The organism is Mycobacterium colombiense (assembly GCF_001953985.1).
Lineage (GTDB): Bacteria > Actinomycetota > Actinomycetes > Mycobacteriales > Mycobacteriaceae > Mycobacterium > Mycobacterium colombiense_B.
Map to the genome: position 1 here is coordinate 225952 of NZ_MBEI01000056.1, position 53362 is coordinate 279313.

Annotated in this window: 61 protein-coding genes, 1 pseudogene and 1 riboswitch (2 of these 63 running past the window's edge); of the genes and pseudogenes, 36 read left to right on the top strand and 26 right to left on the bottom strand. The window is 66.8% G+C overall.

All coding sequences use genetic code 11. From position 1 onward, the window contains the following. The 3 genes from A5732_RS16760 to A5732_RS16770 all read right to left on the bottom strand — a co-directional run. Nucleotides 1–285: the 5' portion of a hypothetical protein gene (locus A5732_RS16760; protein WP_076055398.1), read on the bottom strand. Its footprint begins 237 nt before the window's first position; 285 of the gene's 522 nt are visible here — the first part of the coding sequence; its start codon is at nucleotides 283–285; its stop codon lies beyond the left edge, outside the window. Nucleotides 286–416: 131 nt separating this feature from the next. Further along, entirely contained in the window at nucleotides 417–1058 is a 642-nt protein-coding gene (locus A5732_RS16765) for a hypothetical protein (RefSeq protein WP_076102806.1), read from the bottom strand. Continuing rightward, nucleotides 1055–1831, bottom strand: a complete 777-nt coding sequence (locus tag A5732_RS16770) for a hypothetical protein (RefSeq protein ID WP_076055395.1) — start codon at nucleotides 1829–1831, stop codon at nucleotides 1055–1057. Before A5732_RS16770 ends, A5732_RS16765 begins: the two co-directional genes overlap by 4 nt. A 212-nt stretch (nucleotides 1832–2043) precedes the next feature. On the opposite strand from A5732_RS16770, the gene A5732_RS16775 reads away from it, so the two are divergent. Further along, nucleotides 2044–2433 carry a hypothetical protein gene (locus tag A5732_RS16775; RefSeq protein WP_076055393.1) on the top strand — a complete coding sequence of 130 codons (390 nt, stop codon included), beginning with the start codon at nucleotides 2044–2046 and terminating at the stop codon, nucleotides 2431–2433. Nucleotides 2434–2436: 3 nt separating this feature from the next. Here A5732_RS16775 and A5732_RS16780 read toward each other — a convergent pair whose 3' ends face one another. Next, nucleotides 2437–3039 (bottom strand): TetR/AcrR family transcriptional regulator, encoded by a 603-nt coding sequence (locus tag A5732_RS16780; RefSeq protein ID WP_076055391.1) that lies wholly within the window; start codon nucleotides 3037–3039, stop codon nucleotides 2437–2439. Nucleotides 3040–3140: 101 nt separating this feature from the next. On the opposite strand from A5732_RS16780, the gene A5732_RS16785 reads away from it, so the two are divergent. The 4 genes from A5732_RS16785 to A5732_RS16800 are packed head-to-tail and all read left to right on the top strand — an operon-like array spanning nucleotide 3141 to nucleotide 5600. Next, a complete protein-coding gene (locus A5732_RS16785) occupies nucleotides 3141–3926 on the top strand; it encodes a hypothetical protein (RefSeq protein ID WP_076055389.1) in 786 nt (261 codons plus the stop codon). Next, the gene (locus tag A5732_RS16790; RefSeq protein ID WP_076055387.1) at nucleotides 3923–4738 is read left to right on the top strand and encodes a hypothetical protein; all 816 of its coding nucleotides are present in this window, start codon (nucleotides 3923–3925) and stop codon (nucleotides 4736–4738) included. Before A5732_RS16785 ends, A5732_RS16790 begins: the two co-directional genes overlap by 4 nt. Further along, nucleotides 4735–5313 carry a cytochrome c oxidase subunit 3 family protein gene (locus A5732_RS16795; protein WP_076055386.1) on the top strand — a complete coding sequence of 193 codons (579 nt, stop codon included), beginning with the start codon at nucleotides 4735–4737 and terminating at the stop codon, nucleotides 5311–5313. The genes A5732_RS16790 and A5732_RS16795 overlap by 4 nt, the downstream gene beginning before the upstream one ends. Beyond that, nucleotides 5313–5600: a cytochrome C oxidase subunit IV family protein gene (locus A5732_RS16800; RefSeq protein ID WP_170880121.1), complete on the top strand. Its 288-nt coding sequence runs from the start codon at nucleotides 5313–5315 to the stop codon at nucleotides 5598–5600. Before A5732_RS16795 ends, A5732_RS16800 begins: the two co-directional genes overlap by 1 nt. Before the next feature lie 19 nt (nucleotides 5601–5619). On the opposite strand, the gene A5732_RS16805 is transcribed toward A5732_RS16800, so the two are convergent. Further along, on the bottom strand, nucleotides 5620–6915 hold the full coding sequence (locus tag A5732_RS16805) for a cytochrome P450 (RefSeq protein ID WP_064951162.1): 1296 nt from the start codon (nucleotides 6913–6915) through the stop codon (nucleotides 5620–5622). 195 nt (nucleotides 6916–7110) lie between these two features. Here A5732_RS16805 and A5732_RS16810 point away from each other — a divergent pair, with 195 nt between their 5' ends. Continuing rightward, entirely contained in the window at nucleotides 7111–7830 is a 720-nt protein-coding gene (locus A5732_RS16810; RefSeq protein ID WP_064951161.1) for a TetR/AcrR family transcriptional regulator, read from the top strand. Here the strand turns inward: A5732_RS16810 and A5732_RS16815 are convergent. Both A5732_RS16815 and A5732_RS16820 read right to left on the bottom strand, forming a co-directional pair. Further along, nucleotides 7746–8111, bottom strand: a complete 366-nt coding sequence (locus tag A5732_RS16815) for a hypothetical protein (RefSeq protein ID WP_076055403.1) — start codon at nucleotides 8109–8111, stop codon at nucleotides 7746–7748. The genes A5732_RS16810 and A5732_RS16815 overlap by 85 nt on opposite strands. Nucleotides 8112–8179: 68 nt before the next feature. Beyond that, nucleotides 8180–8935, bottom strand: a complete 756-nt coding sequence (locus A5732_RS16820) for an enoyl-CoA hydratase/isomerase family protein (protein ID WP_008253781.1) — start codon at nucleotides 8933–8935, stop codon at nucleotides 8180–8182. 109 nt (nucleotides 8936–9044) lie between these two features. Here A5732_RS16820 and A5732_RS16825 point away from each other — a divergent pair, with 109 nt between their 5' ends. The 5 genes from A5732_RS16825 to A5732_RS16845 all read left to right on the top strand — a co-directional run bounded on the left by A5732_RS16825 (nucleotide 9045) and on the right by A5732_RS16845 (nucleotide 12997). Beyond that, nucleotides 9045–9464 (top strand): lipoprotein LpqH, encoded by a 420-nt coding sequence (locus A5732_RS16825; RefSeq protein ID WP_008253783.1) that lies wholly within the window; start codon nucleotides 9045–9047, stop codon nucleotides 9462–9464. A gap of 87 nt (nucleotides 9465–9551) precedes the next feature. After that, a complete protein-coding gene (locus A5732_RS16830) occupies nucleotides 9552–10742 on the top strand; it encodes an amidohydrolase family protein (protein WP_008253785.1) in 1191 nt (396 codons plus the stop codon). Nucleotides 10743–10774: 32 nt separating this feature from the next. Then, on the top strand, nucleotides 10775–12178 hold the full coding sequence (locus tag A5732_RS16835; protein ID WP_249266826.1) for a FadD3 family acyl-CoA ligase: 1404 nt from the start codon (nucleotides 10775–10777) through the stop codon (nucleotides 12176–12178). Beyond that, nucleotides 12175–12801: a hypothetical protein gene (locus tag A5732_RS16840; RefSeq protein ID WP_064951157.1), complete on the top strand. Its 627-nt coding sequence runs from the start codon at nucleotides 12175–12177 to the stop codon at nucleotides 12799–12801. Before A5732_RS16835 ends, A5732_RS16840 begins: the two co-directional genes overlap by 4 nt. A gap of 10 nt (nucleotides 12802–12811) precedes the next feature. Next, nucleotides 12812–12997, top strand: coding sequence for a (2Fe-2S)-binding protein (locus A5732_RS16845; protein ID WP_075234848.1), 186 nt, complete (start codon nucleotides 12812–12814; stop codon nucleotides 12995–12997). A gap of 4 nt (nucleotides 12998–13001) precedes the next feature. Here the strand turns inward: A5732_RS16845 and A5732_RS16850 are convergent, their stop codons facing one another. Further along, nucleotides 13002–14687 carry an alpha-keto acid decarboxylase family protein gene (locus A5732_RS16850; RefSeq protein WP_076102807.1) on the bottom strand — a complete coding sequence of 562 codons (1686 nt, stop codon included), beginning with the start codon at nucleotides 14685–14687 and terminating at the stop codon, nucleotides 13002–13004. Nucleotides 14688–14752: 65 nt separating this feature from the next. Here A5732_RS16850 and A5732_RS16855 point away from each other — a divergent pair, with 65 nt between their 5' ends. The 4 genes from A5732_RS16855 to A5732_RS16870 are packed head-to-tail and all read left to right on the top strand — an operon-like array spanning nucleotide 14753 to nucleotide 17285. Next, complete coding sequence (locus A5732_RS16855) at nucleotides 14753–15196, top strand: SRPBCC family protein (protein WP_076055377.1); 444 nt, start codon at nucleotides 14753–14755, stop codon at nucleotides 15194–15196. A 5-nt stretch (nucleotides 15197–15201) separates the two neighbouring features. Next, nucleotides 15202–16281 (top strand): CaiB/BaiF CoA transferase family protein, encoded by a 1080-nt coding sequence (locus A5732_RS16860; protein WP_076055375.1) that lies wholly within the window; start codon nucleotides 15202–15204, stop codon nucleotides 16279–16281. Between the two features lie 58 nt (nucleotides 16282–16339). After that, nucleotides 16340–16795 carry an SRPBCC family protein gene (locus tag A5732_RS16865; RefSeq protein WP_076055373.1) on the top strand — a complete coding sequence of 152 codons (456 nt, stop codon included), beginning with the start codon at nucleotides 16340–16342 and terminating at the stop codon, nucleotides 16793–16795. A 49-nt stretch (nucleotides 16796–16844) separates the two neighbouring features. Further along, the gene (locus A5732_RS16870; protein ID WP_076055372.1) at nucleotides 16845–17285 is read left to right on the top strand and encodes an SRPBCC family protein; all 441 of its coding nucleotides are present in this window, start codon (nucleotides 16845–16847) and stop codon (nucleotides 17283–17285) included. Here A5732_RS16870 and A5732_RS16875 read toward each other — a convergent pair. Further along, entirely contained in the window at nucleotides 17282–18469 is a 1188-nt protein-coding gene (locus A5732_RS16875) for a pyridoxal phosphate-dependent aminotransferase (protein WP_076102808.1), read from the bottom strand. The genes A5732_RS16870 and A5732_RS16875 overlap by 4 nt on opposite strands. Before the next feature lie 280 nt (nucleotides 18470–18749). On the opposite strand from A5732_RS16875, the gene A5732_RS16880 reads away from it, so the two are divergent. Beyond that, nucleotides 18750–19961, top strand: a complete 1212-nt coding sequence (locus A5732_RS16880; RefSeq protein ID WP_064951582.1) for an acetyl-CoA C-acetyltransferase — start codon at nucleotides 18750–18752, stop codon at nucleotides 19959–19961. Nucleotides 19962–19965: 4 nt separating this feature from the next. Next, the gene (locus A5732_RS16885; protein ID WP_076102809.1) at nucleotides 19966–22110 is read left to right on the top strand and encodes a 3-hydroxyacyl-CoA dehydrogenase NAD-binding domain-containing protein; all 2145 of its coding nucleotides are present in this window, start codon (nucleotides 19966–19968) and stop codon (nucleotides 22108–22110) included. A gap of 70 nt (nucleotides 22111–22180) precedes the next feature. Here the strand turns inward: A5732_RS16885 and A5732_RS16890 are convergent, their stop codons facing one another. The 3 genes from A5732_RS16890 to A5732_RS16900 are packed head-to-tail and all read right to left on the bottom strand — an operon-like array spanning nucleotide 22181 to nucleotide 24941. Then, nucleotides 22181–22786, bottom strand: coding sequence for a class I SAM-dependent methyltransferase (locus A5732_RS16890; protein ID WP_076102810.1), 606 nt, complete (start codon nucleotides 22784–22786; stop codon nucleotides 22181–22183). A 25-nt stretch (nucleotides 22787–22811) separates the two neighbouring features. Next, a complete protein-coding gene (locus tag A5732_RS16895) occupies nucleotides 22812–23672 on the bottom strand; it encodes an LLM class F420-dependent oxidoreductase (protein WP_076102811.1) in 861 nt (286 codons plus the stop codon). Nucleotides 23673–23732: 60 nt separating this feature from the next. Further along, nucleotides 23733–24941: an FAD-dependent monooxygenase gene (locus tag A5732_RS16900; protein WP_076102849.1), complete on the bottom strand. Its 1209-nt coding sequence runs from the start codon at nucleotides 24939–24941 to the stop codon at nucleotides 23733–23735. A 78-nt stretch (nucleotides 24942–25019) separates the two neighbouring features. Between A5732_RS16900 and A5732_RS16905 the strand changes: the two genes are divergently transcribed. Continuing rightward, nucleotides 25020–25556, top strand: coding sequence for a TetR/AcrR family transcriptional regulator (locus A5732_RS16905; protein WP_076055362.1), 537 nt, complete (start codon nucleotides 25020–25022; stop codon nucleotides 25554–25556). Between the two features lie 22 nt (nucleotides 25557–25578). After that, nucleotides 25579–26562, top strand: coding sequence for an LLM class F420-dependent oxidoreductase (locus A5732_RS16910; protein WP_076055360.1), 984 nt, complete (start codon nucleotides 25579–25581; stop codon nucleotides 26560–26562). Here A5732_RS16910 and A5732_RS16915 read toward each other — a convergent pair. Continuing rightward, on the bottom strand, nucleotides 26559–26852 hold the full coding sequence (locus tag A5732_RS16915) for a putative quinol monooxygenase (RefSeq protein WP_007777203.1): 294 nt from the start codon (nucleotides 26850–26852) through the stop codon (nucleotides 26559–26561). The two genes, A5732_RS16910 and A5732_RS16915, sit on opposite strands and share 4 nt — an antisense overlap. A gap of 151 nt (nucleotides 26853–27003) precedes the next feature. Here A5732_RS16915 and A5732_RS16920 point away from each other — a divergent pair, with 151 nt between their 5' ends. After that, nucleotides 27004–27417 carry a Zn-ribbon domain-containing OB-fold protein gene (locus A5732_RS16920; RefSeq protein ID WP_064953121.1) on the top strand — a complete coding sequence of 138 codons (414 nt, stop codon included), beginning with the start codon at nucleotides 27004–27006 and terminating at the stop codon, nucleotides 27415–27417. A 21-nt stretch (nucleotides 27418–27438) separates the two neighbouring features. Continuing rightward, on the top strand, nucleotides 27439–28584 hold the full coding sequence (locus A5732_RS16925; protein ID WP_076055359.1) for a thiolase family protein: 1146 nt from the start codon (nucleotides 27439–27441) through the stop codon (nucleotides 28582–28584). A gap of 41 nt (nucleotides 28585–28625) precedes the next feature. Here A5732_RS16925 and A5732_RS16930 read toward each other — a convergent pair whose 3' ends face one another. Next, complete coding sequence (locus A5732_RS16930) at nucleotides 28626–29810, bottom strand: FAD-binding domain (RefSeq protein WP_076102812.1); 1185 nt, start codon at nucleotides 29808–29810, stop codon at nucleotides 28626–28628. A 151-nt stretch (nucleotides 29811–29961) separates the two neighbouring features. On the opposite strand from A5732_RS16930, the gene A5732_RS16935 reads away from it, so the two are divergent. Further along, complete coding sequence (locus A5732_RS16935) at nucleotides 29962–30423, top strand: STAS/SEC14 domain-containing protein (protein WP_253189079.1); 462 nt, start codon at nucleotides 29962–29964, stop codon at nucleotides 30421–30423. A 65-nt stretch (nucleotides 30424–30488) separates the two neighbouring features. Here A5732_RS16935 and A5732_RS16940 read toward each other — a convergent pair whose 3' ends face one another. Continuing rightward, nucleotides 30489–32138 carry a DNA repair helicase XPB gene (locus A5732_RS16940; protein ID WP_076102850.1) on the bottom strand — a complete coding sequence of 550 codons (1650 nt, stop codon included), beginning with the start codon at nucleotides 32136–32138 and terminating at the stop codon, nucleotides 30489–30491. Between the two features lie 44 nt (nucleotides 32139–32182). Further along, a complete protein-coding gene (locus tag A5732_RS16945; protein ID WP_076102814.1) occupies nucleotides 32183–34441 on the bottom strand; it encodes a helicase-associated domain-containing protein in 2259 nt (752 codons plus the stop codon). On the opposite strand from A5732_RS16945, the gene A5732_RS27475 reads away from it, so the two are divergent. Genes A5732_RS27475 through A5732_RS16965 form a run of 5 tightly spaced genes read left to right on the top strand, consistent with a single transcriptional unit; the run spans nucleotide 34441 to nucleotide 36203 of the window. After that, nucleotides 34441–34584: a hypothetical protein gene (locus tag A5732_RS27475; protein WP_216351585.1), complete on the top strand. Its 144-nt coding sequence runs from the start codon at nucleotides 34441–34443 to the stop codon at nucleotides 34582–34584. The genes A5732_RS16945 and A5732_RS27475 overlap by 1 nt on opposite strands. A gap of 11 nt (nucleotides 34585–34595) precedes the next feature. Then, the gene (locus A5732_RS16950; RefSeq protein ID WP_139334759.1) at nucleotides 34596–34796 is read left to right on the top strand and encodes a hypothetical protein; all 201 of its coding nucleotides are present in this window, start codon (nucleotides 34596–34598) and stop codon (nucleotides 34794–34796) included. Between the two features lie 8 nt (nucleotides 34797–34804). Next, nucleotides 34805–35302, top strand: a complete 498-nt coding sequence (gene moaC / locus A5732_RS16955) for a cyclic pyranopterin monophosphate synthase MoaC (protein ID WP_076102815.1) — start codon at nucleotides 34805–34807, stop codon at nucleotides 35300–35302. Further along, complete coding sequence (locus A5732_RS16960) at nucleotides 35299–35781, top strand: MogA/MoaB family molybdenum cofactor biosynthesis protein (protein ID WP_064953123.1); 483 nt, start codon at nucleotides 35299–35301, stop codon at nucleotides 35779–35781. The genes moaC and A5732_RS16960 overlap by 4 nt, the downstream gene beginning before the upstream one ends. Beyond that, the gene (locus A5732_RS16965; RefSeq protein WP_076055350.1) at nucleotides 35778–36203 is read left to right on the top strand and encodes a molybdenum cofactor biosynthesis protein MoaE; all 426 of its coding nucleotides are present in this window, start codon (nucleotides 35778–35780) and stop codon (nucleotides 36201–36203) included. The genes A5732_RS16960 and A5732_RS16965 overlap by 4 nt, the downstream gene beginning before the upstream one ends. Nucleotides 36204–36470: 267 nt before the next feature. Here the strand turns inward: A5732_RS16965 and A5732_RS16970 are convergent. From A5732_RS16970 to A5732_RS16985, 4 genes and pseudogenes are all read right to left on the bottom strand, one after another. Continuing rightward, nucleotides 36471–36878 (bottom strand): annotated as a pseudogene (locus tag A5732_RS16970) (transglycosylase family protein); the annotation flags it as partial. A 13-nt stretch (nucleotides 36879–36891) separates the two neighbouring features. Further along, nucleotides 36892–37077: riboswitch (cyclic di-AMP (ydaO/yuaA leader) on the bottom strand. Nucleotides 37078–37312: 235 nt separating this feature from the next. Further along, the gene (locus A5732_RS16975) at nucleotides 37313–37591 is read right to left on the bottom strand and encodes a MoaD/ThiS family protein (protein ID WP_076102817.1); all 279 of its coding nucleotides are present in this window, start codon (nucleotides 37589–37591) and stop codon (nucleotides 37313–37315) included. Nucleotides 37592–37595: 4 nt separating this feature from the next. Then, the gene (moaA, locus tag A5732_RS16980) at nucleotides 37596–38678 is read right to left on the bottom strand and encodes a GTP 3',8-cyclase MoaA (RefSeq protein WP_076051325.1); all 1083 of its coding nucleotides are present in this window, start codon (nucleotides 38676–38678) and stop codon (nucleotides 37596–37598) included. Next, nucleotides 38675–39082: a YccF domain-containing protein gene (locus tag A5732_RS16985; protein WP_065126143.1), complete on the bottom strand. Its 408-nt coding sequence runs from the start codon at nucleotides 39080–39082 to the stop codon at nucleotides 38675–38677. The genes moaA and A5732_RS16985 overlap by 4 nt, the downstream gene beginning before the upstream one ends. Nucleotides 39083–39247: 165 nt before the next feature. Here A5732_RS16985 and A5732_RS16990 point away from each other — a divergent pair, with 165 nt between their 5' ends. The 3 genes from A5732_RS16990 (at nucleotide 39248) to A5732_RS17000 (ending at nucleotide 42798) form a co-directional block, all read left to right on the top strand. Then, a complete protein-coding gene (locus A5732_RS16990; protein WP_076051324.1) occupies nucleotides 39248–39655 on the top strand; it encodes a cold-shock protein in 408 nt (135 codons plus the stop codon). Nucleotides 39656–39782: 127 nt separating this feature from the next. Beyond that, nucleotides 39783–41735, top strand: a complete 1953-nt coding sequence (locus A5732_RS16995; RefSeq protein ID WP_076102818.1) for an acyl-CoA dehydrogenase family protein — start codon at nucleotides 39783–39785, stop codon at nucleotides 41733–41735. 58 nt (nucleotides 41736–41793) lie between these two features. Further along, the gene (locus tag A5732_RS17000; RefSeq protein ID WP_065056363.1) at nucleotides 41794–42798 is read left to right on the top strand and encodes a glutathione S-transferase family protein; all 1005 of its coding nucleotides are present in this window, start codon (nucleotides 41794–41796) and stop codon (nucleotides 42796–42798) included. Between the two features lie 16 nt (nucleotides 42799–42814). Here the strand turns inward: A5732_RS17000 and A5732_RS17005 are convergent, their stop codons facing one another. Together A5732_RS17005 and A5732_RS17010 are read right to left on the bottom strand one after the other, a co-directional pair. Then, on the bottom strand, nucleotides 42815–43315 hold the full coding sequence (locus A5732_RS17005; protein WP_076051322.1) for a DUF2771 domain-containing protein: 501 nt from the start codon (nucleotides 43313–43315) through the stop codon (nucleotides 42815–42817). Next, nucleotides 43312–44961, bottom strand: coding sequence for an MFS transporter (locus A5732_RS17010; protein ID WP_076051321.1), 1650 nt, complete (start codon nucleotides 44959–44961; stop codon nucleotides 43312–43314). Before A5732_RS17010 ends, A5732_RS17005 begins: the two co-directional genes overlap by 4 nt. 112 nt (nucleotides 44962–45073) lie before the next feature. On the opposite strand from A5732_RS17010, the gene A5732_RS17015 reads away from it, so the two are divergent. Then, nucleotides 45074–46087 (top strand): DUF3027 domain-containing protein, encoded by a 1014-nt coding sequence (locus A5732_RS17015; protein WP_076102819.1) that lies wholly within the window; start codon nucleotides 45074–45076, stop codon nucleotides 46085–46087. On the opposite strand, the gene A5732_RS17020 is transcribed toward A5732_RS17015, so the two are convergent. Both A5732_RS17020 and A5732_RS17025 read right to left on the bottom strand, forming a co-directional pair. Further along, nucleotides 46084–46539: an SRPBCC family protein gene (locus tag A5732_RS17020; RefSeq protein WP_064954375.1), complete on the bottom strand. Its 456-nt coding sequence runs from the start codon at nucleotides 46537–46539 to the stop codon at nucleotides 46084–46086. The two genes, A5732_RS17015 and A5732_RS17020, sit on opposite strands and share 4 nt — an antisense overlap. A gap of 20 nt (nucleotides 46540–46559) precedes the next feature. Continuing rightward, nucleotides 46560–46835 (bottom strand): DUF2530 domain-containing protein, encoded by a 276-nt coding sequence (locus A5732_RS17025; protein ID WP_076051342.1) that lies wholly within the window; start codon nucleotides 46833–46835, stop codon nucleotides 46560–46562. A gap of 203 nt (nucleotides 46836–47038) precedes the next feature. Between A5732_RS17025 and A5732_RS17030 the strand changes: the two genes are divergently transcribed. From A5732_RS17030 to A5732_RS17040, 3 genes are read left to right on the top strand one after another with little or no spacing between them, the layout of a single operon-like run. Next, nucleotides 47039–47470, top strand: coding sequence for a MarR family transcriptional regulator (locus A5732_RS17030; protein ID WP_064954373.1), 432 nt, complete (start codon nucleotides 47039–47041; stop codon nucleotides 47468–47470). Beyond that, complete coding sequence (locus A5732_RS17035) at nucleotides 47467–48321, top strand: TrmH family RNA methyltransferase (RefSeq protein WP_076051319.1); 855 nt, start codon at nucleotides 47467–47469, stop codon at nucleotides 48319–48321. The genes A5732_RS17030 and A5732_RS17035 overlap by 4 nt, the downstream gene beginning before the upstream one ends. A gap of 10 nt (nucleotides 48322–48331) precedes the next feature. After that, complete coding sequence (locus A5732_RS17040; protein ID WP_076051318.1) at nucleotides 48332–48610, top strand: DUF2537 domain-containing protein; 279 nt, start codon at nucleotides 48332–48334, stop codon at nucleotides 48608–48610. A gap of 98 nt (nucleotides 48611–48708) precedes the next feature. On the opposite strand, the gene sepH is transcribed toward A5732_RS17040, so the two are convergent. Then, nucleotides 48709–49482, bottom strand: a complete 774-nt coding sequence (sepH, locus tag A5732_RS17045; protein WP_076051317.1) for a septation protein SepH — start codon at nucleotides 49480–49482, stop codon at nucleotides 48709–48711. A gap of 122 nt (nucleotides 49483–49604) precedes the next feature. Beyond that, entirely contained in the window at nucleotides 49605–50723 is a 1119-nt protein-coding gene (gene serC, locus A5732_RS17050; RefSeq protein ID WP_142256629.1) for a phosphoserine transaminase, read from the bottom strand. Between the two features lie 246 nt (nucleotides 50724–50969). On the opposite strand from serC, the gene A5732_RS17055 reads away from it, so the two are divergent. Both A5732_RS17055 and A5732_RS17060 read left to right on the top strand, forming a co-directional pair. Then, nucleotides 50970–51995 (top strand): AurF N-oxygenase family protein, encoded by a 1026-nt coding sequence (locus A5732_RS17055; RefSeq protein ID WP_076051316.1) that lies wholly within the window; start codon nucleotides 50970–50972, stop codon nucleotides 51993–51995. A gap of 18 nt (nucleotides 51996–52013) precedes the next feature. Further along, nucleotides 52014–53362, top strand: the 5' portion of a protein-coding gene (locus tag A5732_RS17060) for an FAD-dependent oxidoreductase (RefSeq protein WP_076102821.1). The gene runs 340 nt beyond the window's last position; 1349 of the gene's 1689 nt are visible here — the first part of the coding sequence; its start codon is at nucleotides 52014–52016; its stop codon lies off the right edge, out of view.

The window sequence follows — 53362 nt, forward strand, 5'->3', positions numbered from 1 at the left end:
ATTCATGAACAGGGGTGCGCTCCATCCTTGGTCGCTCGTCACCGTTCCATGGCAGTCCAAGGTCGTGTCGCACGAGGAGCTGATGGTCCATACTTGGTAGACCGTCGGTTCGCCGAAGTACTGATCATTTCTCTGGGCGTAATCGCCAATGGACGTGGCGCGGTAAGTCCCGTTGAGCGCCACGTCTTCCTTGGTTATCGCCTGGGCTGTCGATGCAGTGCACAAACCGCCGAATGCAGTGGCAGCCACCAGCGTTGCGGTGGTGAGTGTTTTGACTGAACGCATCAGGTGCTCCTCGAAGCGCGTAATCCGAGGGTGCCGATGGCACCTTTTCGCCGTCGGTTGCGGCGTTCTCGAGCGATGACGTTACACCGCTTCGGCCTGCCAGGTAACGGTTGGGACAAGATCTGCCGCGCTCATCCGGACGGGTCGAATTTCGCGATCAGCCAGGAACCGTTGACTTTTCTCAGCGTGACCACGACGCTGCTTTGCGTCTTCTCGGGATCTTTCTTATGCACGCTTGCCGTGGTCTGATCGACGAAAACCAGCACGACGGCCGAATCGGGATGCATTTCCGAGACTGCGGCCCGAATCACCTTGGCGGACGCCGTCAGTTGTCCCTTCTGCGCCACCGGCGCGACGACCCCGTCGGCGAATTTGCTGTAATAGGTCAAAAAGTCGCCGGTGAGATGTGATTTCGCATTGTCGAAATCGCGGTTTAAATGGTCGTAGGAATACGACAGCGCCGCCACGGCACCGTCTGACGCGGCCTGAATTGCCCGGCGCGCCGCTGCGTCGCCGACCTGCTGATCCGGTCGGTACAGGATGAAGTACACGCCGGCAGCGACTCCCACGGCGGCAATAACCAACGTTGTCGCGACAATCGAACGCCACCTTGCCAAATGCTGGCGGCCCCAACGCCGAATCGCTGCCAGCCGGCGCAAGCGTGCCGGTCGCTCGGTAGCAGCTGGCATCCCGTCCTCGTCGGCGGGTGAAGGGTCCACGTCGTCAATCGCGTTTTCCGTGCCGTCCGGTGACGAGCCACGCTCGACTGTCATCGCAGGAAATCAACTTTCGACATCTTGAGCTGGCCGCCGTCGCGATCCATATTGACGCTGAGCCGAAACAAGGCCGGTGGCGGTTTGGCGTTATCCGGCCCAAAGGGATCGGTTTTGGCCGCCACGAGCACGACTCCCGAATTGTCGCTCAATGACTGGACGGCGACGGCCTCGATGGTGACCTTGTTGCCGACCTTCGTCTCCTCGGCCTTATTGACTATCAGGGTCGACAGCACGGATAGCTGGTTCTTCTGGTCGCCCGTGGAGGCATCGATCGAGCGCTGGACATCCTCCTTGGCATGAGCGGGATCGATCGACATCAGCGCCGTGATCCCTTGCCCGGCGGCCGCGCTGAACTCCGCGGCGAGTTGGCGATTGTGCACCGCGATGTGGTGCTGCCACAGCATGTAGCCGCTCGCGGCAAGGGAGGTGGAGGCGAGCACGATGCCGGCGCTGACAACTATTGTTTTCCGTGCCGGGCGCCGGAGCCACCGTGGTCGCCCGCGGCCCCGCAACCGCAGCCGTTTCCGCTTCGTGGGGCCCTGCTCGACATCCTGTGCGTCGTCGGTTTCGGCTGTCCCGCGCAGTCTCAAGAGTCGTTGCCGAGCCGCCTCGGCGCGCGCTTCAGCCTTGGCAACTTCGTCTTCTGGGTCTTCCGACGCGGCCGCTACGTCGCCGCCGTCGGTGCCTGCGCTTGGCTGTGGTTCGCCGGGATCGGTCACATCCCTCGGGTCACCACAATCGTCGGCGTCGGGGCCCTCCGGATCGTGCACGGAGAAGCAGCTTATCACTCCGACCTGGGCTCAACGCCGGCGTCGGACGGCCGCATTCGTGGTCCTCACATGCGGAAATACTCGCTCGCCGGGAAAGGGGCGCAGTGGCGTTCGGGGTGGCCCGGCGCCGACCACCGGTCGGTTCGGGTGATCTTCTCCAACCAGGAGAATTTTCTTTTCAGGTGTGGCAGAGTAATCGGGTGCGATCAATCGTGGCTCTGGTTGCCGCGTTGCTCGGCGCCGGGATGGTGGCGGCGCCGCCAGCCTCGGCCGGGCCGTCCGTCTGCGACTACCCCGCCTGCACCCCGGGCATCATGCCCCATCAGGTTCTGGGTGCGCCGTGTGACAACACCACTTACTACGCCTTCGGTGTGGCCGACGGATACGTTTCGTTCGCTTCGGAGCCCGGACGGCTGATGTTCTGCGGCTCGCCGAGGCGATACCAGCCTCGATGGTTCCGCTCACCGCCGATGGCGGGGGTCAAGGACGAAAACGCCGACTGCCAGAACTATTTGAACTACGTCGCGCAGGCGCCCGACGGCCTGTTCCTGATCTGCATTGCTCACGACGGCATATCGAGCTGGGTCCGCGCCGACACGTAGTAGTCACTCGGGAGCTCGCCGAGGCAGGCCGAGCAGGCGCCGGCTCAAATCGGTGACCCGTTCGAGCAACGTCTCGTCGTCGATGTCGGCAACCAGCGGATGCATGACCGCGGTGCTGAGGGCGCCGGAGAACATGGCCGCCTCGATCCGCCCATCCAGCCCCGCATCGCTGAGCAGCACCCGATACAGACGGTCCATGAAAAGTTGAAATGGCTTGTGCTCGGCCAGCAGCCGGACGACGACGGGATCGAACTGCAGCGTGCGCACCAACCGGCGATCGCGAACGGCCATCTCAACCACGCGCACCAGCAACGCATCCCGTGCCTGAGGGCCGTCGTCGTATGCCTCGGCCTCCTCGAGGGCCGGCTCGAGCCGGCCGAGTTCGCGCTCGGTGACGGCGATGACGATCTGCTCTTTGGTCCGGAATTGGTGATAGACAGCGGCTTTCGTGATCCCGACGGCGTCGGCGATCATCTGCAGCGAGGTACCGCTGACACCGTGGGTGGCGATGAGATCCAGCGCGGCGTCGAGTACCCGCGTCCGGGCCGGGCTGTGCGCGATCAGCCAGAATTGCTCACCGGCGACCGGCTGGCGTGCTGTTCCCACGCACCGAGACTAGACGACACTATTGACCCTGGCTAGCCGATCGGCTAGCTTCGCTCACTAGCCGAGTTTCGGTGGCGAGTTCGTGTGGAGAAGGAGTACCGATGTCCGACGTCGGCGGGAACGATGCAGGCGGTAGCCAATCTGCGCGGACCGTCTGGCGGCGGACCGATGGCGAGCTGATCCTGCTCTGGACATTGCCGGCGGCGCTGATCCTGTGGATCGCCTCCTTCTTCCTGTTCCCGGGTTTCAACCCGCCGATGTCACCCACGATGCCGGCGGAGCAGGTGGCCGCCTTTTACCGCGATCCGGGGCATATTCCCCAGATCCGGTCCAGCATGATCGTGTTCAACTGGTTCGGCGTGTGCCTGGTCCCGATCCTGGCGCTGATCGTGCTGCAGATCCGCCGGATGGCACACCGGACGCCGATCTTCTCCTACGCGATGCTGGGCTGCGCCGCGGGCGGTCCGACGCTGTTCCTGGTCGCCAACGTCTGCTGGCTGCTGGCCGCCTTTCGTCCGGAGCGCAGCCCGGGGCTGACTCAGCTGCTCAACGATTTCGGCTGGATCACCTTCACCATCGTGGTCCCGTTCCTGATCGGTCAAAGCGTAATCCTGGCGCTGGCAATCTTTTTCGACGATCAGGCCCGACCGGTATTTCCCCGTTGGGTGGCCTACTTCAACCTTCTCGTCGCCGCCGCCCTGGTGCCCGCGGCATTCGTCGGCGTCTCGTTGACCGGACCGCTGGCCTGGGACGGCTTCCTGTCGTTCTGGGTGAAGAATGTTGCCATCGCGGTCTGGATCGTCGTGATGGGCGTCGTATTGGGCCAGGCGATCTACCGCGAGCGTGCCGAGACCCGCGGGCGCCCAGATGAATTGGTCACCACATGAGCGCGGTGATCACACCGTCGACGTCGCCGGCAACTCCGCCCGCGGGCCCCTTGCACCAGCGAATCGCCTGGCACCTGACGCGCGACCCCAGGCGAGAACTGTGGTTGGCGTGGGGGACGCTGATGGTTTTCTACAGTCTGTTCTTCCCGATGTTCTTCATCGTGGCGCAGGTCCAGCCCCCGCCGGAGCCGACCTGGGATCTCGCCACGCAGGTGCATTGGTTCTCCGAACGTCACCTGGGCATACCCGTCGGCTTCGGTGTCATCTTCGCCATCAGCGGCATGATCGCGGTCAACAACGCGCTCATCGCGTATTCGATGCGGCGTATGTCGGTCAGCCGCGCGTTCGGGTATTCGTATCTGATCATCTACTCGCTCAGCGCGGTTCCCGGCATGATCCTGCTCAACGTCGCGCTGATGGTCGGCACGCTGCGACCGGACCGCGACCCCCAAATCGTCGGATGGCTGTATGACTTCGCCTTCCTGTCCTTCGACGGGACGATGGGAGTGTTCCTGATCGGTTCGCTGATCTGGATGGTGGCGATCCTGCTCGACAAGAATCGCGTGTTCCCCAAGTGGTTCGGCTATCTCAACCTGTGCAACGCGCTGACCGAGGTGGTCGTGGCGCCCTGCTGGATCTTCCGTCGCGGCGTGTTCGCGTGGGACGGCGAGATCGCCTGGTGGCTGGACATGGTCGTATTCGGCATCTACCAAGTCACTTTCATTGTGATGCTGTTTCAGATGATCCGCCGCGAAGACCTCGGCACCGGCCCGCTGCCTGACCTGCCGCGGAAGAAGGCGGTTGCGCCATGACCGACCTGGCCGAAAAGGCCCGACGCGCCAAAGCCGTACCGGGCCAGCCCGACATGTGGGCCTTCGTATTGTTCGAGACCCTGGTCTTCACAGGGTATTTCGGCTTCTACCTGTTCTCACGGGGACGCAACCCCGAGCTTTTCCTGCAGTCGCAGGCTCACCTCGACCTGCGCGTCGGGGTTCTCAACACCTTGGTTCTGCTACTCAGCTCGTGGTCGGTGGCGCGCTGTGTTCAGTCGGCCCGCGCGGGCGCCTATGGGGCGGCTCTCAGGGATGTCTTCATCACGGCGGCATTCGCCGTCGTGTTCCTGTTTTTCAAGGTCTTCGAGTGGGCCCGGTTGGTTCACGCCGGAAACGGCATAGAGCGCAACGACTTCTTCATGTTCTATTTCTTCCTCACCGGGATCCACTTCGTCCACCTGCTGATCGGCTTCGTCGTCCTCGGCATCATCGTCTACCAACTCCGGAGTCCGGCGCGCCGCTCCCAGGAACTCGTCGAAACCTGCGCAACCTATTGGCACACCGTCGATTTCCTCTGGGTGCTGATCTTTGCGCTGCTCTACGTGGTGAGGTGATCGGAATCAGATTCAACAAGAGATTGCTGGTTGTCTGGACGATCTTGGCCGCGCTGACGCTGGCCTATCTGGGGATAGACCACTCCGTCGACGGCGCGCTGAAATCCAGCGCTGTCGTCACGTCGAGCGTCATCTTCATCGCACTGGTCAAGGTGCGCATCATCTTTCGCGAGTTCATGGAGGTGCGAGACGCTCCGGTCCTGCTGTGCCGACTCACCGACGCGTGGGTGGTGTTGATCGCCGTCGTCTTGCTCGCCTGTTACTTCGTCGGGATGCAGGTCCGGTAGCGCCCGCGGGCGAAAAGCCCTAAGCCACCGGCGCGATCGCGTCCGCTGTGGTGAACGTCAGGTGCAGTTCGCTCAGGCCCCGCAGGATGTACGTCGGCTCGTAGGTGTAACGACGATCGGCGGCCGGCCCGTGATGGGCTTCGTTGATTTCGATGTGCGGCATCCGGTCCAGGATCCGCTCGATCGAGACTCGGCCTTCGACGCGGGCGAGCGGGCCGCCGGGGCACGAGTGCACGCCGCGGGCGAACGCCATGTGTTCGCGAACGTTCTTGCGGCGCAGGTCGAACTCGTGTGGGTTCTCGAACCGGCGCGGGTCGCGGTTGGCGGCGCCCGGCAGGATCATCACCACTGTGCCCGCGGGGATGTCGACACCGCCGATGGTCGTCGCCTTGCGGGCCAGCCGCGAGTCGCTCTTGACGGGGCTGTCCATCCGTAGCGATTCCTCGATGAACCCGGGAATCAGGCTGCGGTCGTCACGCAACTCTTGCTGGATGTCAGGCCGGTCGCCCAGAACCTGTAGAGCGGCGCTGAGCAGCTTCGCCGTCGTCTCCTGTCCGGCGGCGAAAAGGAAGGTCGCCGAGCGGACGACCTCGATCACCGGGGGCGTCGAGCCGTCCGGGTACTTCGCTTCCGCCAGGAACGTCAGCACGTCGCCGCGGGGCTCGCGGCGCCGATCCTCGATGTAGTTACAGAACTTGTCGTCGAGCCACTCGAGCGGGTTGATGCCCACCGACTCGTGGTCCAGGGCGCCCACGCGCGCCTCGGGGCGATCGGCGCCCAAGACCTTACGGAACTCCTTGTGGTCCTCTTCCGGCACGCCGAGCAGGTCGGCGATCACCAAGGTGGCGAACGGCTTCGAATATTCGGCGATGAACTCGCACTCACCGAGGCCGAGGAACTCGTCGAGCTGACGGTCGGCGAGGCGCCACATGAACTCCTCGTTCTGCTTCAGCCGGCTCGGGGTCAGCAGCTTGGCGAGCACCGACCGGGCCTTGGTGTGATCCGGCGGATCCATGGTGACCATGTGTTCGTTCATCGGAAAGGAGCTGCGGTGCGCATCGATCTGGGGGCTGATGTCGTCGCCTTCGGGCGTGAACGGTAACGGCGGGAAGGGCCCACCAAGGGCGACGATGTTGGAGAAGGTATCCGGGTCTTTGTAGATCTCGCAGGCTTCGTCGTAGCCGGTGACGGCGACGACGCCGTAGTGCGGCAGCCGCAGCACCGGGTTTTGACTGCGCAGGTAGTCGAAGTACGGGTGCGGATCTGGGACCAGTGACGGATCGGTGAAGAAGTCGATCGAGTCGAAGGTGCTCATCGGATTTGCGTCTCCCTGGGCTGGGTTTACCGGTGGTGTTCGGCGGCACATCGCTACCGCCGCCCGATTTCGAGATCGAAAATGTGCTGAGCACCTGCTTAGCATGGCGGTAATGTCAGGGTCAAGGTCGCAACGCCGCGCCACGATACGATCCGTGTGGTCGGCACGGGATGGCACACAGTACGGAGCAGGGACATGACATCGGCCCGCAGAATTGGGGCGCCGGACGCGAAAAACCGCGTCTTGTTGCTCGATGCCGCCGAACAGCTGATGCTCGAAGAGGGCTATGCCGCGGTGACGTCGCGGCGGCTGGCGAACAAGGCCGGGCTGAAGCCTCAACTGGTGCACTACTACTTCCGCACCATGGAAGAGCTGTTCCTGGAAGTCTTTCGGCGCCGGGCCGAAGAGGCGCTCGAGGCGCACGCGCGAATGCTGCAGTTGCCGCAGCCGCTGTGGGCGCTGTGGCGCTTCGGCACCGATCCCGCGTTCACGCGGATTTCCATGGAATTCATGGCACTGGCCAATCACCGTAAGGACATGCGGGCCGAAATCGCTTACTACGCAGAGCGTTTTCGTGAAGAGCAGCGCCAAGCGGTGGCGACGGCGCTGGAGCGCTACGGTTCCAGGATTCAAGACGAGGGCCAGGACATCGAGATCGCTCCGGTGGTGTGGACGGTGCTGATGAGCAGCTTGTCGCGCTTTCTGGTGCTCGAGCAGGCGATCGGCATGTCCGCCGGCCATGCCGAAACGGTGGAGTTGGTGGAGAACTACTTGCGCCGCCTTGAAGGCGAACCGCAGCCGATCGAGGGCGTCCCGGAGACCTGGCTGGTTCACCAGTTCCGCAGCGAGCAGAGCACGCCCTTGGGGCCGTCCTTGGACACGACGACGGCGCCGTCTACCGCCAGATCACAGTGAAGTCCCGGCGTGCCGGGCTCCGTGCCCGTGCTCGCCACGACCATCGCGTAATGGTCGGGGTCCGACATGTCCAGATCGAAACTCCACGGCTTGCCCGGGGCTAGGTCGATGTCGACGTGTGGTGTGAACGAGTAGGGATTGTGGCTGTAGTCGGAAAACTTTGCCGGCTGATGGTCCAGGTAATAGATGCTGGTATAGATCGGATTCTGCGCGCTGACGGTGTATCTGACGTGATGCATGACCGGATTATCGGCATGTGCCCGTCCGCTTCCCACCAGCAGACCGGCCGCCGCCAATAGAGAAGCCAACGACACGATGGAGCCGACACCCATCACTGTCTTCATCGTGGTCATGACGCTCCTCCGGCTGCCGGGCGCGGTTTGGCGTTGCGGCTCATCACCCGTTCTGCGGCCTGCCAGTGCGGGTCGGCAACCCATAACCGTGCGAAGGATGCTATCGCCTCCTCGGGGGAAACTCCGCGGATTACCCGCTTTATCTCGGTCGCCGGCAGGCGCGCCAGCGAGCGTGCGACGGCTCGCCACCCTTGGTCGGGCGAGTCGAACACGTCGCGGGGCACGACCTGATCCACCAAGCCGATGCGTTCGGCGTCGAGTGCGGTGAGGGCGGTTCCCGAGCCGGCCAACAGCAGCGCCTTGCTCTTGCCGACCAGCGCGGCCAGCCGCTCGGCTCCGCCCCAGGCGGGCATGATCTCGAGCTGCACCTGGTTGAAGGCGATCTTGATGTCGTCGGCGGCCACCCGGATGTCGGCGGCGACGGCGACTTCGGCGCCGCCGCCGAACGCGTGGCCGTTGAGGGCGGCGATGACGGGACCGGGGAAATCCGCCAGCTCATCACAGATGGACCGCATCCGCCGGGCCATGGCCGCGGCATCCTCCTCGGTCCGCAACGCGCTCAATTCCTTGAGATCGCCGCCGGAGACGAAGGCTTTGTCTCCGGCGCCCTTGATCACCAGCGCCTGCGCGCCGGCCGCCGCATCGAGCGCCTTCTCCAACTGGTCCATGGTGTCCAGACCGATGGCGTTGCGCGCGTGTGGGCGGTCGATGGTGACCACCGCCAACCCGTCGTCGATCTCCAGGTCCACCATGTGTGTAATCGCTCCTCGACAGGAACCCGATATTGGCATTCTCTTTTCGCGAGAATAACATCATCGCTGCAGGCTAAGAACTTTCGTCAGTGAGGATGGAGGTGACTCGATGCGGAATCGAATCGTGGCCGCCGCGGCGGTCCTGATCGTTGCTTTGGTTGGCGCGTGCACGTCGCGGCCATCAAACCAAATCGCCAGCACGGCGTCAGTCACCGTGAACGGTAACAACCGGAACTTCCACATCGTGAAGTGCAGCCAGCGGGAGTGGAGTCGGACGATCGAAATCGGCGGCAATTTCGCCGGAGCCAAACTCATCATCGACGAGAGCGCGCAACCTGCGACAGTCGAGTCTGTACACATCCAAAACCTGGGTGGCTTCAGCGGCATGTACTCGCGGGGCGATGGCGGCAGCGCGGACATGAGCATGACGGGCGACAAGTTCACCGTCTCCGGCACCGCCAACGGTTACAGAACCGACAAGCCCGGTGAACCGGCCGACGCCACCTACAAGATCTTCGTGTCGTGCTGACCACGTCGAACAGGGGCTCGGCGGGGCCACGTTGCGATTAGGCGCCTGTAGAGAATAGTATTCTCACAAATCAAGAAGGAGGATTTCATGGGCCAGTTGTCGCACCGGGAAGACGTCCCGTTTCCAATCTTTGACGCGGATAACCATCTGTACGAGCCGCCGGAGGCGCTGACCAAGTACCTGCCCAAGGCGTACAAGGACTACGTCCAGTACGTGCAGGTCAACGGGCGGACGAAGATCGCGATCCGCGGCCACATCAGCAACTACATTCCCAACCCGACCTTCGAGGTCGTCGCCCGGCCGGGCGCCTGGGAGGAGTACTTCAAGTACGGCAACCCGGACGGCAAGAGCAAGCGCGAGCTGTTCGGCGAGCCGATGCGCGCGATCCCGGCGTTCTTCGAGCCCGGCCCGCGCCTGGAGAAGATGAACGAGCTGGGCCTGGACCGCACCCTGATGTTCCCGACGCTGGCCAGCCTGCTCGAGGAGCGGCTGCGTGACGACCCGGTCGCCATCCACGTCCTGGTCCACGCGCTGAACGAGTGGCTCGACGACGTCTGGGGCTTCAACTACCAGAACCGCATTTTCACGACCCCGGTCATCACGCTGCCGATCGTCGAGAAGGCGATCGAGGAGCTGGAGTGGGCGGTCAAGCGCGGCGCCCGCTGCATCCTGATCCGCCCGGCTCCGGTCCCCGGATTCCGCGGCCCCCGCTCGTTCGCGACGCCCGAATTCGATCCGTTCTGGGAGCGGGTCGTCGAGCACGACGTGCTGGTCGGCATGCACTCCAGCGACAGTGGCTACTCCCGCTATACCTCCGAGTGGGACGGCGCCGAACAGGAAATGCTGCCGTTCCAAACCAATGCGATGGGCATCCTCAACGAATGGCGGCCGATCCAGGACGCGGTGGGCTCGTGGGTGATCCACGGCGCGCTCTACCGCCACCCGAAGCTGAAGGTCGCGATCGTCGAGGCCGGCTCGAAGTGGATGACCCCGTTGCTGGACGGGCTGACCGAGGTCTTCCGCAAGGCCCCGGAGGCGTTCCCGAGCGACCCGGTCGAGATGGTCAAGAACCGCATTCACGTGAGCCCGTTCTTCGAGGACGGCATCGACGATCTGATCAACCTCGTCGGCGTGGACCAGGTGCTGTACGGCTCGGACTGGCCGCACCCGGAGGGGCTGGCGGAGCCGACCTTCTACGTCAACGCGCTGTCGCACCTGTCCGTTGACGACCAGGCCAAGATCATGGGCGGCAACCTCGGTCGACTCGTCACGGTGTGACAGACCGGCCAAGCTGGCGGACCATCCCCGAGATGGTCTTGAGCGCGGCGGACCGTTTCGGCGATGCGGAAGCAGTCGTCGACGGTCCGCTGCGCTTGACTTTCACGCAGGTGGTCGAGCGGATCCGTTGCGCCGCAGGCGCCTTCGCCGACCTCGGCGTCGACAAGGGTGACCGGGTCGCTATCTGGGCGCCCAATTCGGCCGAGTGGATCATCGCGGCGTTCGGGTTGCTCACCGCGGGTGGCGTGCTCGTCCCGGTCAACACCCGGTTCAAGACCGACGAAGCCGGCGACATCATCGTCCGCAGCAAGGTGAAGGCCGTCCTGGTCCAGAAGGGCTTCCTAGACCAGGATTACACCGCGCCCGCCGGCGTGCCGGTCATCGACCTGAAGTCCGACTTCCTGTCCAGCGGTTCACCATTCGAGCGACCGGTGAGCGGCACCGATACCTCGGACATCATCTTCACGTCGGGCACGACGGGGCGCCCCAAGGGCGCGATGCTGAGTCACGGTCAAACGCTGCGCATGTATGAGGAGTGGGCGACGCTTGCGGACCTGCGCGAGGGCGACCGCTACTTGCAGATCAACCCGTACTTCCACACCTTCGGGCTGAAGGCGGGCCTCGTCACGTCTTTCCTGCGCGGTGCCACGATGCTGCCCGTCGCGGTTTTCGACGTCGACACGGTCGTGAATCTCATTGAGCGCGAACGTATCACGATGCTCCCCGGGCCGCCGACGCTGTATCACTCGTTGCTGACGGTGCAGGACAAGTCCGGGCTCTCGTCATTGCGTGCGGGGGTGACCGGCGCGGCCGACATCCCCGTCGAGCTGGTTCGTCGCATCCACGACGAACTGCCGTTCCAGACGCTGATGACGGGTTACGGGCTCACCGAGGCCGGCAACGTCACCCTCTCGCTGCCCGGCGATTCCTTCGAGGACGTCGCCACCACCGCGGGCGTGCCGTGCGACGGGGTCGAGGTGCGCATCGCGGACGACGGCGAGGTGCTGGTCCGCGGCTACGGGGTGATGAAGGGATATCTCGACGAACCGGAGGCCACCGCCCAGGCGATCGACAACGATGGCTGGCTGCACACCGGAGACCTGGGGGACTTCACCGAGACCGGGCGGCTTCGCATCGTCGGCCGGAAAAAGGACATGTTCATCGTCGGCGGCTTCAACGCCTACCCGGCGGAGATCGAGGGCTTCCTGCTCAACCACCCGGCCGTCGCGCAGGCGGCCGTCATCGGCGTGCCCGACGAACGGATGGGCCAGGTCGGCAAAGCGTTCGTGGTGCGCAAAGACGACGTCAGCGCCGACGAATTGATCGGCTGGTGTCGTGACCGGATGGCCGGTTTCAAGGTGCCGCGCACGGTAGAGTTCCTCAATTCACTCCCACTCAACGCGACGGGGAAAGTGATGAAGGACCAACTCCGATGAACAACGGCGATATCCACTCGATGGTGATCGCGTCGGACTACCGCGTCCCCGATCCCACCCGGGTATGGCCGCTGCTGGAACGCAACAAGGCCGCCCTCGCCGATATCGGCGCGCATCACGTGCTGGTCTACACCTCGACCCACGACCACGGTCGGGTATTGGTGATGATCGGCGTCCACAGCCGTGAGCCGATCGTGGAGCTACTGCGCTCCCGGGTCTTCTTCGATTGGTTCGACGAGGCCGGTGTCGAGGACATCCCCGCCGTCTTCGCCGGCGAGATCGTCGAAAGGTTCATCGCGCAGCCACCGAATACCCCGGCGGCACCGGGCGTCGTCGTGGCCGCCATCGCGTCCGTCAACGACGTATCCCTGCTGACCTCCGAAGTCAGCACCGCGATCGACCGATTCACCACGGCCGGCATCCGAAAGACGTGGGTATTCCAGGCTTTCGACGACGACCACGAAGTGCTGATCTTGCAGGAGTTCCCGGACGAAGACAGCGCCCGGGAGTGGATCGACCACCCCGATGCCGCCGCGCAGTGGATGTCCGGGGCGGGCATCGGTGCCTACCCGCCGTTGTTCGTCGGCCGATTCTTCGACATGATGCGCATCGAGGCGGACTGAGGATTCGCCGTTGTTCGTGTGCCTGTGCAATGGAGTCACCAGTCAAACCGTGACCGAGGCCGTGTCGTGCGGGGCGTCGACGACGAAGGAAGTCGCCCAGGCGTGCGGAGCGGGCGCCGATTGCGGTCGCTGCCGGCGGACGGTACAGGCCATCCTGCGGTCGTCCAGTGCGGATCGCACGCCGAACTCGCGCTAGTGCGTCAGCGGCGCGGACTGCCGTCCGGTGACGTCGGTTGGACGAGTTCGACCAGCAGGTTGGGGATTTCGAGCCGCGGCAACACCACCTCGACGAACACCATGCGTTCCTGGTGGTCCGCGGCGGCGGTCAGGGCGTCGTCGAGCTCGCCGTAGGTCTGGACCCGGAACGCCAGGTGGTCGGTGACCCCCAAGGCGCGGGGCACCTCCATCCACTCCCAACGGACGATGTCGTTGTACGGAGCGGTCTCGCCGTGGATCGCCCGTTCGATGGTGTAGCCGTCGTTGTTGACCACCACGATGACGGGGGACAGGCCCTCGCGTGAGAACGCGCCCATCTCTTGGACCGTCAGCTGCGCGGCGCCGTCCCCGATGATCAGCACTATTCTGCGGTCGGGATGCGCCACCGCGGCGCCGAGCGCGGCGGGCAGCGTGTAACCGATTGAGCCCCATAATGGTTGACCGATGAAGGTCACACCCTGCGGCAGCCGATGGTCGGCCATGCCGTAGAACGAGGTGCCCTGGTCGGCGAGCACCACGTTGCCCGGCGTCAGGGCGACGCACAGGCGGTCCCACAGCATCTTCTGGGTGAGCGGCTGGTCACGCGGTGGGGGCGGCGGCAGCGGCTCGGCCGGCGGCGACACCACCGGTGGCGAGGAGGTTCCGCGCCGGACCAAGATGGTGGTCAGCGCCTCGAGCGCGGCATCCATCTCCAACGGCGCGAAGACTTCTCCGGCCACACTGCTCTGATACTGGCCGACGTCGATGGTGCGGCCCGGGTCGATGCGTTGGCTGAAGAAGCCGCTGACCATGTCGGTGAACACCACTCCGGCGGTGACCAACACGGGCGCCTCTTCGATCGCGGTGCGCACCGCCGGCGCGCTGGCGGAACCGGCGTAGATGCCCAGGAAGTTGGGTGAGCTTTCGTCGAGCAGACTCTTTCCCCACATCAACGTGGCGTGCGGCACCACGTCGGCGGCCAGCAGCGCCTCGAGTTCCTTGATCGCCTGCAGGCGGTGCACCAGTAAATCGGCAAGCACGGTGATCTGGTGGTCGCCGATGAGTTCGGTCGCGGCCTCGACGAACGTCGCCAGGGCGCGGGGACTGGTGCCACCGGTATAGCGGGGCAGCGGCGCCTCGGGCGGCTCGGTGGGGAAGCGGGCCACATCGGTGGACAGCAGGATGTAGCCGGGGCGTTTCTGCTCGCGCACCTCCGACAGCACCCGGTCGATCTCGCGGCGGGCCGTCGCGGGCATGAGATTGGCTTGGGCACAGGTGATTTCGCGGCTGACCCGGAAGAAGTGCTCGAAGTCGCCGTCGCCGAGCGAATGGTGCAGCGCCCGCCGGGTGCCCTGGGCGTCCTTGGACGGACCGCCGACGATGTGCACGACGGGTACCTGCTCGGCGTAGCTGCCCGCGACCGCGTTGGCCGCGGAGAGCTCGCCGACGCCGAAAGTCGTTACCAATGCCGACATTCCGCGCAGCCGCCCATACCCGTCGGCGGCGTAGCCGGCGTTCAGCTCGTTGGCGTTGCCGACCCAGCGAATGCTGGGGTGGGCGATGATGTGGTCGAGGAATTCCAGGTTGTAATCGCCGGGAACGCCGAAGATCTCCGAGACGCCGAGCTCGGCGAGACGGTCCAATAGGTAGTCACCGACGGTGTATGCGGGATAGCTCGCGGCATCAGTCACAGGCACGACGGTACGCTCGGTCCAATCCGTTCCGGGTGAGACGCCAGGCCAGTATCGTGCGGGCCATGGCACTCAAAGAATCCCGCGACATCGTCATCGAAGCCAGTCCGGAGGAGATTCTGGACGTCATCGCCGACTTCGAAGCGATGCCCGAATGGTCGGAGCCGCATCAGAGCGCGGAGATCCTCGACACCGGAGAAGACGGGCGCCCCCACCAAGTCAAGATGAAGGTCAAGGTCGCCGGGATCACCGACGAACAGGTGATCGCCTACACATGGGGCGACAACGTGGTCAGCTGGAAGCTGGTCAGCTCCTCGCAGCAGAAGGCGCAGGACGGGAAGTACACCCTGATGCCGCAAGACAACGGGACCCTGGTCAAGTTCGAGCTGCTCGCCGACCCGAACGTGCCGCTGCCCGGCTTCGTGCTCAAGCGCGCCGTGAAGGGAACGATCGATTCGGCGACCAAGGCGCTGCGCGAGCGGGTGCTCCAGGTCAAGAAGGGTAAGTAGCCGCCGTGAGCGGCGGCGGCCCGCTGACCGGGGTGCGCGTCATCGAACTCGGCGGGATCGGACCGGGGCCGCACGCGGGAATGCTGCTCGCCGATCTGGGTGCCGACGTGGTGCGGGTGCGCCGCCCAGGCGGCGTGGCGATGCCGGCCGAAGACCGCGATCTGCTGCACCGCGGCAAGCGAATTGTCGACCTCGACGTCAAGACGCGGCCGCAGGCGCTGCTGGAGCTGGCCGGCAAGGCCGACGTGCTGCTGGACTGCTTTCGTCCCGGCACCTGCGAGCGCCTCGGCATCGGGCCGGACGACTGCGCGGCGGTCAACCCGCGACTGATCTACGCGCGGATGACCGGCTGGGGACAGGACGGGCCCTTGGCGCCGACCGCCGGTCATGACATCAACTATCTGTCCCAGACCGGCGCGCTGTCGGCGCTGGGCTACGCCGACCGGCCACCGATGCCGCCGCTGAACCTGGTCGCCGACTTCGGCGGCGGTTCGATGCTGGTGGTGATCGGCATCGCGGTCGCCCTGTACGAACGGGAACGTTCGGGCACGGGGCAGGTGATCGACGCGGCGATGGTCGACGGGGTCAGCCTGCTGGCCCAGATGATGTGGACCATGAAGTCGACTGGCGCACTGCGGGACCGGCGCGAATCGTTTCTGCTCGACGGCGGCGCCCCGTTCTACGGCTGTTACGAGACCGCCGACGGAAAATACGTGGCCGTCGGCGCCATCGAGCCACAATTCTTCGCGGCGTTGCTCGCTGGGCTTGGCCTGTCACCCGACGACGTGCCCGCCCAGCACGACAGAGCCTCCTACCCGCGGATGCGCGAGGTCTTCACCCGACGATTCGCCGGCCGGACTCGCGACGAATGGGCGCAGACCTTCGCCGGCACCGACGCGTGCGTCACCCCGGTGCTGACGTGGAGCGAGGCCGCCGCCGACGAACACCTGCGGGCGCGGTCCACCGTGATCACCGCCCACGGCGCCGACCAGGCCGCACCCGCCCCACGGTTTTCGCGGACCCCGGCCGGACCGGTCGGACCGCCCCCGGCGGCGAGCACGCCGCTCAGCGAAATCAACTGGTAGGAAACTGTTTACGGCGAATCGGTCCGTATCGGGGCCGGCGTTGCTAAGTTAATCTCCAGTGGCCGTAAAAGCATCACGAGAATTTGTCGTCAACGCGCCGCCAGAAGTGGTCATGGAAGCGCTGACAGATGTCGGCGTCCTGTCGTCGTGGTCGCCGCTGCACAAACACATCGAAGTGATCGACCGGTATCCGGACGGCCGGCCGCACCACGTCAAAACCACCATCAAGATTTTCGGGCTGGTCGACAAGGAGGTCCTGGAATACCACTGGGGACCCGATTGGGTTGTCTACGACGCCAAGGGGACCTCACAGCAGCATGGGCAGCACGTCGAGTACACCCTCAAACCCGAAGGGGTCGACCAGACCCGGGTGCGCTTCGACATCACCGTCGAACCCGGCCGGCCGATGCCCGCGTTCGTCGTGCGGCGGGCGGCCGAGAGCGTTCTCGACGCCGCGATGAAAGGGTTACGCGACCATGTTTTGGGCGGCGGGGATTCAGACAAGGCAACGTAAATACTGTTTTTCGGGTCGCTGGGCGGCGCGATTGCTAATTTAGTAGCTGGTGGCCATACGCGCATCGTCTGAGATCGTCATTGAGGCGCCCCCGGCAGTGATCATGGAGGCGCTGGCGGACATGGACGCCGTGCCGTCGTGGTCGCCACTGCACAAGCGGGTCGAAGTCGTCGACAGATATCCCGACGGCCTGCCACACCACGTGAAGATGACCCTCAGGGTGAGCGGCATCCCGGATACCGAAATGGTCGAATACCACTGGGGCCCCGACTGGATGGTCTGGGACGCGCAGAAAACCGCCCACCAGCACGCTCAGCACGGCGAATACAACCTGGAGCGTGAGGGCGACGACAAGACCCGCGTGCGATTCAGCCTCACGATCGAGCTCAGGGCGCCGCTGCCCGGGTTCTGGGTGCGCTCGGCCGGCAACAAGATCCTGAACGCCGCGCTGGAGGGCCTGCGCAAGCGCGTGGTGGGTTCCGTGGGTTAGCGGGCTGAACCGCTTTTCAGCGCCGCCAGTCGCTTGATCGCCTCGTCGAGGGTGTCGTCGCGCTTGCAGAAGGTGAAGCGCACCAAGTGATTCCATACGTCGGCCGGGCCGTGCGTGGTGGCCGGGTCGCAGAAGGCCGACATCGGGATCGCGGCCACCCCAAGCTTTTCCGGTAGCGCCGCGCAGAACGCACTGCTGTCGTCGTAGCCCAGCGGACGCGGATCCGCGCACAGGAAGTACGTGCCGGCGCTGTCGTGCACCTCGAACCCGACGTCGATCAGGCCGGCCGCCAGCCGGTCACGTCTGGCCTGGAGGGTGGCGCGCAGGCCGGCCACCCACGCGTCCTCGGTCTCCAGCGCCAGGGCCACCGCCGGCTGGAACGGCGCACCGCCGACATAGCTCAGATACTGCTTGGCCGCGCGCATCCCGGTAATGAGTTGCGCTGGGCCGCAAGCCCAACCGATCTTCCAGCCGGTGCAGTTGAACATCTTGGCCGCGCTGGAGATGGTGATCGTCCGCTCGGCCATGCCGTCGAAGCCGGCCAGCGGCACATGTCGCCGCCCGTCGAACACCAGGTGTTCGTAGACCTCATCGGTGATCACCAACAGGTCGGCCGCGATCGCGACCTCGGCGATGGCAGCGAGCTCCTCGGCGCTCAGCACCGTGCCGGTCGGGTTGTGCGGGGAGTTGACGATCAGCGCGCGGGTCCGTGGCGTCACCGCCCGGCGCAGGGCGTCGGCGTGCAGGGCGAAGCCGCGGCCGTGGGGGACCAGCGGCACGGCCACCCGCTGCGCGGAGGCCATCGCCACCACCGGCGAGTAGGAGTCGTAGAACGGCTCGATGAGCAGGACCTCGGAGCCGGGTTCGACCAGGCCGATCACCGCCGAGGCGATGGCCTCGGTCGCCCCGACCGTCACCAGCACCTCGGTGTCGGGGTCGTATTCGATGCCGTAGCGGCGCTGCCGCTGGGCGGCGATGGCGTGGCGCAGCGGGGCGATGCCGATGCCCGGCGGGTATTGGTTGTCGCCGTCGGCGATGGCCTCCTGGGCCGCCTTCAGCATGGCCGGGGGGCCGTCCTCGTCGGGGAACCCCTGGCCGAGGTTCACCGCTCCGACCCGCGCGGCCAGCGCCGACATCTCGGCGAACACCGTCGTCGCGTAGGGGCGCAGTCGCGACACCGTCATGGTGGTCGAGCTTAGGCGGGGAGGTGCACGGCGAGTGCCACGACGTCTCGCCAGCCCAACGTGAAGTTAGGCGCACACTCGTCGCCGGTCGTGAAAGTAGGTTCACGTTCGCCCGGGGCCGGGCGCCCGTCCGCCATTCGAGCGCGTGGTGTGGGTCACAAGATGCCTCTGAGCTGCGCCGTATTGCCCAACCAACAGGTTGGCCGGGGCCCCTGTTAGGCTGGCGCGGGACCTAGTCTTGAAGACGGATTCGAACCCAATTCGGAGAACAGGAAGTCGTATGTCCGAAGAAGCTTTTATCTATGAGGCCATCCGCACCCCGCGGGGCAAGCAGCGCAACGGTTCGCTGAACGAGGTGAAGCCGCTCAACCTGGTCGTTGGCCTGGTTGACGAGCTCCGTCGGCGTTTCCCCGACCTGGACGAGAACCTGATCAGCGACATGATCCTGGGTGTCGTGTCCCCGGTCGGTGACCAGGGCGGCGACATCGCCCGCACCGCGGTGCTGGCCGCCGGCCTGCCCGAGACCACCGGCGGCGTGCAGCTCAACCGGTTCTGCGCCTCCGGCCTGGAGGCCGTCAACACCGCCGCGCAGAAGGTCCGCTCCGGCTGGGACGACCTGGTGCTGGCCGGCGGTGTCGAGTCGATGAGCCGCGTCCCGATGGGCTCCGACGGCGGCGCCTGGGCGACCGACCCCGAGACCAACTACCAGATCGGCTTCGTGCCCCAGGGCATCGGCGCCGATCTGATCGCCACCATCGAGGGCTTCTCCCGCGAGGACGTCGACCGCTACGCGCTGCGTTCGCAGGAGAAGGCGGCCGCGGCGTGGTCGGGCGGCTACTTCGCCAAGTCCGTCGTGCCGGTGCGCGACCAGAACGGCCTGGTCATCCTCGACCACGACGAGCACATGCGGCCCGACACCACCCTGGAGGGGCTGGGCAAGCTGAAGACGGCGTTCGACGGAATCGGCGAGATGGGCGGCTTCGACGACGTGGCGCTGACCAAGTACCACTACGTCGAGAAGATCAACCACGTCCACACCGGCGGCAACAGCTCCGGCATCGTCGACGGCGCCGCGCTGGTGCTGGTCGGTTCGGAAGCCGCGGGCAAGTCGCAGGGTCTGACCCCGCGGGCGCGCATCGTGGCGACCGCCACCAGCGGTTCGGACCCGGTCATCATGCTCACCGGCCCGACCCCGGCCACCCAGAAGGTGCTCGACCGCGCGGGCATGACGATCGACGACATCGACCTGTTCGAGCTCAACGAGGCGTTCGCGTCGGTGGTGCTGAAGTTCCAGAAGGACCTGCGCATCCCGGACGAGAAGCTCAACGTCAACGGTGGCGCCATCGCGATGGGCCACCCGCTGGGCGCCACCGGCGCCATGATCACCGGCACCATGGTCGACGAGCTCGAGCGCCGCAACGCGCGTCGCGCCCTGATCACGCTGTGCATCGGCGGCGGCATGGGTGTCGCCACCATCATCGAGAGGGTTTAAGACCATGGCAGAGAACACCATTCAGTGGGATAAGGACGCCGACGGCATCGTCACGCTGACCCTGGACGACCCCACCGGGTCGGCCAACGTGATGAACGAGCACTACAGCGAGTCGATGCACAACGCTGTGGAACGCCTTGCCGCCGAGAAGGATTCGATCACCGGCGTGGTCATCACCAGCGCGAAGAAGACCTTCTTCGCCGGCGGTGACCTGAAGGGCATGATCAACCTCGGCCCGGAGAACGCCGGAGAGGCGTTCGACACGGTCGAGTCGGTCAAGCGTGACCTGCGCGCGCTGGAGACACTGGGCAAGCCGGTGGTCGCGGCCATCAATGGCGCCGCGCTCGGCGGTGGCCTGGAGATCGCACTCGCGTGTCACCACCGCATCGCCGCGGACGTCAAGGGTCTGGTCGTCGGCCTGCCAGAGGTCACGCTGGGCCTGCTGCCCGGCGGTGGCGGGGTGACCCGCACCGTGCGGATGTTCGGCATCCAGAACGCGTTCATGAACATCCTGTCGCAGGGCACCCGGTTCAAGCCGGACAAGGCCAAGGAGATCGGCCTGGTCGACGAACTCGTCGGCTCGGTCGACGAACTGGTGCCCGCCGCCAAGGCGTGGATCAAGGCCAACCCCGACTCACACGAACAGCCTTGGGACAAAAAGGGTTACAAGATGCCCGGCGGTACCCCGTCCAGCCCCGCGCTGGCCGGCATCCTGCCGTCGTTCCCGGCGCTGCTCAAGAAGCAGCTCAAGGGCGCGCCGATGCCGGCGCCGCGGGCCATCCTGGACGCGGCCGTCGAGGGCGCGCAGGTGGACTTCGACACCGCCAGCCGCATCGAGAGCCGCTACTTCACCCAGCTGGTCACCGGCCAGGTCGCCAAGAACATGATCCAGGCGTTCTTCCTGGACCTGCAGCACATCAACGGCGGTGGTTCCCGTCCGGACGGCATCGAGCCGGTCAAGATCAACAGGATCGGTGTGCTGGGCGCGGGCATGATGGGCGCCGGCATCGCCTACGTCTCGGCCAAGGCCGGGTACGAGGTGGTGCTCAAGGACGTCAGCCTCGAGGCCGCCCAGAAGGGCAAGGGCTACTCGGAAAAGCTTGAGGCCAAAGCACTTCAGCGTGGCAAGACCACCGAGGAGAAGAGCAAGGCGCTGCTGGACCGGATCACGCCGGCCGCCGACCCGGCCGACCTCAAGGGCGTCGACTTCGTGATCGAGGCCGTGTTCGAGAACCAGGAACTTAAGCACAAGGTGTTCCAGGAGATCGAGGACGTCGTCGAGCCCAACGCGCTGCTCGGGTCCAACACCTCGACGCTGCCGATCACCGGTCTGGCGACCGGCGTGAAGCGCCAGGAGGACTTCATCGGAATCCACTTCTTCTCGCCGGTCGACAAGATGCCGCTGGTGGAAATCATCAAGGGCGAGAAGACCTCTGACGAGGCGCTGGCCCGCGTGTTCGACTACACCCTGGCCATCGGCAAGACCCCGATCGTGGTCAACGACAGCCGCGGCTTCTTCACCAGCCGCGTCATCGGCACGTTCGTCAACGAGGCGCTCGCGATGCTGGGCGAGGGCGTGGAGCCGGCGAGCGTCGAGCACGCCGGGTCGCAGGCCGGCTACCCGGCCCCGCCACTGCAGCTGTCCGACGAGCTCAACCTGGAGCTGATGCACAAGATCGCGACGGCCACCCGCAAGGGCGTCGAGGACGCGGGCGGCACCTACGAGCCGCACCCGGCCGAGGCCGTCGTCGAGAAGATGATCGAGCTCGAACGCCCGTCGCGGCTGAAGGGCGCGGGCTTCTACGAGTACGTCGACGGGAAGCGGACCCGGCTGTGGCCGGGCCTGCGCGAGACGTTCAAGTCGGGCAGCGCGGAAATTCCGTTGCAGGACATGATCGATCGCATGCTGTTCGCCGAGGCGCTGGAGACGCAGAAGTGCCTCGACGAGGGCGTGCTGACGTCGACCGCGGACGCCAACATCGGGTCGATCATGGGCATCGGCTTCCCGCCGTACACCGGTGGTAGCGCGCAGTTCATCGTCGGTTACCAGGGCGCGGGTGGTATCGGCAAGGAAGCGTTTGTGGCCCGGGCCAAGGAACTGGCCGCTAAGTACGGCGACCGCTTCCTGCCGCCGGCGTCGCTGAGCTAGGTACTACGAACGCGAAAGCCCCCGAAACAACGAGGTTTCGGGGGCTTTTGCGTGTTGGGATCGCGAAAGGCTAACTACGCCTTTGGAACAGGTAGTACCACGCCGGGGTCTTCTCGGCGCGGTCCAGCTCGCGTTCGGCGCCGGCCGCCAACAGCGTCCAGCTCTGGGTGAATCGCCGTTCCATCTCGGCGCGGTCGACACCGCGCACCCCGACCCGGCCGCCGGGGATGAATGCGACGATCAGCAACCGCGCGCCCGGTGCCGCGACGGCGGTGATCTCCCGGACGTAGGCGTCGCGATCCGCGTCGCTCATGTTGTGCAGGCATGCGTTGTCGACGATCAGCTCGAAGTTCGCGCCGATGCCGGCCCGGCTCAGCTGCGTGACGTCGGCCTGGACGAACTCGACCGCGGCGCCGGCCGCGCGTGCTTTGGCGCGCGCCCGCTCGAGGGGCTTGGCCACGAAGTCGACCGCGGTGACATTCCAGCCGTGTTGGGCGAGATAGATGGAGCAGTCACCGGTACCGCAGCCGACCTCCAGGGCCCGCCCGGCGGGCAGTGCCGCGGCGTCGCGCGTTCCCTCGACCAGATCCCGCACGCTCTGCGCGAGCGGGTGACCCTCCCACGGGGTGAAACCGATGCGATAGAAGATCCGAAACAGCGTTTGTTTGGAAGCCATAGCTCACCCTAGGCTCGTCGGCCCCTCACCGGGAGGCGGCGGCGATGCGGCGCCATTCCTCCCGCGGGAACGCCCGGGGATCGGCTCGCAGCACCTGAACGCAGACGTGGTCGGCGCCCGCGGACCGATGCTCGGCGACGCGGCGCATGACGGTCTCCTCATCACCCCACGCGATGATCGCGTTGAAGAGACGATCGCTGACCTGCGACAGGTCGTCTTGGGAGAAGCCGCTGCGCAGCAGGTTGTTGGCGTAGTTGGGAAGCGCCAAATACGCACGCAGCCAATCGGTTCCGATCTGGCGGGCCTCATCGGCGCTATCGGTCAGGATCACCGTCTGTTCGGGAAGCAGCAACGGGCCCGCGCCCAAAGTCGAACGGGCGGAAGCGGTGTGCTCGGGGGTGACGAGGTAAGGGTGGGCGCCGCCGGCGCGGGTCGCCGACAGCGTCAGCATCTTGGGGCCGAGCGCGGCCAGCACCCGGCGGTCGGTGGGAACCGGCCGCGGCGCCGCATCCAAGCCGTCCAGGAAGGACTCCGTCGCCGCCAGCGGTTTGCGGTATCGCCCGGGTTGGCCTGCATCGATCAGCGGGGCGTGGCTGACACCGATTCCGAGGAGGAAGCGGTCGCCGTGCTCGGCGGTCAGCGTCGCATAGGATTCGGCGACATCGGCGGGCGAATGCATCCACAGATTCAGGATTCCCGTGGCGATCACGGTCCGCCTGGTCGCGCCGAGCAGATGGGCCACCGCGTCGAACACCGGGCCGCCGACGTCCGGTATCCACAGCGCTGGGAAGCCCAGTTCGTCGAGTTCGGCTGCGGCCTCGGCGGATTCGGCCGGGTCGCCGTAGCGCAGTTGACTACTCCAGATTCCAACACCGGTCAGTTCCATGTGCGGCCTTCCCTTCGTGGCGCGCGGCTGCTCGGGGCCGCGGCTCTACAGGACATGCTGTCAGATGTCGCTTCCGGTGTATCCGGGAACCGGCATCGAATCGTGCATCCGGATGCCCTTGGTGTTGAGCTTGGCCACGGACCGGGACAGCGACCCGGGCATCGCCGAGATCAGCTGGGCGCCACGGGTCAACGCCCACACGCCAATTCGTGAACCGGGGATGATGCCCCTGGCGGCGCCGCGGGCGAAATTCCTGCTGCGGTGCACCGGTTCGTGCATCCGCAACTCGTAGGCGGCGAACGCGCGCAGGTGGTCGCCGTCGGCCTCGGCGAGTTCGCCGGCCAGCACGTAGGCGCCGAGCACGGCGAGGCTGGTGCTGCCGCCCACCGCGGGTCCCGGGCAGTATCCGGCGTCGCCGACCAGGGTGACCCGGCGGCGCGACCACCGGTCGGTGCGCAGTTGGGTGATCGAGTCGAAGTAGAAGGTGGGCGTGCGCTCCAGCTCGCCCAGCCAGTTGTCCACCTGGTCGTGCATCCCACTGAAGGCCTGGTGCAGTAATTTCTTCTGCCGCAAGGCATCGCGATGGTCATAGTCCAATTCCGTTTTGCTGCGGAACATGAACACCGCGCGGGCGTCGTCCAGGTGATCCGCCGTGTAGATCCCGGCGAAACGGCCGGCGCCGACGTGCGCGACCATCTCGCCGGAATCGACCAGCGCCTTGGGTGCCGACACCACCGACAGGTATCCCCCGAGGAAGCGCGTCAGATCGGCCTCCTCGCCGAAGGTCAGGCGCCGGACGTGGGAGTGCAGCCCATCGGCGCCCACGATGACGTCGAAGGTGCGCGCCGGGGCGTGCTCGAATGTCACGGTGCCGTCGTGCTCGATCGCGGTGATCGAGTCGCCGAACAGGTACTCGACGTCGTCACGGGCGGCGTCGTAGTAGATCTCGCTCAGGTCGTCGCGCATGATCTCCGCGTGCCGGTCGGAGGTGGCGGCATAGATCTTGGTGAGGTCGATCCGGGTGGCCTTCGTCCGGCCTTCCCGGTACATCGTCAGCCGTTCCGTTCCGGTGGCCAGTGCCTCAATGCGAGGGAGGACGCCCATCTTCGCCGAGATTTCCATTGCGGGACGGAACAAGTCGACGGCGTGGCCGCCGGTTTTGCGCAGCGTCGGCGCGCGCTCCACCACGGTGACGTCGAAGCCGTACCGGTTCAGCCAGTACGCCAGGACCGGGCCGGCGATGCTGGCGCCAGAGATGAGTATCCGCATGATCACCCCCACACTTACTTAACGTTCGGTAAGCATAACATTCCACTTACCTATCGGTAAGTCAGATAAACTCGTGGGGTGAGCAGGCCCCGGTCGGACACCCGTGAGCGCATCCAGGAGGTGGCCCGCGAGCTGTTCTTGCGGCGAGGCGTGCAGCGCACCAGCCTGCAGGACATCGCAAATGAGCTGGGCATCACCAAACCCGCGCTGTACTACCACTTTCCGTCACGCGAAGACCTGGTGCGCAGCATCCTGGTGCCGCTGATCGACGAGGGAGAACGGTTCGTCGCCGAGCACGAGAGCCGCCGCCACAACGATGTGCGTGAGCTGCTGGAGGGCTATTTCGACTTCCACTACCGGCACCGGCGGGATCTGGTGCTGCTGTTGACCGAGCTGTCCACGCTGATCGACCTCGACCTCATCGACACCGTGCTCGCGTGGCGGGAGCGGCTCGCCAGGCTGGTCTTCGGCAAGAAGCCGACGCTCGCGCAGTCCACTCGGGCGGTGGTCGCGTTCGGCGGCTTGCAGGACTGCTGCGTGCAGTTTCCCGATGCGCCCCACGAGGAGCTGCGCGAGAAGTCGGTGGCGGCCGCACTCGACGCGCTGGGCGGCTAACCCAGGGCTACAGTCCCTAGTTATGCGCTTTGGACTCTTCATCCCGCAGGGCTGGCGGATGGATCTGGTTGACATCGAGCCCGAAAAACACTGGGCGGTGATGCGCGACCTGGCCACCTACGCCGACAGCAGTGCGTGGGACTCGTTGTGGGTCTACGACCACTTCCACACCGTGCCGATGCCGACCGGCGAGGCCACACATGAAGCGTGGTCGCTGATGGCGGCCTACGCGGCCACCACGTCGCGGATCAAGCTCGGCCAGATGTGCACGGCGATGAGCTACCGCAACCCCGTCTACCTCGCCAAGGTGGCCGCGACGGCCGACATCATCTCCGGTGGCCGCATCCAGATGGGCATCGGCGGCGGCTGGTACGAACATGAGTGGCGCGCTTATGGTTACGGGTTCCCCTCGGCAGGTGTGCGATTGGGCCGGCTGGACGAAGGCGTGCAGATCATGCGCGATGCGTGGCGCGACGGCAAGGTCAGCTTGCAAGGCAAGCATTATCAGGTCGACGGCGCGATCGTTGAACCGAAACCATTGCAGAACAACGGGATTCCGCTATGGATCGCCGGTGGCGGCGAGAAGGTGACGTTGCGCATCGCCGCGCAGTACGCGCAATACACCAACTTCACGCCGGAGCTCGAGGCCTTCAAACACAAATCGGATGTGCTGGCGGAGCACTGTCGTGAGGTGGGCACCGACTTCGACGCCATCGTGCGCTCGGCCAACTTCAGCGCGATCATCGGCACCTCCGAGGCCGACGTCAAAGACCGGCGGCTGCGGATACGCGCCCGCATGTCCCGCTACGTCCCCGAGGCGGCCGCGGATGCCATGCTCTCCGGCGGTTCGGAGGGAGCAACGGGCACAACGGAACAGGTCATCGAGCGGATCGCCAAGGTCCGCGACCTCGGGTGCGAATACGCGATCTGCTACTTCCCCGAGGCCGCCTACGACCGGTCCGGCATCGAGCTGTTCGAACGCGAAGTGATTCCCGCGCTGAGCTAGATGTCGCTGGTGACGTACCTGGTCTTGGCCGGGGGCGCGGCCAGCAGCGGAGGAAGCTGTGTCAGCTTGCCTTCGCCGGCGCGAAACGCGCGGTACGCCTCGTCGTGTTCGACCGTCTCCCACAACTCGTAGATGAGCCAGTGCGCTTCGTCGTCCTCATCGACAAGGACGTCGGTGCGGACGTTGCCGTCGAACGCCCGGGTGTCCTGCAGCGCCCGGCCCATCAGCTCGCGCCCCGCAGCGACCTCGTCGGGCTTGAATCTGAGCTCGAGTATCACCGTGACCGTCATGGGCCCAACTTATCTCCGCGCCCCGGGCGGCCGATGGCCTGGCCTTCCTCCCACGGATGAGAATGCGGTTTCCACTTTTCGGAAAGCTGTTATACGGTTCAGTGAGCAATATTCTGTTGGCGGATTGTGGACGATCCTGGAGGATCCCTCGATGCAGAAGGCACTAGCCCCCGAGATCTCTACCTGGCCCGATGAGAGCCCGCAGCTGATCGGCAGCCGATGTGGCAGCTGTGCGGCCACCACCTTCCCGGTGCAGCAGTGGTGCCCGCGATGCAGCGCCGCGGACATGTCCGATGTGCTGTTGCCCCGGCGCGGGACGCTGGTGGCGTGGACCACCCAGGGGTTCCCGCCCGGAGCTCCCTATGCCGGCCCCACCGGCAAGGACTTCGTGCCCTTCGGCGTGGGGTTGGTCCAGCTCGGTGACGTCATCCGCGTCGAAGGCCGGTTGACCGAGAACGACCCGGCCAAGCTGCAGTTCGGCCAGGAAGTCGAACTCACCATGGTGCCTTTCGCGACCGACGACGAGGGCGCCGAAATCATCACGTTCGCGTTCCAGCCGGTCTGAGAAGATCCAGGAGGATTTGAGATGACCAACGACGTCGCCATCATCGGCGTGGGCCTGCACCCGTTCGGCCGGTTCGAGAAGACCGCGATGCAGATGGGCGCCGAGGCCGTCCAGCTCGCGCTCAAAGACGCCGGGGTGGACTGGAAGGACATCCAGTTCGGCTTCGGGGGCAGCTACGAGGTCTCCAACCCCGACGCGGTGACGCGGCTGGTCGGGCTGACCGGTATCACGTTCACCAACGTGTTCAACGCCTGCGCGACGTCGGCCAGCGCCATTCAGCAGACCGCCGACACCATCCGGCTGGGCAAGTACGACATCGGCATCGCGATCGGGCTCGACAAGCACCCGCGCGGCGCCTTCACCGACGACCCCGCCAAGCTTGCGCTGCCCCAGTGGTACGCCAACAACGGCCAGTTCGTCACCACCAAGTTCTTCGGGATGAAGGCCAACAAGTACATCCACGACCACCACATCTCCCAGGAGACGCTGGCGCGGGTGGCCAACAAGAACTTCCGCAATGGTGCGCTGAACCCGAATGCCTTCCGGCGCAAGGAGATCTCCGTCGAGGAGATCCTCAACTCGCCCGCGCTGAACTACCCGTTGACGCAGTACATGTTCTGCGCGCCCGACGAGGGGGCCGCCGCGGTCATCATGTGTCGCGCGGATCTGGCCGAAAAGTTCACCGACAAGCCGGTTTACGTGCGCGCCTGCGAGATTCGGACCCGGCGCTTCGGTGCCTACGAGGTGCACGCCACCTCGGCGCCGTTGGACGAGGACGCGTCACCGACGGTGTATGCGGCCAAGGCCGCCTACGAGGCGGCCGGCATCGGCCCGGAGGACGTCGACGTCGCGCAGCTGCAGGACACCGACGCCGGCGCCGAGGTGATCCACATGGCCGAGACCGGTCTGTGCGCGGACGGCGAGCAGGAGAAGCTGCTGGCCGACGGCGCCACCGAAATCCACGGCTCGATGCCGGTCAACACCGACGGCGGGCTGATCGCGAACGGCGAGCCGATCGGCGCGTCGGGGCTGCGGCAGATGCACGAATTGGTGCGGCAGTTGCGCGGCGAGGCGGGGGAGCGTCAGGTGCCCGGCAACCCGCGCGTAGGGCTGGCCCAGGTGTACGGCGCGCCCGGCACCGCGTCGGCGACCATCCTGTCGCGCTAAACCGCCTGAGCCCAAACCCTTCTCAGGTCCAATCGTCCGGTTTAGAGTGCATATTCGGGTAAGGCGATGTCGTCACGGAATTCACTCCGGACGACCCGGTCGGCCAGCCGCGGAATGTTCAACAGTTTGGACGCTTGGTTGCGGGTCCACAGACCCAGCGCCGTCTTTGGCGTGAACATCGTGGCGAATGCGCGCGCCGACCGTTGCCTGGCCTCGACCACCGGACGCAGCTGACGCTCGTAGCGACGAAACGCATCCTGGTGATCGGCTCCCGCCCGGCTGAGTTCGCCCGCCAGTGTGTAGGCCTGCACCATTGCCAGGCCGGTCCCTTCGCCTGCCAGCAAAGAGACCGCGGCCGCGGCGTCACCGATGAGCGCTACTCGCCCGTCCGACCAGTGGTCCATGACGATTTGGCTGGTGCGATCGAAGTAGACATCGGAGGCGCCGTCGAGTCGGCGCAGGATCTCCGGGCATTCCCAGCCCGCGTTGCCGAAGACCTGATGCAGGGTTGCCTTGGCCTGTGACACATCTTGCGGCTCGGGACCGCTCATGTGATCAGCGGTGAAAACGAAAAGAAACATCGTCTTCTCGTTACGCATTGCGAATCGGGCGATCATGCGTCCCGGCAGGGTGTAGGCGAGGTAGACGAGTTCATCACGCGGCCGATAGCCCTCGGCTTCAAACGCCGCGACTCTGTAGCCGAGATCCGTTTCAAATCTGGATTGCGGGCCGAATACCAAGTCGCGCACGGGAGAATGGATTCCACCCGCACCGATGAGCAGGTCGAAGTGCCGTGATCCGCCGCCCTCGAGTGTGACTCGCACACCCGCATCGTGTTGCTCGATAGCCGAGACGGTTTCACCGAACAGAGTTTCGGCGCGGTTGTCGATGGAGCGATAGATCATGGCCGACAGATCACCACGTGGCACGGTGACGAACCGGCCATCGACGTTCCGCCGGAACGGTTCAGCCGAAAAGCCCCCCACCCGCCTCGAATTCCGGTCCACGAGTCGCACCTCGCGCACCGCGTATCCCGTGGCGTGCAGCTCGGCGGTGAGTCCCATGCGTTCGGCAACGGCATACCCGCCGCCCCAAAAGTCCACGATGTAGCCGCCGGTGCGAAGCCGCGGTGTCTTCTCGATCAAGGTTGGTTCGTGGCCATACCGTGACAGCCAATACGTAAGAGTGGGGCCGGCGATACCGGCGCCGACAATGCCGATCTTCATGTGCTCGCCTCCGCGGTGATGGATGGGATTACTATATCACCATGCAATAGTTGCAATAGGACATCAAATACGGTGCCGAAGTGACCGTGAAAGCGTTGATCGCCTCCGTCGGCGCCGTGGAGGAGGTGCTGTGCTGAGGGAACTTACGGGCATGCCCGCGGGCATTCATGCGCTCGAAGCCACCGGGACGGTGACGGCAGTGGATTACGAGCGAATCTTCAGGCCGATGGTCGAAGGGGCAGGGCGCACAGAAGGTCGGTTGCGATTGCTGTACCAATTCGGCCCGGGATTCCAGCGCATTACGGGGGGAGCGCTATGGGCGGACGCGCGGCTCGGAACGGGCTATCTGCCGTTGCTCGACGGGTGCGCCGTCGTGAGCGATATCGGCTGGATTCGGGCAACAAGCCGCGCCATCGGCGGCTGGATGCCATGCCCGCTTCGGGCCTACTACAACGACGAACGCGATGACGCCGTCGCGTGGCTGGCCTCGCTGTCGGAATGCCCGGGCATCTCCGCCCGCGACATGGCCAAGGCCTACGTCGGTGGAGTCGGCGCTGCTCTCGTGACCCTTGCTGGGTTTGCGGTCTCGAAGAGAGGTCAAGAGCCGGAATAGAATTCGTTGATCACGGCGCGTTGAACAACATCGGGGCCGCTGCGCTGATCGGCGACCCGCCACAACTAAATCGCCGGCCCCAGCAGGTCGTCCGCGTCGCGGATGATGTAGCCGTAACCCTGCTCGGCCAAGAAGCGCTGCCGGTGCGCGGCGTATTCGGCGTCCAGGCTGTCGCGCGCCACCACGGAATAGAAGATGGCGCCCCCACCGTCTGACTTGGGCCGCAGCAGCCGACCCAGCCGTTGCGCCTCCTCCTGGCGTGAGCCGAACGTTCCCGAAACCTGCACTGCCACAGAGGCTTCCGGCAGATCGATGGAGAAGTTCGCCACTTTGGACACCACCAGGGTGGACAACTCGCCGCGCCGGAACGCGTCGAACAGCTCTTCGCGTTCCTTGGTGCGGGTGGACCCCTGGATCACCGGGGCGTTCAGCTCGGCACCGAGCTCGTCGAGCTGATCGAGGTAGGCGCCGATCACCAGCGTCTGCTCGCCGGGATGCTTCGCCAGGATCGATTTGACCACAGCGATTTTGGTGTGCACCGTCGAGCACAGCTTGTACCGCTCTTCGGGCTCGGAGGTGGCGTACAGCATCCGCTCGTTGTCCGTCATGGTGACCCGCACCTCGACGCATTCGGCCGGCGCGATCCACCCCTGCGCCTCGATGTCCTTCCACGGCGCGTCATACCGTTTCGGGCCGATCAGCGAGAACACGTCGCCCTCGCGGCCGTCCTCACGGACCAGTGTGGCGGTCAGGCCCAGGCGCCGCTTGGACTGCAGATCGGCGGTCATCCGGAACACCGGCGCCGGCAACAGGTGAACCTCGTCGTAGATGATCAGCCCCCAGTCCCGGCTGTCGAACAGCTCCAGGTGCCGGTACTCGCCCTTGGTGCGCCGCGTGATCATCTGATACGTCGAAATGGTGACCGGCCGGATCTCCTTGCGTTCCCCGGAGTATTCGCCGATCTCGTCCTCGGTGAGCGACGTGCGCGCGATCAGCTCGCGCTTCCATTGCCGCGCCGCGACGATATTGGTGACCAGAATCAGCGTCGTCGCACCGGCTTTCGCCATGGCGGCCGCGCCCACCAGCGTCTTACCGGCGCCGCACGGAAGCACCACCACCCCGGAGCCGCCGGACCAGAACGAATCGGTGGCCATCTGCTGATAGTCGCGCAGGTGCCAGCCGTCCTGGGCCAGGCTGATCGGATGCGCTTCGCCGTCCACGTAGCCCGCGAGATCCTCTGCGGGCCAACCGATTTTGAGCAGCATCTGCTTGACGCGGCCGCGCTCGCTGGGGTGGACGATGACAGTGTCGTCGTCGATGCGGGCGCCGAGCATGGGGGCGATCTTCTTGTTGCGCAACACCTCTTCGAGCACCGCGCGATCCAGGCTCACCAGCGTCAGGCCGTGCGCGGGGTTCTTCACCAGTTGCAGGCGGCCGTAGCGGGCCATGGTGTCGACGATGTCGACCAGCAGGGGCTGGGGCACCGCGTAGCGCGAGAAGCTCACCAGCGCGTCGACAACCTGCTCGGCGTCATGACCGGCGGCGCGCGCATTCCACAGCGCCAGCGGCGTGATGCGGTACGTGTGCACGTGCTCGGGCGCGCGCTCCAGCTCGGCGAACGGCGCGATGGCGGCGCGCGCCGCGCCGGCCTGCCCATGGTCCACCTCGAGCAGCACCGTCTTATCCGACTGCACGATCAACGGTCCGTCAGACATCGTCAGCGCCACTCCTCCTCATCTGTGCTTCTGCATGCCGACCATTATCCGGCGGTGGCCGACACGACCGACGTGATGCGGTGGATGGCGAAGTCACGCAGCCGCCCGGACGCGGAATCGAAGGCGACCAGCTGACCGCCTTTGATGGTGATCGGCGACACCACCCGCTGGGTGGCCACGCCCGCCGCATCCAGATAACCGATCACCAGGGTGTCTTGTTCCTTGGCCGCGCGCTGCAGCTGGGTCATGGTGACGGCGGGATCGACGCGGATATTGCCGAACGGCGCGGCGGTCACCTTGCGCAGCACCGCCACCACCGCGTTGAGGCTTTCGCTGTTGGGACGCCGGACCGGACGATACGGGCGGCGCTGCTGGGGTGTGGCCACCCGGGCGCCGCGCGGACGCACGTCGACGATGGCGCCGGAGGAATCCTCGGCCGCCGGAGCGAAGCCCGCCGCGCGCAACGCGACGAGCACCTCGCTAATGGGCGCCGGCGACACCGCGACCGTCGGCGCCAGCGCCCGCAACTGCACCCCTTCGGTCGCCGGCGCGGCAACGGCCTGCGCCAGCAGCGCGGGGTCCTCGCAGCGCACGAACGACGCGGCCATGCCGATCCGCAGCTGCCCATGCCGGCGCGCGACATCGTCGATGAGATAAGTAAGCCCTTGGGGCACTGGGGTTTTGGAATGGTTGGCGAACAGGGAATGCATCCAGTCACGCGTCTTGCCGACATCGAGTGCGTGCCGGATCGACTGCTCGCTGACCCGGTACACCATCGCGGTGCCGGCCGATTCGACGGTGGCAACGACGGCGAGTTGCTCGGCCAGGTCGCGCTCCAACGGCCCGGGCACGACCACGGTCAGGTCCGCCTGCACCAGGAAGTGGTCGACCGGTTTGGGCAGGGCCCGGTTCATCGCCTCGATCGCGACCTGCGGATCCCCGTCGTCGTCCAGCAACGCTCGCCCCGGCGTGCTGATCGCCCCGCGGCCCACCAGGCCCAGGGCGTTGCTCTCGGCGAGCAGGTCGGCGACGGGTCCGGGCTGCAACCGCTTCGCCCAGCGCGGACGCCGCCAGATCAGCGCCGCGGAGGCTGTCGCCGCATTGACGCCGGCGCCCGGCGACAGCTCGGACAGCATGCCGAGTAACAGCCGTCGATCCAGCGGCGCGGCCGTGGAGTACAGCCCGTCGGTGAGGGCTCCGTAGGGCTTGGCGTCGGGCCCGCGGCTGCCGATCAGCGCCGGGCGACCGGGAAGGTCGAGCCAACTGCTCGCCAACAGCTGCCAGCGCTCGGCGGCCGACATCGCGGCGTACCGGTCGGTGGCGATGGTCGGCGCCCAATACGGTGCCTCGCCGGTGACCGGCTCGGGGTCGGGCATGCCGCTGGCGATCAATCCGGCCGCGGCCGCGACTTCGAGGATCAACCCCAGCCGCGGCTCCTCGATGCCCGTCGCCTTGCTCAGCCGCTTGACGTCACGAATGCCCAGCCCGCCGCTGCGCAGCTCGGAAACCGGTGCGGTGGAAAGCGTTTCAAGCAGGACGTCGACCTCGTGCAGCAAATCGATGACGGCCCCGGCGGCCGCCGCGTCGGCGTCGTCGGCCGTGGTCGTCGACACCACCGGGTCGGGCGCGGTCAGCTGCATGGGGCCGGGCTGCTCGCCGCGCAACACCTGCCCGACGTGGCGGGGCAGGATCACCGTCTCGGCGTCGATGCGCCGCAGCAGCCCCATGGCCAGCAGCTGGGGCACCGGCCGGTCGGTGGGTGCGCCGGGCGCGGCGTCGCGGGTGCGGCCCATCGGGGAGCCCTCGAGAAGTTTCTCCAACACATCGAGCTGCGCCTGGTTGAGGTCGTCGATCAGGCCGGCGATCTCCTCGGCGCCGCGCGAGGTGTCCTCGAGGATGACCTGCCCCGGATGCCACGGCATTCCGGTCGCGGCGTCGGCGGCCACCCGCAGCGCGGCCTCGCCCCACACCAGGGCGCGCAGCCGGAGGTCGTCGACGGCGTCGAGGACGTCGGTTTCGGGGGCGCGGTCATCGATCAGCGCCAGCAGCTTCGCGGTCGGCACCGGCTCCGCGTCGGCCTGCAGCACCAGCAGCGCGTCGAGGACGGCCAGGCGCAGGAAGTCGAGGTCGTCGGTGCCGGCCTTGATCGACTGGCGGGCCTGGGCGCGCGCGGCCAGTGCGGCGATGCTGCCGGGTGGGGGCTGGGCGAGGTCCGGCCGCAATTCCAACAGTCGGATCAGCCGCTCATCGGATAACTCGGCCAGCCAAGACCCCAGCGGGATATCCGGGGTGTTGTCGGTCATTGCTGACCAGCGTAAAGCAGGTGACGGGTGCCGAGCAGAGCTCGATGGGTGATCGCCTCACCTTGGCGTTGACCATCGGCGGCGAGGGCCGTGCGTCTCCGAACCCCCGGGTCTTGCGGCGCATGCTGTGCGGCCACCTGTAAGAATGGATCTCGTGGCTGACACTGCTGAGGGCAAAGCTCGCAAGACCAAGTATGTCGACAACGGCTGGCCGACGACGGACCCCGACGACCATGCGGTCAGTGAACTCGTGACCGATCGCACGGGTGCGCTGTCCCCCTTCGGCGAGCTGGTGTTCCCGCTGCCCTCCGCAGATCTGCCCTACCTGCACCCGGTCACCGTCGTCAATCGGTAGGCCGCCAGATGGCTAGGGCCTCTGAGGCCTCCGGCTCGGGCGCCCTGTCACACCTGGACGATCACGGGGCGGCGCACATGGTCGACGTCAGCGCGAAGGTGGCTACCAAGCGCACCGCGGTCGCCGCCGGCGTCCTGCGCACGTCGGCGCACGTGGTGGGGCTGATCTCGACCGGCGGCCTGCCCAAGGGCGATGCGCTGGCCACCGCGCGGATAGCCGGCATTCAGGCCGCGAAGCGCACCAGCGACCTCATCCCGCTTTGTCATCAACTTGCCCTCACGGGGGTCGACATCGACTTCACCGTGGGCGAGTCTGAGATCGAGATCATCGCAACGGTGCGAAGCACCGACCGCACGGGGGTGGAGATGGAAGCGCTGACCGCCGTCAGCGTCGCGGGCCTGACGCTCTACGACATGATCAAGGCGGTAGACCCGGCCGCACGAATCGACGACATTCGAGTGCTGCGCAAGGAAGGCGGCAAAACCGGAAGGTGGGCGCGCCCATGAGTTCCCGTTCAGCCCGCGTCATCATCGCCTCGACCCGCGCGTCGTCGGGTGTGTACGACGACCGGTGCGGCCCGATCATCGCCGAATGGCTGGCGGAGCGGGGCTTTTCGGACGTGCAGCCGGAGGTGGTCGCCGACGGGCCGCCGGTCGGCGACGCGCTGCGCACCGCGATCGACGCCGAGGTCGACGTCATCATCACCTCCGGTGGCACCGGCATCTCGCCCAGCGACAGCACACCGGACCAGACCGTGGCTCTCGTCGACTACATGGTGCCGGGGCTGGCGGAAGCGATCCGCCAGTCCGGCCTGCCCAAGGTGCCGACATCGGTGCTGTCGCGGGGAGTGTGCGGTGTGGCCGGCCAGACCCTGATCGTCAACCTGCCGGGTTCGCCCGGAGGGGTTCGCGACGGCCTCGGCGTGCTCGCCGGTGTGCTCGACCACGCGCTCGACCAGCTCGCCGGTAAAGATCACCAGCGATGACGCTCGTCGTGCGCGCCGCCATGACCGAGCACCCGATTTCACTGGCCGAGCACGAAGAGTTGGTGGGCCACCAGTCGGCCGGGGCCATCGTCGGGTTCGTCGGCATGATCCGCGACCACGACGGCGGACGGCGGGTGGTGCGGCTGGAGTATTCGGCGCACCCGTCGGCCGAGCAGGTGATCGCCGATGTGGTGGCCGAGGTGGCCGAGCAGTCCAGCGGTGTGCGTGCCGTCGCCGCCAGCCACCGGATCGGCGCGCTGCGCATCGGAGAGGCCGCGCTGGTGGCCGCCGTCGCCGCCGACCACCGGCAGGCGGCGTTCGCCACCTGTGCGCACCTGGTGGACACCATCAAGGCGCGGCTGCCGGTATGGAAGCACCAATTCTTCGCCGACGGCACCGAGGAGTGGGTGGGCTCGGCCTGACGCGGTAGTCACGTCGGCCTTATAGTGCCGGCCACCGGCATGGTGCGCCGTGCCCGACACGCCCCGAACAGGAGGGTTTTCGGGGCGTGCGGGGAATGTGGCGGGTCAGGCGTTAGGCGAAGGCTGAGCGAGAGCGTCCAGCGCGTCGTTGCCCTGAACGTCCTGGGCCCGGATGGCGTCCCACAGCTGCTGGGTGTAGCCGGCTTCGGAAACATGCTGCGGCATGCCGGCCGGTACGAAACCGTGGAAGTCCGTGTCCGCGACGGGCGGTGCGTCCGCTGGGGGTGCCGGCGCGGGCACGTCGCGCTGGCTGGGGCCCGACAGCGGGCCACCGCAGACGGGCCAGGCGCCACGGCCCTGGCTGGCGAGCACCCGTTCGGCGACGGCGATCTGCTGTTCTTTGGTGGCTAGTTCGGCCGACGGGGCGTATTGGCCACCGCCGTGCGACGCCCAGGTGCTCGAGCTGAACTGCACGCCGCCGTGGTAACCGTTGCCGGTGTTGATGGCCCAGTTGCCGCCGGATTCGCAACGGGCTACCTGATCCCATTCGCCGTCGGTGGCCGCGGCCGCCTGGCCGGCAAGGGCGATGCTGCCGCCTCCAAGAACCGCACCGGTGAAGGCGATCTTGGCGACGCTGATGTTTGAACTGCTGGGCTTACGGTGACGTCCACTCATACGCGCCGGGGTATTCCTCTCTCGTCACGCGCCTGCGAGGTCAGCTGTCGGGTTCGGGTTGGAGAGGCCACCCGGCCGGCGCGGCCGTCATGCGAGACGACGCCGGCTTCACCCCTAGGAGCCGCGAGCGGCCCCAATCCGATCACGGTGGACCGGTGGGTCCCCCGTCTCCATCCATGTGGTTCGGTGGCCCCCGCCTATTGGATGGAGCTCGGCGCGATAGGGAGGGGAGGTCCGCCAATCGGGATGGCTGGCGAGCCTTCGGAGACGGTAACGGTTTCTGTTTGTCTCGTCACGTCTTGCGAAACCCGGCGTTTCCCTCTCGGCCATCCGCGAAAACCGCAGGAAGACATAGTGTTTGCGCAGGTCAATGTGGGCGATATCGGAGCGTGACCGCGCCGTTATGAATCCGTTACGTGAGATAACTCACAGTTTCAGCCGCCAGAAAAGGGCGGCAGAACATCAATCGTGTCACCGGTTTGCAACGCCGCGGTCTCGTCGCGGACGGCGATCCCGTCGCGCAGGTACGAGCACCGGGTCAACACGGTGGCCAGGCGAGACCCCCGGACGGCGAGCCGCTCGACCAGCTCGCCGACCGTGGTGCCGGGGCGCAGCACCACCGTCTCCGACTCGACACCCGCGGCCGCGCGGGCGGCCGCGAAGTAGCGCACCGTCACCTGGATTCCGTTGGCTTGGACAGGGGTCTGTCCCATGGGGCTAGCCACCGATCGCACTCATCGGGCGATCGGGCTGGATGAAGTTCGGGTCGTTGATGCCGTGACCGGCGGGCTTGCCCCACATCGCGGTACGCCACGCCGCCTCGATCGCGTCGTCGGGCGCTCCGCCGCGCAGCAGCCCGCGCAGGTCGGTCTCCTGTTCGGCGAACAGACAGCTGCGGATCTGGCCGTCGGCCGTCAACCGAGTGCGGTCACACGTCGAGCAGAAGGCGTGCGAGACCGACGCGATGACGCCGAACTTTCCGCTCGGTGTGCCTGGGCCGGTGTCGACCAGCCAGAGCTCGGCCGGCGCCGATCCACGCGGCGCCGGGTCCGGCCGCAGCCGAAAGTGCGGGCGCAGCGCGGCCAGCACGTCGTCGGCGCTCAACGCGGCGTCGCGGCGCCATTGGTGACCGGCATCCAGCGGCATCTGCTCGATGACGCGCAATTGATAGCCGAGGTTGAGACAGAACCGCAGCAGCTCCACCACGTCCTCGCGCCCGGTGGCGGGGTCGAGCACGGCGTTCACCTTCACCGGCGTCAGGCCGGCTTCCTTGGCCGCGGCCAAGCCGGCCAGCACGTCATCGAGGCGGTCGCGACGGGTGATGCTCGCGAAATGCTGCCGATCCACGCTGTCCAGCGAGATGTTGACCCGGTCCAGGCCCGCCCGGACCAGCCCGGCGGCCCGCCGCGCCAGCCCAACACCGTTGGTGGTCATCGAGATCTCGGGGCGCGGCTGCAGGCCGGCGGCCGCGGCGACCACCTCTTCGAGGTGGCGCGCCAGCAGGGGCTCGCCGCCGGTGAACCGCACGCTGGTCACCCCCAGCCGGGTGACCGCGATGCGCATCAGCCGGGCCAGCTCGTCGGCGCTGAGCAGTTGCTCGCCCGGCAGCCAGTTCAGGCCCTCCGCGGGCATGCAGTAACTGCAGCGCAGGTTGCAGCGGTCGGTCAGCGACACCCGCAGGTCGGTGGCGACCCGCCCATAGGTGTCCACCAGCGGGCCGGTGGTCGGCGCGTTCGTGGGTACGGCCGGGCCGCCGTCGCGGCTCGGCACCGTCGGGAGGCCCAGCGTCGTCAGCGTCATGCGGCCACCGGCGGCACGTGGTGAGTGGGCGAGCTGATCGGAACGATCTGCTTGCCCAGCGGCATCAATGACACCGGGATCAGTTTGAGGTTGGCCAGCGCCAGCGGAATGCCGACGATCGTGAGCGCCATCGCCGCCGCGCTGACCAGATGACCGATCGCCAGCCACACACCGAACAGCACTATCCAGATGACGTTCCCGATCAGGGCGCCCGACCCCGCGGTCGGCTTGTCCACGATGGTGCGGCCGAACGGCCACAGCGCGTAGGAGGCGATGCGCAGCGACGCGAAGCCGAACGGGATGGTGATAATGAGCAAGAAGCTGATGAGCGCCGCAGCCAAGTATCCGACGGCCATCCAGAGGCCGCCGAAGACTAACCAGATGACGTTAAGGACTAGGCGCATATCTCCTCCGCGGGTACTACCAAGCGTACCGAGTGCCCGATAACGGGGGTGCTGGTTACCCGGGCATCCGAGTAGGATCAGACTCCTAATATGGCGTCCTGCGCAGGCGGGACGCTTATTGTGTTGCCTATTTCTACTGATTCGTTAGACAAGCAGGTGAGACCAGTGCCGACGGGCAAGGTTAAGTGGTACGACGCTGACAAGGGCTTCGGCTTCCTGTCGCAAGAGGACGGCGAAGACGTGTACGTCCGCTCGTCGGCGTTGCCCGCCGGGGTCGAGGGCCTCAAGGCGGGCCAGCGTGTGGAGTTCGGCATCGCCTCCGGGCGGCGCGGGCCGCAAGCGTTGAGCCTCAAGCTGATTGAGCCGCCGCCCAGCCTGACCAAGGCGCGTCGCGAGGCGCCGGTCGAGCACAAGCACAGCCCGGACGAGCTGCACGGCATGGTCGAGGACATGATCACCCTGCTGGAAAGCACCGTGCAGCCCGAGTTGCGCAAGGGCCGCTACCCGGACCGCAAGACCGCCCGCCGGGTTTCCGAGGTGGTCAAGGCCGTGGCCCGGGAGCTCGACGCCTGACCGATCGGTGACTCAGAACCGACTGCGCCACGAAGCTACTCGGTGGTAACTTCGACATCCGTAGGTGTGGTATTCAGGCCGGTAGTGCCAACCCACGTCGTGTCAGTCGTTTAGCGAGGAGGCTGCGATGACACAGCAAACGCAGGTCACCGAGGAGCAGGCGAGAGCTCTCGCCGAGGAATCTCGCGAAAGTGGTTGGGATAAACCGTCTTTCGCCAAAGGGTTATTCCTTGGGCGTTTCCCGCTGGAACTCATACACCCATTTCCCAAACCGTCTGACGCCGACGAGGAGCGCATCGGAGCGTTTCTCGACAAGCTGCGGCAATTTTTGGACACCGTTAACGGCAGTGTCATCGAGCGCGATGCGCAGATTCCCGATGAATACGTGAAGGGCCTGGCCGAATTGGGTTGTTTCGGCATGAAAATCCCGTCCGAATACGGCGGGCTGGGCATGTCCCAAGTTGCCTACAACCGCGCACTGATGATGGTTTCGAGCGTTCATCCCAGTCTCGGCGCACTGCTGTCGGCCCATCAGTCGATCGGAGTACCCGAGCCGCTCAAACTCGCCGGGACCCCGGAACAGAAACGGAAGTACTTGCCGCGGTGTGCTGCTGGGGCTATATCGGCGTTTCTGCTCACGGAACCAGATGTGGGCTCCGACCCGGCGCGGTTGGCCTCCACGGCAACGCCGACGGACGACGGCGAGGCGTACGAACTCGATGGCGTGAAACTGTGGACCACCAACGGCGTGGTCGCCGAGCTGCTGGTGGTCATGGCCCGGGTGCCCAAGGGCGACGGGCATCGCGGCGGCATCAGCGCTTTCGTGGTCGAGGCCGATTCGCCGGGGATCACCGTGGAGCGGCGTAACAAGTTCATGGGGCTGCGCGGTATTGAGAACGGCGTGACCAGGCTGCACCGGGTTCGGGTGCCCAGCGAAAATTTGATCGGCCGAGAAGGCGACGGGCTCAAGATCGCGTTGACCACACTCAACGCCGGACGGCTGTCGCTGCCTGCGACCGCGACGGGTGCGTCCAAGTGGGCGCTGAAGATCGCCCGCGAATGGTCTGGTGAGCGTGTGCAGTGGGGCAAGCCGCTGGCCAAACATGAAGCGGTGGCTGGCAAGATCTCGTTCGTCGCCGCGACCAACTACGCGCTTGAAGCGGTGCTCGAGCTGTCCTCGCAGATGGCCGACGAGGGACGCAACGACATCCGCATCGAAGCCGCGCTGGCCAAATTGTGGGCTAGCGAGATGGCGTGCACCATCGGCGATGAGGTTTTGCAGATCCGGGGTGGCCGGGGCTATGAGACCGCGGAGTCATTGGCTGCGCGAGGTGAGCGCGCGGTGCCCGTCGAGCAGGTGGTGCGGGACCTGCGGATCAACCGCATCTTCGAAGGATCCAGCGAGATCATGCGGCTGCTCATCGCCCGCGAGGCGGTCGATGCACACCTCGCAGCGGCCGGCGCCCTGGCCAAGTCCGACGCCGGTTTGCGGCAGAAGGCCGCCGCGGCGGTCGGTGCGAGCGGGTTCTACGCGAAGTGGTTGCCACAGCTGGTGTTTGGCGAAGGTCAGCGACCGAAGGCGTACAACGAGTTCGGCCCGCTGGCGACGCACCTTCGGTTCGCCGAACGCTCGTCCCGCAAGCTGGCGCGCAACACCTTCTACGGGATGGCGCGCTGGCAGGCCAAGCTGGAACAGCGGCAGGGCTTCCTGGGTCGCATCGTCGATATCGGTGCCGAGCTGTTCGCGATGTCCGCGGCGTGCGTGCGGGCCGAGGGCCAGCGTGTCGCCGACCCCACCGTCGGTCAACAGGCGTACGAGCTGGCCGAAACGTTCTGCCAGCAGGCGACCCTCCGCGTCGAAGCGTTGTTCCATGCGTTGTGGGCCAACACCGACGGCAGCGATGTTCAGCTGACCCATAACGTCCTGGAGGGCCGTTACACCTGGCTGGAGGACGGGATCGTCGACCAGTCAGAAGGCACCGGGCCTTGGATCGCGCACTGGGAGCCCGGCGAGTCCACGGAACCCAACCTGGCCCGGCGATTTTTGACGGTGTCTGCGCCGTCGGAGGCGAATCTGTAGCTTCGCGTTCGATTTCTCAGGGTTCGTCGACGGCCGTCGCTGAGGCAGAATTGTCGTCATGGCCACCTACGTCGCCGAGGCGGGCGAATTCACCCGTGACACCGACTACATCACCACCCGCATCACCGCTGACGGACGCGACGGCTATCCCGTCGAGCCAGGACGGTATCGACTGATCGTCGCCCGCGCGTGTCCGTGGGCGAACCGCGCGATCATCGTGCGCCGCTTGCTCGGCCTGGAAAGTGTTCTCTCCATTGGCTTTTGCGGGCCCACGCACGATGAGCGCAGTTGGACGTTCGATCTGGATCCGGGTGGTGTCGACCCGGTGCTGAAGATCCCGCGGCTGCAGGACGCCTACTTCAAGCGGTTTCCCGACTACCCCAAAGGCATCACGGTGCCCGCGATCGTCGACGTCGGAACCGGCGCGGTGGTCACCAACGACTTCGCGCAGATGACCCTGGATCTGTCGACGGAATGGTCGGCCTACCACCGCGACGGAGCGCCCGAGCTGTATCCCGAGCGGCTGCGCGCGGAGATCGACGAGGTGAGCAAGCGGGTCTACACCGAGATCAACAACGGCGTGTACCGGTGCGGGTTCGCCGGCTCGCAGCAGGCCTACGAGGCGGCCTATGACCGGCTGTTCACCGCGCTGGATTGGGTGAGCGAGCGGCTGACCAATCAGCGATTCCTGGTGGGCGACACCATCACCGAGGCCGACGTGCGGCTGTTCACCACCCTGGCCCGCTTCGATCCGGTGTATCACGGGCATTTCAAATGCAACCGCAGCAAATTGAGCGAGATGCCGGTGCTGTGGGCCTACGCGCGCGACCTGTTCCAGACGCCGGGTTTCGGTGACACCGTCGACTTCGTCCAGATCAAGCAGCACTACTACATCGTGCACGCCGACATCAATCCCACCCGGATCGTGCCAAAGGGTCCGGACCTGACCGACTGGCTATCCCCGCACGGGCGAGAGAGCTTGGGCGGCAAGCCCTTCGGGACGGGCACACCTCCAGGGCCGCCGCTCGAAGGCGAACGCGTGCCCGCCGGCCACGGGGCCTGAGCGACAAGGTCGACCCTCAGAAGGTCAGCCGCACCGACCATTCCGCGTGCGGAACGTCGCGTAGCTCGCCCGCCGGATCCACCGCCAGCGTCAGCAACTGCACGACGATCCCGGCCAGACGCCCGCGATGCGGGTCGACCGAGGGGATGGTCACGGCGAACCGGGTGCCCGGCCGGAAGATAGTGCTGGTGGTGTTGGTGGGGTCGTCGTAAACCTGCAGCAGCCGCCAGGGTGCCCGGTAGATGGCATCGGGCACCGACAGCTGAATCGGGTAACGCTCGCTGACCCGCAGCTCGCCCTGGTGCTGCGGCGTCTCGCAGTCTTCGAGGTTGAGCACGTTGCAGTACAGGTAGGGCCCCACCCGGGTCAGGTGGCCGTGCGAATACGCGCTGATCTCCGGATGCCGCGGGCCGGAGCGGCCCACCAACAACCAGGTCGCGACGCCGGCGCCGACGCAGAGCACGGCAACCAGGCAGGCGAGCAGCACGGCCACGCCACGCTTGCTTCCGGATTTCACTCGGCAACCACCGCCGTGGCGCCGACATCGCGGCGCTTGCCCTCTTGCTCGACCATGATCGGCCTATTCCCTCCCAGGCCGGGAATCAGTGAATTGCCGCGGAAGCTGACCAGGGTCTGCGCCAGGCCCAGGATGAGCAGCGCGGTCACCGCGGTAAAGCCGACCCACAACTCGGTGTACACCAACACCCCGAGCGCGCCGCCGAGGACCCAGGCCAACTGCAGCGTCGACTCCGAGCGCCCGAAGCCCGACGCGCGCGATTCCTCCGGCAGGTCGTCCTGCAGCGACGCATCCAGGGACGCCTTCGCGATGGCGCTGGATCCCGACGTGACCAGTGTGGCGATCACGGCCACCATCAGGTTGCCGGCCACCGAGGCGGCCAGCGCGACCGCGCTCACCGCCACCGTGCAGCGCACCACCAGCGCGGCGGGCCGGCCCAGCTTCAGGCGGGCACTGGTGAAGTTGCCGACGAAATTGCCGATCCCGGCCGCGGCGCCGATCATGCCGAGCATGGCGATCTGGGCCCAGCCGTTGGCCTGGTGGGCCTTGGCGACGAACGCGGGATACAGGAACAGAAAACCCACCATGACCTTGATGGTGCAGTTACCCCACAGAGAGGTGATGATGTTGCGGCCCAACGGCTGTCGCAGCGCCCCGCTGACTTCCTTGTGCCAGCTGCGGCGCAGCGGTTCACTGTCCTGGCGATAGCTCAGGGTGGCGGGAACCTCACCGGCGGTCACCTCGACCCAGCGCGGTATCCGCATCGACAGCATGGCGCCGGCGATCGTCACCGCGATCACCACGAACAACGCCCCGGGCAGCTTGAACAGGTGGGTGCAGACGAATTCGACGCCACCCGCGATCGCGCCGCCGACGATGGTGCCGCCCAGCAGACCGAACATGGTCAGCCTTGCGTTGACCCGCACCAGGTCGATGGTCGGCGGCATCACCCGCGGTGTCACCGCGCTGCGCAGCACGCTGAACGACTTCGAGAACACCATCATCGCGAGCGCGCACGGATAGAGCACCCACGACGGGAAACTGCCGCTGGCGCCGTCGTAGTTCATCACCAGCAGCACGGCCAGCGCGGTCCGCAGGGCGAACGACGCGGCCAGGGCGACGCGGCGGCCGTGCTGCAGCCGGTCCAGCGCCGGGCCGATCAGCGGTGCGATCACCGCGAACGGCGCGATGGTGATCAACAGATACAGCGCGACCCGCCCCTTGCTCTCGCCCGTGGCCGCCGCGAAGAACAACGTGTTGGCCAGCGCGACTGCCATTGCGGCGTCCACCGCGAAGTTGGCCACCACGGGCCACGTCAGCGCCGTCAGCCCGGATTTGTCGGCGCCGTCGGCCGTCGCGGCGCGCTGCACCATCCAGTACATCCGCGAACCCATCTCGCGGCTGCGCAGCGCCGCGGCGCGGGTGACGGTGATCCGCTCGCCGGAAGCCGGACCGCGAGGCGCCGCGGCGGTGTTGCGTTCGGGCTCCGGCTGGTGGCCCAGCGGGGGCAGGTAACGGTTGGCGCTCGGCATCGGCGTCGGGCGGCGGGTGCGCCGATCGGCGGCCCCGCCGGCGGGGTAATTGGCCGCGCCCGGATGCTGGGAAGCAGCGCCATTGCGGGGCCGGCGGCCCGGCTGAGGGGCCACTCGGCCCGGATTGTTTTGCCGCCGTCCAGACACGTCCCGATTCTCCCCTATGCCGCCTGGATGCGTCTGCAGGTAACGGGGCGTGGCTCGTCAACCTAGTATTGGAACCGCAATGCAGAAAGAAGACAGCGCGACCCGACTCATCGAGGAGCCCATCGTGGAGTACGCCGTGGCGACCGCGGCCGACTGGCCCGAGGGGTTGGCGACGGTGCTCACGGGCGCGGCAGACCAGGCCAGGGCCGCGGTCGTGGAGTTCAGCGGGCCGGAGATGGTCGGCGACTATCTGGGCGTCGGCTACGAAGACCCGAATACCGCCACCCACCGGTTCCTGGCGCATTTGCCCGGCTACCAGGGCTGGCAGTGGGCGGTCGTCGTGGCCGCCTATCCCGGCGCCGATCACGCCACCATCAGCGAGGTGGTGCTGGTGCCCGGGCCGACGGCGTTGCTCGCCCCGGAATGGGTGCCGTGGGAGCAACGGGTGCGGCCCGGGGACCTGAGCCCCGGCGATCTGTTGGCGCCCGCCGCCGACGATCCCCGGCTGGTTCCCGGCTACACCGCCAGCGGTGACCCCGAGGTCGACGAGACCGCCGCGGAAATCGGGCTGGGCCGGCGTTGGGTGATGAGCGCGGAGGGCCGCGCGGAGGCGGCCGAACGCTGGCGCACCGGCGATTACGGCCCCGACTCGCCGATGGCGCGGTCGACCAAGCGGGTGTGCCGCGACTGCGGCTTCTTCCTGCCGCTCTCGGGATCCCTGGGCTCGCTGTTCGGCGTGTGCGGCAACGAACTGTCGGCCGACGGGCACATCGTCGACAAGCTGTACGGCTGCGGTGCACACTCGGACACCCCGGCCCCGGCGGGCACCGGGTCGCCGGCGTATGAGCCCTACGACGACGGCCTGCTGGACGTCACCCAGGCACCGGTCGAGCCGACCGCGCCGCCCGCGGAGTCGGCAGAGGCGTCCGAAGCGCAGCCGGAGGCCGAGGTCGCGGAGCAACAGCTCGAGGCCACGGAGCAGCAGCCCGAGGCGCCGGGTGAGACGGCGGAGGCCGAGCCCGTGTCCGAGGCCGCGGAGTCCGAGCAGCAGCCGGAGCCCGAGCAGCAGCCGCAGACCGAGACGCCGGACTAGCCGGTTTCGGCGGCGGCCTTGATGCGCGCCAGCGAGGCGTTCATCCCGTCGAGCAACTCGCGTTCGAAGTTCTCGGTCCCGCCGAAGAGCGCATTCACCGACAGGTTCGAAAAGGCGGTGACGCCGTTTTCGGCGTGCCGACTCTCGATCAGCCGCGTGCCCTCGCCGCTGGGCTCAAGCTCATAGGTCCAGATGGTGTTGTTGGTGTCCACGCGGAACGCGAGCCTGCGGTCGGGGACGATATCGACGACCGTGCACGTGGTCGGCCAGAACATCCGCTTGCGGCGGTTGAGGTTGAGGGTCCTGGTGCCCTGACGGACCGGGCCGAAGGGCTTCATCCATCTGCATTGCGGGCTCCACTGCGGCATGCGCCGCAGGTCCGAAATCAATCCCCACACGGTGGCCACCGGGGCGTCGATGTCGACGTGTGTTTGCAACAGCGGGGCTACCATCGCTCCTCCAGGTGTGCGAATTACTTGTGGTCGAGAAAGTTTTCGAGCCCGGCCTGGGCCCCGCGCGCACCGCGCCGGGCCGCGGCCAGCTGCAGCAGGAAGATGCTCGTACCGAGCACCCCGACGCCCAGCCCGGCCAGGGCCACCGGACGCCAACCCTGCAGGGCGGGCACCAGGAAAGCGGCGGCCACCGCGGCCAGCCAGCCCAGCGCGCCCAGCGCGATGAACGGCCACACGTGCAGCAGCGCGGCCGGCAGCGGCGGCGCGGTGCGGTTGTCACCGGGTTCGGCAGGCATCGCGATTAACATAGCCCGCCGCCGGCGCTCGCGGGCGGCGCACCCAATTGCCGAAACGGATGATCGGAAAACCGCTGAGCAAGGTGGGATGGGCGGGCGGATAAGCGTTTCGAGCAAAATTCCGAAGCTTAGCGAAAAGAATCCACACCGGTGGTTCACCGGTTCGTGTCCCGGTTTCTCGGGCGTGCGTGTAACCTCGCGCCATGCCTGACAGCGATGCGCGGCTGGCCAGCGACCTGTCACTGGCAGTTATGCGGCTGGCCCGCCAACTGCGGTTTCGCAACCCTTCGTCGCCGGTGTCGTTGTCCCAGCTGTCGGCGCTGGCCATGCTGACCAACGAAGGCCCGATGACACCGGGCGCCCTGGCGATCCGCGAACGGGTCCGGCCGCCGTCGATGACCCGGGTCATCGCATCGCTGGCCGAGATGGGCCTGGTGGACCGCGCGCCGCACCCGGTCGACGGCCGGCAGGTGCTCGTCTCGGTCTCCGAGTCCGGGGCCGAGCTGGTCAAGGCGAACCGTCGTGCCCGCCAGGAGTGGCTGGCCAAGCGGCTGGCGACGCTGGACAGCGAACAACGCGACACCCTGCGCAACGCGGCCGATCTGATGTTGGCCCTGGTCGACGAAGGCCCGTGAGTTACCGGACCGAAGCCCTGAATATTCAGGACGTTGACGACCCCGACGATCCCAGGCTCGACGATTTCCGCGACCTGAACAGCGTCGACCGTCGTCCCGATCTGCCGTCCGGCAAGGGGCTGGTGATCGCCGAGGGCGTGCTGGTGGTGCAGCGCATGCTGGCGTCGCGCTTCCGCCCGCATGCCCTGCTGGGCACCGACCGCCGGCTCGCCGAGCTCGAGGACGATCTGGCCGGCAGCGCCGTGCCGTTCTACCGGGCCTCCGCCGACGTCATGGCCCGGGTGGTCGGCTTCCATCTCAATCGCGGCGTGCTGGCGGCCGCCCGGCGGGTGCCCGAATCCAGCGTCGCCGACGTGATCGCCGGGGCCCGCACCGTCGCGGTCCTCGAAGGGGTCAACGACCACGAGAACCTGGGCTCGATCTTCCGCAACGCGGCGGGCCTCGGCGTCGACGCGGTGGTGTTCGGCAGCGGCTGCGCCGACCCGCTGTACCGCCGCGCGGTCCGGGTGTCGATGGGCCATGCGCTGCTGGTGCCGTATGCGCGCGCGGCCTCCTGGCCCGCCGAACTTGAGACGTTGCGGCAGAACGGTTTTCGGCTGATGGCGATGACCCCGCAAGGCACTGCGTGCGCCCTGCCGGAGGCGATGACGACCGCGCGCGACGACCGCGTCGCGGTGCTGGTGGGCGCCGAGGGGCCGGGGCTGACGCCGGCCACCCTGCGGTTGAGCGATGTGCGGGTGCGCATCCCAATGTCGCGGGGCACCGACTCGCTCAACGTCGCGACCGCGGCGGCGCTGGCGTTCTACGAGCGGGCCCGCTCGACGAGAGGCGGCGATGGACAGTCAGACTAGGCTCCGGCTGATGAGAGACGAATCCGTCCCCTGGGCAACGGGTTTGACGGTGACCGCATTCGTCGCGGTGGTCACCGCGGCCGCGATCGTGGTGCTCAGCCTGGGGCTGGTTCGGGTGCACGCGCTGCTGGCCGTGGGGCTCAACGTCGTGGCCGCCGGGGGACTGGCACCGACCTTGTGGGGGTGGCGGCGTACCCCGGTGCTGCGCTGGTTCGTGCTGGGCGCCGCGGTGGGCGTCGCGGGCGCGTGGATTGTGCTGCTGGCCCTGACGGCCGCGGGTCGGGCTTAGTGGTGATCGCGAGCGCGGCGTAGCCGGGCGAAGCGGGTCGCCACCATCGGGCTTAGCGGGTGGCCACCATCGGGCTTAGCGGGTGGCCACCATCGGACCTAGCGCTGCCCGCCCGAGCGGACGCCGAGCAACACGTCCTCCCACGCCGGGATGACCGGCTTGCCGCGGCGGGTGTGCACGGGCTTTTCGTCGGGCTCCACGACGGCCTCGGGTTCGGCGACGGACGGCTTCGTCGGCTCGTCGAAGTCGACGTGGGCGACCCGGGCCACCGGGCGCAACGGAAGTTCGAAGGTGGGGTCGATCAGCGCGCTGGCCGCGTCGTCGATGGCGGTCACGGTTCCGCCGTGGGCGCCGGGGGAGAAGCAGAAATGCGCGAGATTGTCGGAACGGCCGACCTTCCACGCGAGCTGCACCGTCCAGCGGTTGTCTTCGTTGCGCCAGGCGTCCCAGCTGAGTTTGTCGTGACTGAGGCCGCGGGTCACAAACGCGGCGGTGACCGTCTCGAGCAGGGTCAGCACGGCGGGGCCGTCGGCCAGCATCGGGTGGGCGGCGGTTGCCAGCTCGGCGGCGCGGAACCGTTCCAGTAGCACCGGGTGGGCAAAGCGGCGGATCCGCGACACCTCCGAGCCTGACGCCGCGGCGACCTGCTCGACGGAGGCGCCCGCGCGGATCTTGGCCTGAATTTCTTTGGGGCTCAGCATGTTGGTGACTTCAATCTCGAGCTGCGGTTGCTCAGAGGACAGGGCGGCGTCGCGCAGCAGGGCCCGCAGCCGGTCGTCGGCCGCCAGCTTGAACTGCTCCGCGGGATCGTCACCCTCGCAGATGACATATTTGCTGTCGGCATCCAGCCCAACCACTTTGAGTTCCCGCATGGTTATCTCCTCGCAGGCTCCGTGCAGGTCAGCGACGGACCCGTCACGTGCGCACTCTAGTCCAGCAACCGCTCATCACCTGTGCTGACACGCTGTGCGGTTGCGCGCCGATTGCCGGTTGGTTACAGCCGCTCGACGACCCAGTCAATGCATTGGGTGAGTGCGCTGACATCGTCGGGGTCCACCGCCGGGAACATCCCCACCCGCAGCTGGTTGCGGCCGAGTTTGCGGTACGGCTCGGTGTCGACGACGCCGTTGGCCCGCAGAATCTTCGCCACGGCCGCGGCGTCGACCTCGTCGGCGAAGTCGACGGTGCCCACCACCTGCGAGCGCAGCTTCGGGTCGGTGACGAAGGGCGTGGTGTAGGACCGTGCCTCGGCCCAGGAGTACAGCCGGCCCGACGAGTCCGCGGTGCGTTTGACGGCCCAGTCCAGCCCGCCGTTGCCCAGGATCCAGTCGACCTGCTCGGCCATCAGCGCCAGGGTGCCGACCGCCGGGGTGTTGTAGGTCTGGTCCTTCAGGCTGTTCTCCACCGCGATCGGCAGCGACAGGAAGTCGGGCACCCAGCGGCCGGAGGCGGCGACGGACTCGACGCGGGCCAGCGCCGCCGGGCTCATGACGGCCAGCCACAGGCCGCCGTCACTGGCGAAATTCTTCTGCGGAGAGAAGTAGTAGGCGTCGGTCTCGGCGATGTCGACCGGCAGGCCGCCCGCGCCCGAGGTCGCGTCGATGACGATCAGCGCGTCGCCGGAATCGGCGGGCCGGGCGATGGGCACCGCGACGCCGGTGGACGTCTCGTTGTGCGCCCAGGCGATCACGTCGACCGAGGGGTCGCTCTGCGGCTCGGGCGCGCTGCCGGCGTCCGCCTTGATGACGACGGGATCGCCGACGAAGGGGTTCTTGGCGACCGCGGAGGCGAACTTCGAGCTGAACTCGCCGAAGGACAGGTGCAGCGACCGCTTGTCGATCAGGCCGAAGGCCGCGGCATCCCAGAACGCGGTCGCGCCGCCGTTGCCCAGAATGACCTCGTAGCCCTCCGGCAGCGAAAACAGATCGGCGAGCCCGGACCGCAGCCGGCCCACCAGGTTCTTGACCGGCGCCTGCCGGTGCGAGGTGCCGAACAGCGGGGCGGCGGTCGTGGTCAGCGCCTGCAGTTGTTCGGACCGGACCTTCGACGGGCCACACCCGAAGCGGCCGTCGCGGGGTTTGATGTCAGCGGGGATCTCGAGCTGGTCAGCCATGCTCATCAGGGTAGTGAGCCAACCTGACGGGTCGGTGCGGCGGCCCGACCACAGGCCCCGGCCGCCGGGACAAAAGGCCTGCTCGGATGCGGCCAGACGTTTGGCCGGGTGTGATCTGGGGCATAAAAAATTCATGACCACCGGTCAGGTCACAGTGCCTGGCAGGGGTCTAGAGAATATCCGGTACCTGCGGTACTGTCTGGACATAGCACGTCCAAATGTAAACCTCGTTGGGGAGGCCTGGATATGGCTAGGACGCGATTAGTCCGGCGTTGGCGACACAAGATGGAAGTGCGCGACGACGCCGAATACGTCAACATGCTTGCCACACTGTCCGAGGGGTCGGTGCGGCGCAACTTCAATCCGTACACCGATATCGATTGGGATTCACCGGAATTCGCCGTCACGGAGAACGATCCGCGGTGGATTCTGCCGGAGACCGACCCGCTGGGCCGGCATCCCTGGTATCTGGCGCAGTCGGACGAGCGCAAGATCAAGATCGGGATGTGGCGCCAGGCCAACGTGGCCAAGGTGGGTCTACATTTCGAGTCCATCCTGATCCGGGGCCTGATGAACTACACGTTCTGGGTGCCCAACGGCTCGCCGGAGTACCGGTACTGCCTGCACGAGTCGGTCGAAGAGTGCAACCACACCATGATGTTCCAGGAGATGGTCAACCGCATCGGCGCCGACGTGCCGGGCATGCCGCGGGTTCTCAAGTGGCTCTCGCCGCTGGTGCCGCTGGTGGCCGGCCCGCTGCCGGTGGCGTTCTTCATCGGCGTGCTCGCCGGCGAGGAGCCCATCGACCACACGCAGAAAAATGTTCTGCGCGAAGGCAAGTCGCTGCACCCCATCATGGAACGGGTGATGGCTATCCACGTGGCCGAGGAAGCCCGTCACATCTCGTTTGCCCACGAGTTCCTGCGCAAGCGGGTGCCCGAATTGACCAAGCGGCAGCGGTTCTGGACCGCGCTGTACCTGCCGCTGACCATGAAGGCGCTGTGTCGCGCAATCGTGGTGCCGCCCAAGGCGTTCTGGCGCGAATTCGACATTCCGCGGGACGTGAAGAAGGAACTGTTCTTCCGGTCGCCGGAATCACGAAAGTGGTTGAGCGACATGTTCGGTGACGTGCGGATGCTGGCCTACGACACGGGCCTGATGGAGACGCGCTCGGCGCGATTGATGTGGCGGCTGTGCAAGATCAACGGCAAGCCGTCGCGGTACCGCAGCGAGCCGCAGCGCCAGCACCTGGCCGCGGTCCCGGCCGCGTAATTAACTGCGAGTTCCTGTATGCCGCACGTTATTACCCAGTCGTGCTGTAACGACGGGTCCTGTGTTTTCGCGTGTCCGGTGAATTGCATTCACCCGACACCGGATGAGCCCGGCTTCGCCACCTCGGAGATGCTCTACATCGACCCGGTGGCGTGCGTGGACTGCGGCGCCTGTGTGAGCGCGTGTCCCGTCGGCGCGATCGCGCCCGACACCCGGCTGGACTCCAAGCAGCTGCCTTTCATCGAGATCAACGCGTCCTTCTACCCGGACCGGCCGAAGGGCCAGAAGCTGCCGCCGACGTCGAAGCTGGCCGCGGTGATCCCGGCCGCCGAGGTGCACGCCCGTCGCAGGCCGCTGACGGTGGCGATCGTCGGATCGGGGCCGGCGGCGATGTACGCCGCCGACGAACTGCTGACCCAGCGGGACGTGCGCGTCAACGTCTTCGAAAAGCTACCCACGCCTTACGGTTTGGTGCGGGCCGGGGTGGCGCCGGATCACCAGAACACCAAGCGGGTCACCCGTCTGTTCGACAGGGTCGCCAGTGATCGCCGGTTCCGGTTCTATCTCAACGTCGAGGTCGGCAAGAAGTTGAGCCACGCGGACCTGCTGGCTCATCACCACGCCGTGCTGTATGCGGTGGGCGCACCCGATGACCGCCGGCTGGACATCGAGGGCATGGGCCTGCCGGGGACCGGAACGGCAACCGAATTGGTCGCGTGGATCAACGGGCATCCCGACTTCGCCGATCTGCCAGTCGATCTCAGCCACGAGCGGGTGGTGATCGTGGGCAACGGCAACGTCGCCCTCGACGTCGCCCGGTTACTCACCTCGGATCCCGACGACTTGGCCCGCACCGACATCGCGGACCACGCGCTTGCGGCCTTCCGGGACTCGGCGGTGCGCGAGGTGGTGATCGCCGCCCGGCGCGGCCCCGCCCAGTCGGCGTTCACGTTGCCCGAGCTGATCGGGCTTACCGGCAGCTCCGAGGTGGTGCTCAGCGCGGCGGACCATCAGCTGGTGGCGGCCGATCTCGCGGCCGCGTCGGACGCCCTGACCAAGCGCAAGCTGGAAATCTTGAGCACGCTCGGCGACGATTCGGCGCCGTCGGACCGCCCCAGGATCAGGCTGGCGTATCGGCTCACCCCGAACCGGGTGCTGGGGGACCAGCGCGCCACCGGCGTGGAATTCTCCGTCACCGGCACCGACGAGACGCGCCTTCTGGAGACGGGTCTGGTGCTGACGTCGATTGGCTACCGCGGCAAGCCGATTCGCGATTTGCCGTATGACGAATCGTCGGCTGTCGTGCCGAACGACGGCGGCCGCGTCGTCGACCCCGCCTGCGGGCGGCCGGTGCCCGGCGCATACGT

What these genes read in the sequence shown, in the direction of transcription:
- A5732_RS16765 (WP_076102806.1), bottom strand. Translation starts at nt 1,058, where the DNA reads ATGACAGTCGAGCGTGGCTCGTCACCGGACGGCACGGAAAACGCGATT.
- A5732_RS16785 (WP_076055389.1), top strand. Translation starts at nt 3,141, where the DNA reads ATGTCCGACGTCGGCGGGAACGATGCAGGCGGTAGCCAATCTGCGCGG.
- A5732_RS16790 (WP_076055387.1), top strand. Translation starts at nt 3,923, where the DNA reads ATGAGCGCGGTGATCACACCGTCGACGTCGCCGGCAACTCCGCCCGCG.
- A5732_RS16795 (WP_076055386.1), top strand. Translation starts at nt 4,735, where the DNA reads ATGACCGACCTGGCCGAAAAGGCCCGACGCGCCAAAGCCGTACCGGGC.
- A5732_RS16805 (WP_064951162.1), bottom strand. Translation starts at nt 6,915, where the DNA reads ATGAGCACCTTCGACTCGATCGACTTCTTCACCGATCCGTCACTGGTC.
- A5732_RS16810 (WP_064951161.1), top strand. Translation starts at nt 7,111, where the DNA reads ATGACATCGGCCCGCAGAATTGGGGCGCCGGACGCGAAAAACCGCGTC.
- A5732_RS16820 (WP_008253781.1), bottom strand. Translation starts at nt 8,935, where the DNA reads ATGGTGGACCTGGAGATCGACGACGGGTTGGCGGTGGTCACCATCGAC.
- A5732_RS16825 (WP_008253783.1), top strand. Translation starts at nt 9,045, where the DNA reads ATGCGGAATCGAATCGTGGCCGCCGCGGCGGTCCTGATCGTTGCTTTG.
- A5732_RS16830 (WP_008253785.1), top strand. Translation starts at nt 9,552, where the DNA reads ATGGGCCAGTTGTCGCACCGGGAAGACGTCCCGTTTCCAATCTTTGAC.
- A5732_RS16835 (WP_249266826.1), top strand. Translation starts at nt 10,775, where the DNA reads ATGGTCTTGAGCGCGGCGGACCGTTTCGGCGATGCGGAAGCAGTCGTC.
- A5732_RS16840 (WP_064951157.1), top strand. Translation starts at nt 12,175, where the DNA reads ATGAACAACGGCGATATCCACTCGATGGTGATCGCGTCGGACTACCGC.
- A5732_RS16855 (WP_076055377.1), top strand. Translation starts at nt 14,753, where the DNA reads ATGGCACTCAAAGAATCCCGCGACATCGTCATCGAAGCCAGTCCGGAG.
- A5732_RS16875 (WP_076102808.1), bottom strand. Translation starts at nt 18,469, where the DNA reads ATGACGGTGTCGCGACTGCGCCCCTACGCGACGACGGTGTTCGCCGAG.
- A5732_RS16880 (WP_064951582.1), top strand. Translation starts at nt 18,750, where the DNA reads ATGTCCGAAGAAGCTTTTATCTATGAGGCCATCCGCACCCCGCGGGGC.
- A5732_RS16885 (WP_076102809.1), top strand. Translation starts at nt 19,966, where the DNA reads ATGGCAGAGAACACCATTCAGTGGGATAAGGACGCCGACGGCATCGTC.
- A5732_RS16890 (WP_076102810.1), bottom strand. Translation starts at nt 22,786, where the DNA reads ATGGCTTCCAAACAAACGCTGTTTCGGATCTTCTATCGCATCGGTTTC.
- A5732_RS16895 (WP_076102811.1), bottom strand. Translation starts at nt 23,672, where the DNA reads ATGGAACTGACCGGTGTTGGAATCTGGAGTAGTCAACTGCGCTACGGC.
- A5732_RS16900 (WP_076102849.1), bottom strand. Translation starts at nt 24,941, where the DNA reads ATGCGGATACTCATCTCTGGCGCCAGCATCGCCGGCCCGGTCCTGGCG.
- A5732_RS16910 (WP_076055360.1), top strand. Translation starts at nt 25,579, where the DNA reads ATGCGCTTTGGACTCTTCATCCCGCAGGGCTGGCGGATGGATCTGGTT.
- A5732_RS16915 (WP_007777203.1), bottom strand. Translation starts at nt 26,852, where the DNA reads ATGACGGTCACGGTGATACTCGAGCTCAGATTCAAGCCCGACGAGGTC.
- A5732_RS16920 (WP_064953121.1), top strand. Translation starts at nt 27,004, where the DNA reads ATGCAGAAGGCACTAGCCCCCGAGATCTCTACCTGGCCCGATGAGAGC.
- A5732_RS16925 (WP_076055359.1), top strand. Translation starts at nt 27,439, where the DNA reads ATGACCAACGACGTCGCCATCATCGGCGTGGGCCTGCACCCGTTCGGC.
- A5732_RS16930 (WP_076102812.1), bottom strand. Translation starts at nt 29,810, where the DNA reads ATGAAGATCGGCATTGTCGGCGCCGGTATCGCCGGCCCCACTCTTACG.
- A5732_RS16935 (WP_253189079.1), top strand. Translation starts at nt 29,962, where the DNA reads ATGCCCGCGGGCATTCATGCGCTCGAAGCCACCGGGACGGTGACGGCA.
- A5732_RS16940 (WP_076102850.1), bottom strand. Translation starts at nt 32,138, where the DNA reads ATGTCTGACGGACCGTTGATCGTGCAGTCGGATAAGACGGTGCTGCTC.
- A5732_RS16945 (WP_076102814.1), bottom strand. Translation starts at nt 34,441, where the DNA reads ATGACCGACAACACCCCGGATATCCCGCTGGGGTCTTGGCTGGCCGAG.
- moaC (WP_076102815.1), top strand. Translation starts at nt 34,805, where the DNA reads ATGGCTAGGGCCTCTGAGGCCTCCGGCTCGGGCGCCCTGTCACACCTG.
- A5732_RS16960 (WP_064953123.1), top strand. Translation starts at nt 35,299, where the DNA reads ATGAGTTCCCGTTCAGCCCGCGTCATCATCGCCTCGACCCGCGCGTCG.
- A5732_RS16965 (WP_076055350.1), top strand. Translation starts at nt 35,778, where the DNA reads ATGACGCTCGTCGTGCGCGCCGCCATGACCGAGCACCCGATTTCACTG.
- A5732_RS16975 (WP_076102817.1), bottom strand. Translation starts at nt 37,591, where the DNA reads ATGGGACAGACCCCTGTCCAAGCCAACGGAATCCAGGTGACGGTGCGC.
- moaA (WP_076051325.1), bottom strand. Translation starts at nt 38,678, where the DNA reads ATGACGCTGACGACGCTGGGCCTCCCGACGGTGCCGAGCCGCGACGGC.
- A5732_RS16985 (WP_065126143.1), bottom strand. Translation starts at nt 39,082, where the DNA reads ATGCGCCTAGTCCTTAACGTCATCTGGTTAGTCTTCGGCGGCCTCTGG.
- A5732_RS16995 (WP_076102818.1), top strand. Translation starts at nt 39,783, where the DNA reads ATGACACAGCAAACGCAGGTCACCGAGGAGCAGGCGAGAGCTCTCGCC.
- A5732_RS17000 (WP_065056363.1), top strand. Translation starts at nt 41,794, where the DNA reads ATGGCCACCTACGTCGCCGAGGCGGGCGAATTCACCCGTGACACCGAC.
- A5732_RS17015 (WP_076102819.1), top strand. Translation starts at nt 45,074, where the DNA reads ATGCAGAAAGAAGACAGCGCGACCCGACTCATCGAGGAGCCCATCGTG.
- A5732_RS17020 (WP_064954375.1), bottom strand. Translation starts at nt 46,539, where the DNA reads ATGGTAGCCCCGCTGTTGCAAACACACGTCGACATCGACGCCCCGGTG.
- A5732_RS17025 (WP_076051342.1), bottom strand. Translation starts at nt 46,835, where the DNA reads ATGCCTGCCGAACCCGGTGACAACCGCACCGCGCCGCCGCTGCCGGCC.
- A5732_RS17030 (WP_064954373.1), top strand. Translation starts at nt 47,039, where the DNA reads ATGCCTGACAGCGATGCGCGGCTGGCCAGCGACCTGTCACTGGCAGTT.
- A5732_RS17040 (WP_076051318.1), top strand. Translation starts at nt 48,332, where the DNA reads ATGAGAGACGAATCCGTCCCCTGGGCAACGGGTTTGACGGTGACCGCA.
- sepH (WP_076051317.1), bottom strand. Translation starts at nt 49,482, where the DNA reads ATGCGGGAACTCAAAGTGGTTGGGCTGGATGCCGACAGCAAATATGTC.
- serC (WP_142256629.1), bottom strand. Translation starts at nt 50,723, where the DNA reads ATGGCTGACCAGCTCGAGATCCCCGCTGACATCAAACCCCGCGACGGC.
- A5732_RS17055 (WP_076051316.1), top strand. Translation starts at nt 50,970, where the DNA reads ATGGCTAGGACGCGATTAGTCCGGCGTTGGCGACACAAGATGGAAGTG.